Here is a 57,230-nt window from a genome sequence, read left to right on the forward strand (position 1 = left end):
CGGGCTAGACTCCTACCGCACGGACTAGGTCGTATTCGCAAGTGGGGGAAGAGAATTGAACTACGACGGGGGCTTCGTCAAGCCTGAACAGGCGCAGGTGCCCGGTTCGTCTCCGCCGCCTCCCGGCTACCACAATCCCGGATACCACCAGGCGCCCGGTTTTCCGCCACCAGGTTCTCCGCCACAGGGGTTTCCACAGAGCTATCCGGCGCCGGGCTATCCGCCGCCGAGACGTCGGCGCTCCGGGCTCGTAGTGGCTTTCTCTATCTTGGGCGTGCTCGTCTTGCTGGGTGGTGTCACGACGGTCGTGCTGTTGCGAGCCGGTGTGTTCGAGACGGCCGCGGATTCGGAACCGATGCAGATTCCCGCCGTCGGCAGCTGCACCGACGTGGAGGAGACGAGTTTTCCACTGCACGAACTCCTTCCGGTGCGCGACTGCACGGATCCGGAGGCAACGAGGAAGGTCACCCGAGCGGCGATCGTGACCGACACCGACATCGAGGTCGACTGCAAAGACAAAGAGGTGCTGTTCATCACCCAGGGGTACAACTTCGGTGAGTACGCCGTCGCGCACTCGTGCGCGCAGCCGAATCTGGTTGTGGGGAACTGCTACACCGACGCCGGCGGCGGCTACCGATACGACGCGACGTGTCGTCGCGATGCTGCAGGACGGCTCGACCGCAAAGTGCCCGGCGTGATGGACACCCAGATGTGCAATACGGCGGCGCCCGACGACTACGCGGCGCAGATCAGCTTCATCTTTGTCGATCACCTTCACTACGTCGACGAAGCCGAGCGCGCGACGTACTGCTTCGTCCCGCTGGGCTGAGAAGGTCGGGCGGGTCAGGGCAGTTGTGGTCCAGGGCCTAGACTCGACCGGTGCGCCTCGTGATTGCTCGTTGCCAGGTCGATTACGTCGGTCGTTTGACCGCTCACCTTCCGATGGCCCGCAGGCTGCTGTTGATCAAGGCCGACGGCTCGGTGCTCGTCCACTCCGATGGTGGCTCGTACAAGCCGCTCAACTGGATGAGCCCGCCGTGCTGGCTGGAAGAGCGCGATGCGGCCGCCGCGGAACTGCCCGAGGGCGCGAAGGCGCTGTGGGTGGTGACGAACAAGGCGGGCGAGGAACTACGCATCACCATCGAAGATGTGGAGCACGACTCCTCGCACGAGCTCGGCGTCGACCCGGGCTTGGTGAAAGACGGTGTGGAAGCTCATCTTCAAGAGTTGCTCGCCGAACACGTGCAGACCCTCGGGCCCGGCTACACGCTCGTCCGGCGTGAGTACATGACCGCCATCGGACCGGTGGACCTGCTCTGCCGGGACGCCGACGGCGCGACCGTGGCGGTGGAGATCAAGCGGCGCGGCGAGATCGACGGCGTGGAACAGCTGACCCGCTACCTCGAACTGCTGAACCGCGACCCGTTGCTCGCCCCGGTGGCCGGAGTGTTCGCCGCCCAGCAGATCAAGCCGCAGGCGCGTACCCTCGCCGAAGACCGTGGCATCCGTTGCCTCACACTCGATTACGATGCCCTGCGCGGCACGGAGAGCAACGAATTCCGCCTCTTCTGACCCGGAAAACGCAGAGACATGATCACCGTCGCGACCTGGAACGTGCTGCACCGCGTGCACGCCGAGAACTGGTACGAGGACGTCGCGTCCAAGTGGCCCATGGAAGCCGAGCGGATCGACGCCATCGCAGCGCGGGTGTCGAAGCGTCCGGAACAGATCATCGCGCTGCAAGAGGTCAGCGGTGATCTGGTGGCGGCGCTGCGCGACGCGCTGCCCGACCGCACGATCCACACGCTGCGCTATCCCCGGGTGCCGCGGTCGAAGCGCGTGCCGACGGCGCTCCGGGAGCGGGACGAGTATCTGGTGCTTGTGGTCGACGATCCAGGGCGGAAGGTGTTCGCGGCGGCCTTCGGCGACGATCCTGGCAAGGGTGCGTTGGCGGTGGTGACGTCCGGGCTGACGGTGATCGCCACGCACGTCACCGGAGACGATCGGCGTGGGCGGCAGCTGTCGACGCTGGCGGGCTTGGCGCTGTCCGACCCTGCGCGTCCCGCCGTGCTGCTCGGTGACTTCAATGCCGACCGTGTGGTCGTGGCCGAGGAGCTCGGCCCCGGCTTCACCGTGGCGGCGCTGCCCACCGACGCGCTGCCAACCCGCCCGCGGACCGCAGGCGCCAAGTCCCAGTTCATCGACCACGTGGTCACGTACGGCGTGGAGGCGCGCGAGGCAGCGGTGGAGAGCGCCGATGGCCTGTCGGACCACAACCTGGTGCGTGCGGCCATCGCCGTGTGAGCCGACGGGCTCCGGGCCCGCGAGGCGGGGCAGAGGTGCGGGGGCGTCCGGCCGGCAGCGCCTATTAGGCTTGTCGGCATGCCTCGTCGGAAACCGCGCGCCCGCAATCAGGCCGGGTCCGACGTCGCGCCGCTCGGCGACGTGTTCGGCCGCACCGAGCGCGGTCCGGACGACGACGTCTACGTCGTCCGCACCATTCCCGGCACCCGCGCCACGAAGACCTACCGCTGCCCGGGATGCGATCACGAGATTCCGCCCGGCGTCGCCCACATCGTCGCTTGGGCCGCCGACGGCGGCGAGGACGACCGCAGGCATTGGCACCGCGGCTGCTGGAACGGTCGCCGGACGCGCCGCATCACCCGTCGCTGGTCCTGAGCGGCGCACGTCGTAGAGCCCTTGTCGCCGAGTCCGCGCGACCGCTGGCAACCTCGCACAACTAAGAAGGCCGCTCCCTGACGGGAGCGGCCTTCGGGTGAATTCTGTTCTGGTACCGCGTCGTCGCCTCAGCCGACGTCAGTTCGCGATGTCGGCGTTCTCACGCTCTTCGAGGTCGTAGTCCTCGTCTTCGCCGGCGACCTCGGGGATCGCCTTGGTGGTGCGGGAACCGACCGACTTGGTGCTGCCGCCGATCGACTTGCGCTGCTCCGGAACACCGTCCAGCAGTTCGCTTTCCCGGTTGACGGCCGCGAGCATCGCGGGCACCGAGTCGAGCTGACCGCGGATACCGAGCAGCTGGGCGAGCACCCGGCCGCGCAGCACGCGCATCTCCTCGGCCAGTTCCTTGGCGTGCGCGATCTTGCGCTCGGAGGTCTGGGTGGCGGAGGTGATGAGACGGTTGGCCTCGTCGGTCGCGTCCTTGATCCGCTGGGCGGCCTCGGCGCGGCTGGTGGCTTCCAGCTCCTCCATGGCGCGGGTCAGCTTGGTGCGACGCTCGGCCATGGTGACCTCGAAGTCCTGCTGGGTCGCCTTGCGCTTGGCTTCGGCTTCCTTGCCGAGGCGCTCGACCTCGGCTTGAGCGGCTTCGATGATCTTCGCCGACTCGGTGCGTGCATTCGCCAGGGTCTGCTCGAACTCGATGTCGAGCGCCTCGCGCTTCTCCTTGGTCTCCGCGAGCAGCGACTCGTATTTGCCGCGCATCTCGGTCGCCTGCTGCTCCGCGATCGACACCATTTCCGCGGCCTCGGCCTGGGCGAGAGCCCGGACCTCGGAGGCCTCGTCGGAGGCCAGCCGCAGCATGCGGGAGATGCGGTCGGACATGCCTTCGGCAGTGGTCGGCGGCACCGAGAGTCGGTCGACCTCCTTGCGGAGCTCGTCGATCTCGTCCCGCGCGTCCTCCAACTGGCTCGCGAGGTTACGGGCTTGCGCCGCAGCGGCATCGCGATCGGTGGCGGTGACCCTCAGCTCGGCATCGAAGCGGTCGAAATAGTTACGCACCTCGTCTTGCGCATAACCCTTGCGCACAACGGTGAAGGGCAGTGCAACGAAGCGATTGCGATCGGACTCGGGTGACGACATGGCACACAAACTACAGCCTATGGAGGGCCGATGGTGACTCGACCGCGAATGTGATCTGGACGAGTTTTTCGGCCCCGATCTTGATACTAGTGCGTAACATTCGGGTTCGGCTCGACCAACTCGATCAGCACACCGCCAGCATCCTTCGGGTGGATGAAATTGATGCGGGAATCGGCGGTTCCGTGCCGGGGAGCGTCGTACAGCAAACGCAGGCCGCGATCGCGCAGATGAGTGGAGACGGCCTCGATGTCGGTGACGCGGTAGGCGAGCTGCTGAAGGCCCGGTCCGCTGCGATCGATGAACTTGGCGATGGTCGAGTCCGCGTTGAGGGGCGCCAGCAACTGCAGAGCAGTCGCGCCGTCCGGCGCACCGGGCAGCGACAGCATGGCCTCGTGCACGCCCTGGCTCTCGTTGACCTCGCGGTGGGTCTCGATCATGCCGAGATTCTCGGCGTACCAGGCGATTGCGGTGTCCAGGTCCGGGACCGCGATGCCGACGTGGTCGATCGCGACCACGTAGTCGCCCGGAATGAGTTCGGAGGTCTGATTTGCGTTGCTCACGACTTCGACGGTAGCGCCAACCTGGGCGGAGCCGCAGAGGACGGGCACGCTACCGTTGAGTACAACTCTTGACACCGCGCCGTCGCCCGCACGATGGCGCGTGGTTCCACCAACGAATGCGAGGCTCGTCGTGACCACAACCGTCATCGTCTCCGGTGCGCGCACCCCGGTCGGCAGGCTGCTCGGCGGTCTGAAGGACTTCACCGGGTCCGATCTCGGCGGTTTCGCGATCAAGGCCGCGCTGGAGAAAGGCGGCGTCGCGCCCGAGCAGGTCGACTACGTGATCATGGGCCAGGTGCTCACCGCGGGCGCGGGCCAGATCCCGGCCCGGCAGGCGGCGGTGGCCGCGGGCATCCCGATGGACGTGCCCGCCCTGACCCTGAACAAGGTCTGCCTGTCCGGCATCAACGCGATCGCGCTCGCCGACCAGCTGATCCGCGCCGGCGAGTACGAGATCGTCGTCGCCGGTGGCCAGGAGTCCATGAGCCAGGCGCCGCACCTGCTCGAAAAGAGCAGGGAGGGCTTCAAGTACGGCGATGTGACGCTGCGCGACCACATGGCCTTCGACGGCCTGCACGACATCTTCACCGACCAGGCCATGGGCGCGCTCACCGAGCAGCGCAACGACACCGACAGCATCAGCCGCGAGGACCAGGACGCGTTCGCGGCGGCCTCGCACCAGCGCGCGGCGGCGGCGTGGAAGAACGGTCTCTTCGAGGAGGAGGTCGTCCCGGTCGCGGTGCCGCAGCGCAAGGGCGATCCGGTGCTGGTCAGCGCCGATGAGGGCATCCGAGCCGACACCACCGCGGAGTCGCTGGGCAAGCTGCGCCCGGCCTTCCGCAAGGACGGCACCATCACCGCGGGCACCGCCTCGCAGATCTCCGACGGCGCGGCCGCGGTGGTCGTGATGAGCAAGGAGAAGGCACAGCAGCTCGGCCTGAGCTGGATCGCCGAGATCGGCGCCGCGGGCGTCGTGGCCGGTCCGGACTCCACCCTGCAGGACCAGCCCGCCAACGCCATCGCGAAGGCCTGTGCGCGCGAGGGCATCTCGCCCGCCGAGCTGGACCTGGTCGAGATCAACGAGGCGTTCGCCGCGGTCGGCATCGCGTCGGCCCGCAAGCTGGGTATCGACACCGAGAAGGTGAACGTCAACGGCGGCGCCATCGCCATCGGCCACCCGCTCGGCATGTCGGGCGCCAGGATCGTGCTGCACCTGGCCCTGGAGCTGAAGCGCCGCGGCGGCGGCGTCGGCGCGGCCGCGCTGTGCGGTGGCGGCGGTCAGGGTGACGCGCTGATCATCAAGGTCTAGTTCGCCGAGATCTGATTCGCCCGAGCGTCGCGTCCGGTGGCTTCCACGCCGGACGCGGCGCTCGGCGCATCCCCACCGGGGACATCGATGTGACGTGTTCAACTACGACCCGTCGTAGTGCATGCGGCACAATGGGGCGCATGGGTTTCTTCGATCTGCGCAGCGTCGCCGGTAGATTCCGATTCTTTGCGGTACTCGAGGCACTGTCGTGGCTGGGTCTGCTGGTGGGAATGGGCTTCAAGTACCTCCCCGATCCCGGCAACGAGGTGGGTGTGAAGATCTTCGGCCCGGTGCACGGCGCCATCTTCATCCTGTTCGTGCTGACCTCGCTGCTCGCCGCGCGTGAGCTGAACTGGAACTGGAAGACCCTCGTCCTCGCGCTGCTCTCCAGCATTCCGCCGTTCTTCACGGTGGTCTTCGAGGTCTGGGCCGTGCGCACCGGCAAGCTGGGCGAGCTGAGCAACGCCGACGCGACCCCGGCCGCGGAAGCCGTTCGCGTCCCGTCGTGACAAACTGGAAACCGTGACTCGACCTGCCGCACGCCGCCCCTCGCCCGCCGTTGCCGCCGCCATGTCCGGAGCGGTGGATCTGTCCAGCCTGAAGCAGCCGCCCGCCGGTGCGGCCGGTGCTGCCGGTGGCGACTACGCGGTCGGCGAGGCGGACTTCGAGACCAAGGTGCTGCGCAGGTCGATGCAGGTTCCGGTGGTCGTCGCGCTGTACTCGCAGCGCAGCCCGGGCAGCGTCGAGCTGGTCAAGACCCTGGAGCGGCTGGTCGCGGCCGACGGCGGCGCGTGGGAGCTGGCCACCGTCGAGGCCGAGGCCAACATGCGCATCGCGCAGGCACTGCGGGTGCAGGGCATCCCGACGGTGATCGCCATTGCCGCCGGGCAGCCGCTGGCCGATTTCGAGGGCGCGCAACCCGAGCCGCAGGTCCGGCAGTGGCTCGACGCGGTGGTCGACGCGGTCGCGGGCAAGCTCGAGGGCGGCGCGGCCGAGCAGCAGCCCGCGGAGGACCCGCGCTTCGCCGCCGCCGAGGACGCGCTCGAGCGCGGTGACCTGGCGGGCGCCGAGGCCGCCTACGAGGCGATCCTGGCCGCGGAGCCGAACAACGAGGAGGCCAAGGGCGCGCTGCGGCAGCTGCGTTTCCTGGCCAGGGCCCAGCAGGTGCCCGATTCGGCGCTTGCGACCGCCGACCAGGACCCGGCGAATGTCGACGCCGCCATCGACGCCGCCGACCTGGAACTGCTCAACCAGCAACCGGAAGCGGCGTTCGACCGGCTGATCGCCGTCGTCAAGCGCACCGCGGGCGACGACCGCACCAAGGCGCGCACCCGCCTGCTCGAACTGTTCGAGCTGTTCGATCAGGCGGAGCCCTTCGTGGTCGCGGCCCGGCGGAAGCTCGCCGCGGCGCTGTACTGATCGCGACCGATTGGGGACCGATTCACGCGGTCGCGACGAATGCGCCCTGCCGGCTCCGCCGACGCCCGAGCGCCCAGTTCACCGACACCTCCAGACGCCCGGAGCGATTGCGCCCCGGGCGTCTTCGCGTTGAGCCCTGCCGATCGAACAGCCAGGCTGATCCGGCCGACCGATCAGGGCGGCCGTCACTCGGGCGGGCCGTTCAGGCGGGCGGTCGATCAGGCAGGTGGCCCCGCCAACCACACCGCGCTGTTCGACGCGAGCGCGACGGTCGCCGAGAACGGCCGGCCGTGCCAGGGGATCTCCTCGGTCTTCACCGCGCCGAAATTCCCGACGCCGGAGCCGCCGTACTCCGCCGCGTCGGTGTTGAGGATCTCGGTCCACTCGCCCGCGATGGGCAGCCCGACCCGGTATTCGCCGTGCACCGAGCCGGAGAAGTTGTACACGCAGGCGACCACCGATCCGTCCGCGCCGTAGCGCAGGAACGCCAGCACGTTGTGGTCGCGGTCGTCGGCCTCCAGCCAGGAGTAGCCGCCCGGGGTGGTGTCCTGGCTCCAGAACGCCGGGTGGGCGCGGTAGGCCGAGTTGAGGTCGCGGACGGCCGCGGCGATGCCGGAGTGCAGCGGATTGTCCAGCTCCGCCCAGTCCAGGCCGCGATCGTGCGACCACTCGCGGAACTGACCGAAATCCTGGCCCATGAACAACAGCTGCTTACCGGGATGGGCCCACATGTAGGCCAGCAGCGCACGCACGCCCGCCGCCTTGGCGAAATCGTCGCCCGGCATCCGCGTCCACAGTGTGCCCTTGCCGTGCACGACCTCGTCGTGGCTGATCGGCAGCACGTAGTTCTCGCTCCAGGCGTACATCAGCGAGAAGGTGATCTCGTTGTGGTGCCAGGAGCGGTGGATCGGGTCCCGGCGCAGGAAGCCGAGGGTGTCGTGCATCCAGCCCATGTTCCACTTCATGGTGAAACCGAGGCCGCCCACGTCGGTGCCGCGCGTGACGCCGGGCCAGGTGGTGGATTCCTCGGCGACGGTGATCACGCCGGGGTGGTGGCGGTGCACGGTGTCGTTGAGGTCTTGCAGGAAGTCGACGGCTTCCAGGTTCTCCCTGCCACCGTGCACGTTCGGCTCCCAATCACCTTCCCGGCGTGAGTAATCCAGGTAGAGCATGGAGGCGACCGCGTCGACGCGCAGGCCGTCGATGTGGAATTCCTCGATCCAGTAGCGCGCGTTGGCGACGAGGAAGTTGCGCACCTCGTGCCTGCCGAAGTCGAAAATGTAGGTGCCCCAGTCGAGTTGCTCGCCGCGGCGCGGGTCGGCGTGCTCGTAGAGCGGAGTGCCGTCGAAGCGGGCCAGCGCCCATTCGTCGCGCGGGAAGTGGGCGGGCACCCAGTCGAGCAGCACGCTGATGCCCGCGCCGTGCAGGTGGTCGACGAAGGCGCGGAAGTCGTCGGGGGAGCCGAAGCGCGCCGTCGGGGCGTAGTAGGAGGTGACCTGATAGCCCCAGGAGCCGCCGAACGGGTGCTCGGCGATGGGCAGCAGTTCGACGTGGGTGAAGCCCGCGGCCCGCACGTAATCGGCCAGCTGCACGGCCAATTCGCGATAGCCGAGGCCGGGCCGCCACGATCCGAGGTGCACCTCGTAGACGCTCATCGGAGCCCGGTTGGGATCGGTCGCCGCGCGCCGTTCGAGCCAGTGCGCGTCGTGCCAGGTGTGCTTGCTCTCGGTGACGACCGAGGCGGTCGCGGGCGGGTGTTCGGTGGCGAAGGCGAGCGGGTCGGCGTGGTCGACTGTGCGTCCGTCGGCGCCGTGCACCCGGTATTTGTACTTCTCGCCGACGCCGACGCCGGGGACGAAGACCTCCCAGACACCCGACGTGCCGAGCGCGCGCATCGGCGCGGTGTTGCCGCTCCAGCCGTCGAAATCGCCGATTACGGTGACGCCGCGGGCATTCGGCGCCCAGACCGCGAACGAGACGCCCTCGACCGCGCCGTCCAGCGTGGTGTAGCGGCGCGGGTGGGCGCCGAGCACATCCCACAGTCGCTCGTGGCGGCCTTCGCCGATCAGGTGCAGGTCGAGTTCGCCGACCGTGGGCAGGAAGCGATAGCCGTCCGCGGCGACGACGGTCGGTCCGCCGGGGTAGGTCGTGACGAGGCGGTAGTCCATCAGATCCGGGTACGGCAGCACCGCCGCGAAGGTCCCGTACCCCAACGGTTTCAGCGCGTGGTCGACGCCGCCGACGCGGACCGCGACCGTGTCCGCGTGCGGGCGCAGCACCCGCACGACCGTCCCGTCCGGGTGCGGATGAGCGCCGAGGACGGTGTGCGGATCGGGATGGGTGCCCGCCGCGAGCAACATCAGATCGCGGCGGTTGATGGTGGCCACGCGGGTCATCGGAACGACCGCCGGTAGGCCAGCTCCAGTCGCGCGGGGGCGGGCACCGGCGGCAAGGCGATGATGTGCGCGACCGCCTTGGCCGGATCGAGGCGCACGTAATTCGTCTGCGCCCAGTGGTATTCCTCGCCGCTCACCTCGTCGACGACCACCGGATGGTCGTGCCACTCGCGGCCGAGGGCGGGGAGATCGAGCGAGATGAAGCCTTGCTCGGCGCCGTAGGGGTTCAGGTTGACCACCACGAGTACCGCGTCGCCGCTGGTCGGATCGAACTTGGAGTACGCGAGGAGCGCGTCGTTGTCGATGTGGTGGAAGTGCAGGCAGCGCAGCTGTTGTAGCGCCGGGTGGGCGCGGCGGATCTCGTTGAGCCTGGTCAGCCACGGCTCCAGCGATTCGCCGCGGGCCAGCGCCTCGGCGAACGGGCGCGGGCGCAGCTCGTATTTCTCCGAGTCCAGGTACTCCTCGCTGCCCGGACGTACCGCCTGGTGCTCGAACAGTTCGAAACCGGAGTACACGCCCCAGGTCGGCGCCAGGGTGGCGGCGAGAACGGCGCGGATGGCGAACATGCCTGGCCCGCCGTGCTGGAGGCTCTCGTGCAGGATGTCGGGGGTGTTGACGAAGAGGTTGGGGCGGGCCTCGTCGGACTTGGCGGCCAGCTCGTTGCCGAACTCGGTGAGCTCCCACTTCGCCACCCGCCACGTGAAATACGTGTAGGACTGGCTGAATCCGCGCCGGGCGAGGCCGTACAGGCGGGCAGGGCGGGTGAAGGCCTCGGACAGGAAGATCACGTCCGGATCGGTGCGCCGCACGGTGCCGATCAGCCATTCCCAGAAGTCGGCGGGCTTGGTGTGCGGGTTGTCGACGCGGAAGATCTTGACGCCCAGGCCGATCCAGTGCCGCACGACGCGCAGCACCTCCGCGTAGAGCCCGTCGGCGTCGTTGTCGAAGTTGACCGGGTAGATGTCCTGGTACTTCTTCGGCGGGTTCTCGGCGAAGGCGATGGTGCCGTCGGGCAGCGTGGTGAACCACTCCGGATGGGCGGCGACCCAGGGGTGGTCCGGCGCGCATTGCAGCGCCAGGTCGAGGGCGACCTCCATGCCGAGTTGTCCAGCGGCGGTGACGAATTCGACGAAATCCGCCTCGGCGCCGAGCGCCGGGTGCACGGCGTCGTGTCCGCCGTCCTTCGAACCGATCGCCCACGGGGAGCCGACATCGCCGGGGTCGGCGGTCAGCGCGTTGTTGCGGCCCTTGCGGTTCACCTCGCCGATCGGGTGGATCGGCGGCAGGTACACCACGTCGAAGCCCATGCCCGCTATCCGGGAGAGTTCCTTGGTCGCGGTCGCGAAGGTGCCGTGCACGGGCTTGCCTTCGGCGTTCCAGCCGCCGGTGGAGCGCGGAAAGAACTCGTACCACGAGCCGTACAGCGCGCGGTGCCGCTCGACCTGCACGGTGTGCTGCGGGCCACGGGCCACCAGGTCGCGCAGCGGTGTGGCGTGCAGGATCTCGGCGACCTCCTCGGCGAACGCGGGCGCGACTCTGGCGGGTAGCTGCTCGTCGCTGCGCAACGCCGCCGCCACCGCGCGCAGCTTCTCGAACTTGGCTTTCGGTAGCGCCTGCGCGGCCCGCTCGAACAGCCGTGCGCCGAGTTCGAGGTCGTTGGCCAGATCGACGGCGCTCTGCCCGACCGCGAGCTTGACCTCGACCGCGTGCCGCCAGGTCGCGATGGGATCGCTCCAGCCCTCGACGCGGAAAGTCCACGCGCCGGGCAGGTTCGGGACGAAGGTGGCGTTGAAGACGTCGGGCTCGAAGTCCGGGGTCATCCGGATTCGGGTGGCCCGGGCTGCTCCGGGAGCGCGCACCGTGAGCGTGGCGGCGACCGCGTCGTGTCCCTCGCGCCACACCACGGCGCGCACCGGGAACACCTCGCCCACCACGGCCTTGGCCGGGCGGCCGCCGGGGATGGACGGGGCGGTGTCATCGATGGCGATGCGGCCGGTCACGTGGACCAACCTACCCGGTGCCGTAACCATGGCGCGGATTCAGCGGGCATCGGCGGCCAGGCCGAGGCCGAGCGCCACCAGCACGGCGCCGAGCGCCCGCTCCACCCGCTGCCGGATGCGCGCGCGGCGCAGCAAGCCGCCCGCCCGGTCGGCGGCGAGCACCACGCCGACGCACCACGTGGTGTCGATCACCAGCTGGATCGCGGCGAGGATCAGCACCGTCGGCAGCACCGGCCCGCTGCTCGGCAGGAACTGCGGCAGGATCGTCAGGCCGAACACCGCGGCCTTGGGATTCGCGGCGATCGAGAGCAACGCGGCGCGGAATGCCGAGGCGGGGGTGCGTCCCGCGGGCAGCAGTGCCGTCCTGGTCGAGCCGAACGCGTCGTCGCGGCCCGCGCCGCGCCAGGCCTGCACGCCGAGCCAGATCAGCACCGCCGCGCCGAGCACGTGCACCGCGGTGTTCAGCACGGAGTTCGCGACCAGCAGGACGGAGAGTCCGGCCCCGCCCGCCAGGGTCCAGCCGAACACGCCGATCTCGTTGCCTGCCACCGCGGCGAGGCCGGCCCGGCGGCCGTCGCGTACCGACCGCTGTAAGAACAGCGCCGTCGCCGGGCCGGGCAGCGCGGCGAGCGCGAGGCAGGCCAGCAGGAATTCGGGAAGCACGTCGACCCAGTGCGGCATCAGCAGATGCTGTCACGAGCGGCGCGGTCCGGCCAGCGGAATCGTGGTCGCGGATCAGCGGGCGGGATCGTCGCGCAGGGCCTCGAGCAGCCTGCGCAGGGCCGCGGTGGTCTGGTCGAGCGCGTCGGGCTCGGACGTTGTGGTCAGCCACAGCGCGGCTTCGTTCATCGCACCGGACAGCAGATGGGTCAGCGGGGCGATGGGCTGTGGCGCCAGCACGCCCGTGTCGATCAGCAGGCGCAGGGCCTCACCGAGGTGGCGGGCGGAGTTGGCCTCGTCCATGCCCCGCCACTCGCGCCAGCCGAGCACGGCGGGGCCGTCGATCAGCATGATGCGCTGGATCTCGGGATCGGTGCAGGTGGCGAGGAACGCCTCGCATCCGGCGACCAGCTGGGTCCAGGCGTCGGCAGCGGGATCGGCGGCCGCCGCGACCCGTTCGCCGACCTCCTGCTGCACCTGTTCCAGCACGGCGCGGAACAGCTCGGTCTTGCCCGCGAAATTGTGGTAGAGCGCGCCCTTGGTCACTCCGGTCGCCGCGACGATCTCCGAGAGGCCAACGGCTCCATAGCTTTTCGCGGCGAACAGGCGTCTGCTCTCGCGCAGCAGTGCGCGGCGGGTCGCTTCGCGCTGCTGGGTGCGCAGGGTGCTCGGCATCGTCGACCTTCCCATTGACATTCCATCGGTATGCGAAATACTGTACTTCACATACCATCGGTACGTGAAAGGTCGCTCATGAAACTCGGCAGCTTCTATCCCGTCATCGGCGCCACCCGGCTCGCGCAATCGCGCGACTTCTATACCGAGTGGCTGGGCTTCGAGATCACCTTCGAGGCGGACTGGTACATCTCCCTGCGCCGTCGAGGCGCGGCCGGCGAGCCCGAATACGAGCTGGCGCTGCTCGACTACACGCACTCGACGGTGCCGGAGGCCTACCGCAAGCCGGTGCAGGGTCTGCTGCTGAACTTCGAAGTCGACGACGTCGACGCGGAATGGGAGCGCCTTGTCGTGCGGGGCGGACTCCCCGCCGAACTGGAGATCAGGACCGAGGACTTCGGCCAGCGTCACTTCATCGTCGCCGACCCCAGCGGCGTGCTCGTCGACGTGATCACCGAGGTTCCGCCGAGCGCGGAGTACGCCGATCAGTTCAGCGCGGAATACACCGCCGAGAAGTTCGCCGATCAGTGACTCGTATCGTCGGGGCGGCCGAGGGGCACGGCGTTCGGTAGGGTTCGCGGAGTGAAGGCATTGCGTCGATTCACCGTCCGTGCCCATCTGCCCAAGCGTCTCGCGGCCCTGGGCGAACTCTCCACGAATCTGCGCTGGTCATGGCACTGGCCGACGCAGGATCTGTTCCGGGATCTCGACCCCGAGCTGTGGCGCGAGGTCGGGCACGACCCCGTGCGGATGCTCGGTGAGGTGCCCGCCGCCCGGCTCGACGAGCTGGCCGCCGACGCGGACTACGCGGGCCGGGTCGACGCGGCCGCGGCGAATCTGCGCGACTATCTCGCCGGCCCCGGCTGGTTCCAGCGCCAGAACGGCGAGGAGGGCGTGCGCGGCATCGCCTACTTCTCGATGGAGTTCGGCGTCACCGAGGTGCTGCCCAACTACTCCGGCGGACTCGGCATCCTGGCGGGCGATCACCTCAAGGCTGCCTCGGATCTGGGACTGCCGCTGATCGGCGTCGGCCTGCTGTATCGGTCCGGATACTTCCGGCAGTCGCTGTCCTCGGACGGCTGGCAGATCGAGCACTATCCCGCGCTCGACCCGCAGGGCCTGCCTCTGCGCTTGCTGACCAGCGACTGCGGCGCGAGCGACGGGCCCGGAGGCGGTAGCTCGCGTGACCACGCAGGGCCCCGGGAGCGCCGCCATGGATCCAGCTCGCCGGTGCTCGTGCGTGTGGCGATGCCGGAGGGCAGGGTGCTGCGGGCGCGGGTGTGGATCGCGCAGGTCGGGCGGGTGCCGCTGCTGCTGCTGGATTCCGATATCGCCGAGAACGATCCCGAGTTGCGCGCCGTCACCGACCGGCTCTACGGCGGCGATCAGGACCACCGGATCAAGCAGGAGATCCTGGCGGGCATCGGCGGCGTGCGCGCGGTGCGCGCCTACACCAGGGCCACGGGCCTGCCCGATCCCGACGTGTTCCACATGAACGAAGGTCACGCGGGCTTCCTCGGCGTCGAGCGAATCCGCGAATACGTCTCGGGCGGACTCGATTTCGACACCGCGCTGGCGGCGGTGCGGGCCGGGACCGTGTTCACCACGCACACCCCGGTGCCCGCGGGCATCGACCGGTTCCCGATGCCGCTGGTGCGCCGCTACTTCGGCGGCGGGCACGGGGAAACCGAATCCGCCATGCTGCCCGGCCTTTTCGTGGACCGCATCGTCGCGCTCGGTCGCGAGGCGGATCCGTCGGTGTTCAATATGGCGCACATGGGCCTGCGGCTGGCCCAGCGCGCCAACGGCGTGTCCCAGCTGCACGGCGAGGTGAGCCGTGGCATGTTCGCGCCGCTGTGGCCCGGCTTCGATCCGGCGGAGGTGCCGATCGGCTCGGTCACCAACGGCGTGCACGCGCCGACTTGGGCCGCGCGCGAATGGCTCGACAAGGCGCGCGAACTCATCGGCGCGGAGCTGGTCGAGGAGGCGCGCGGCTGGGAACGGCTGCGCGATGTGGATCTGGGCGAACTGTGGTCCACCCGCAACACCCTGCGGGCCACGCTGGTCGCCGAGGTGCGCCGCCGGATGCGCGCGTCCTGGCTGCAACGCGGCGCCGCCTCGGCCGAATTGGGCTGGATCGACCAGGTCTTCGATCCCGACGTGCTGACCGTCGGTTTCGCCCGCCGCGTCCCGACCTACAAGCGCCTCACGCTGATGCTGCGCGATCCGGAGCGGCTGCGCGCCCTGCTGCTGCATCCCGAGCGGCCGATGCAGTTGGTCGTCGCAGGCAAGAGTCACCCCGCCGACGACGGCGGCAAGTCGCTCATCCAGCAGGTCGTCCGGTTCGCCGACGATCCCGAGGTGCGCCACCGCATCGTCTTCCTGCCCGACTACGACATGTCGATGGCCAGGTACCTGTACTGGGGTTGCGATGTCTGGCTGAACAATCCGCTGCGCCCGCTGGAGGCCTGCGGCACCTCGGGCATGAAGTCCGCGCTCAACGGCGGGCTCAACCTCTCCATCCGCGACGGCTGGTGGGACGAGATGTACGACGGCGAGAACGGCTGGGCGATACCCACCGCCGACGGCGTCGCCGACGAACACCGCCGCGACGATCTGGAGGCCGCCGCGCTCTACGACCTGTTCGAGCGCACCGTCGCGCCGCGGTTCTACGACCGCGACGGCGCGGGCATGCCGGTGCGCTGGGTCGAGATGGTCCGGCACACCTTGCAGACCCTCGGCCCGAAGGTGCTGGCCTCCCGCATGGTGCGCGACTACGCCGTGCAGTACTACGGACCGGCCGCGGGCGCCTCGCGGCGCGCGGTGGCCGACGAATTCTCGGGCGCGCGGGCGGTCGCGGAGTACCGCGGCCGGGTCGCGGCGGCGTGGCCGTCGGTGAAGGTGATCCAGGTGGACAGCGCCGGACTGCCGGACACCCCGATCATCGGCGCGCCGCTGTCGCTCACCGCGCGCATCGAGCTGGGCGGGCTGGACCTGTCGGACGTGGTGGTGCAGGCGGTGTTCGGCCGCGTCTCGCCGACCGACGAGCTGTCCGACGTCACCACCATCCCGATGACGCACGTCGGATCCGATTCCGGCGTGGAGTTCTTCGAGGTCCAGACGCCGCTCCCGGTATCCGGCGCCGTCGGATACACCGTTCGGGTGCTGCCGCACAACGACCTGCTCGCCTCCGACGCCGAGCTCGGCCTGGTGGTCGCGCCGAGCGCCTGATGTCGGCGGCGATGCCGCGTGGGTGAGCATCGTCACGTGTGTCCTCGAGCGGAGCGGCTCGCACCGGCACCGTGATTCAGTGAATCGTCGGCTAACGTGCCTGGGCATCCCCTTGTTCGACCGCCAGGACTGGAGAACCCATGGCCACCGACCTGCTGACCCGGACCCGGGGTCGCTTCGACGCGTACTTCGGCGTCAGTCAGAACGGATCGACGATGCGTCGCGAAGTGATGGCGGGCACCGTGACGTTCCTGGCCATGTCGTACATCCTCGCGGTCAATCCCGCGATCCTCGGTGACGAAGGCGCGCTGGGCGACAAGGGAATCCCGATGCAGGCGGTGTTCACCGCCACCGCCGTCGCCGCGCTCGTCGGCACCCTGGTGATGGGACTGTGGGCGCGGTACCCGATCGCGCTCGCGCCGGGCATGGGACTCAACGCGTTCTTCGCGTTCTCGGTGGTGCTCGGCATGGGCATCCCGTGGCAGGTCGCGCTGTCGGGGACCTTCCTGTCCGGCGTCATCTTCTTCGTGCTCGCCGTCACCAAGGTTCGCGAGAAGATCCTCAACGCCATCCCGCTGCAACTGAAACTGGCGGTCGGCGCGGGCATCGGCATGTTCGTCGCGTTTCTCGGGCTGAAGAACGCGGGAATCGTCACCTCCAGCGAGGCGACCTTCGTCAAGCTGGGCGATTTCACCGAGGGCACCACCCTGCTCGCGCTGTTCGGCCTGCTGGTGACTGTGGTGTTCCTGGTGCGGGGCTGGCACGGCGCGGTGCTCTACGGCATCGTGCTCACCGCGGGCCTCGGCATCGTGACCGGGCTGGTGGAGCTACCCGACGGCGTCGCCGCGCTGCCGCGCGGGCTCGACGAGACCTTCGGACAGGCCATCGTGCACCTGCCCGACGCGTTCACCGCGCAGATGGCCGTGGTCGTGCTGACCATGTTGTTCGTCGACTTCTTCGACGCCTCCGGCACACTCATCGGCGTGGCCAACCAGGCCAGGCTGCTCGACATGGACGGCAAGCTGCCGCGCGCCGCCAGCGCGTTCGCCGCCGACTCGGTCGGCACCATGGCGGGCGCGGTCATCGGCACCTCGACCACCACCGCGTATGTGGAATCCACGGCAGGCGTCTCGGCGGGCGGCCGGACCGGGTTGACCGCGGTGACGACGGCGGGATGGTTCCTCGTCGCGATGTTCTGCTATCCGATCTTCGCGGTCGTCGCGGGATCGACCGAGGTGACCGCGCCCGCGTTGATCGTGGTCGGCATCCTGATGGCGCGCTCGCTCGGCGAGATCGACTGGAACCGGCTCGAGTACTCGGTGCCCGCGTTCATCACCATCATCGTGATGCCGCTGACCTATTCGATCGCGAACGGGCTGGCCATGGGCATGATCTTCTATCCGGTGGTGATGGTCGCGCGCGGCCGGATCAAGGAGATCCATCCCGCCATGTGGGCGCTGCTGGTGATCTTCCTCGGATACTTCTTCTTCCTCGCGGAGTAGCCGGAATAGATCCCGCGAGCGAGGAGTTGGGTCACACTGTGTGATAATCGGACCGCGGTCCGATTAGTTGCCGAAACTGACGATCGTGTCCACGACCACGTTGCAGGGATGAGGAACCAGCATGACCACCAAGTCGGCACTGCCGAATATCGAGACCACCAGCCCGCTCGACGCCGTCTCCAGCGACATCGGGCTGGTGATCGTGCGGGTCGTCTTCGGCGGCCTGCTCGCCGCGCACGGCGCGCAGAAACTGTTCGGATGGTTCTCCGGCTACGGGCTCGAGGCCACCCAGGCGAGTTTCGAGCAGATGGGCTACAACCCCGGCACACTGTTCGGCACCCTGGCCGGTCTGACCGAGATCGTCGGCGGCCTGATGCTGGCCCTCGGTGTGCTCACCCCGCTGGCCGCGGCCATCGTCCTCGGCACCATGCTCAACGCGATCAACGCCACCTGGGGTCCCGGCTTGTTCGGCCAGGGCGGCTGGGAGATGGCGCTGCTGTTCGGCACCGTCGCCGCCACGCTGGGCTTCACCGGGCCGGGCAAGTTCTCGCTGGACGCCGGACGTCCGTGGGAGCGCAAGGGTTTCGTGTGGGGCGCGGGCGCGGTGGCGCTGGCCGTCGCCACGGGCATCGTCACGCTGATCCTCAAGTGGGTGCTCTGAGCGGGATGCGGTCCTGATCGGGCGGCGCGGTGATTTCGATCGCCGCGCCGCCTTTCGTTTGTCACACCTCGCGCTGCCGCGTCGTCGTCTCGGTGCGGCCCAGTAGAGATTCAGGAGAGCGAACGATGACCATCGAGATCAGCAACCCCGCCGAACTGCACGACCCGACCGGATTCGGCTACAGCCACGTCGCGCGAGTGTCCGGCGAGCTGGTTCTCATTGCCGGCCAATACGACTCCGACGCCGAAGGACACACCACCACCGCGGACTTCGCGGGCCAGGTGGACCGGGCCTTCGCCAACCTCGGCATCGCCCTGCGCTCGGCGGGCCTCGACTACCCCGACGTGGCTCAGCTGCGCACGTTCATCGTCGACCACGATCTGGACAAGCTCACGGTGCTCGGCAAGAAGATCGCCGAGATCTGGGGCGAGCTGCCGCCGACGCAGACGCTGCTCGGCGTCGCGGCGCTGGCGCTGCCCGACATGCTGTTCGAGGTGGACGCTGTCGCTGTGCGGGGCTGAGCCGAGGGGCCGGGCGGGTGCCGAGCGTATCCGCCCGGCCCGGGCGTATCTCCGCATTCGCCAGCTGTACGCGGGACCGCGTCCGGCTGTGTTGGCGTGCGTGCCTCCCGCTTTCGCCTGCCGTCGTCGACGGACTCGCGCACACTAAGATCGTGCGTTCGTGAGCGTGGGTATCGAGTTGGTGGCCGTCGCGGCGGGTCGGGTGACGTTGTCGGATCGGCGCACCGAGCGGAGCTGGTCGGTGGATCTCGCGCCGTACCGGATCGGCGCGGTCGCGGTGACGCAAGAGCAGTATGCGGCGGTGACCGGGCTGCGGCCGAGTTCCGTCGAAGGGGATCGGCTTCCGGTGGAGAGCGTTTCGTGGGCCGACGTGATCGGATTCTGCAACGCGCTGTCGGAACGTGAGGGGCTCGCGCCTGCCTATCGGGTGGACGGGGCCTACGTGGAATGGGAGGTTTCCGCCGACGGCTATCGATTGCCCACGGAAGCTGAGTGGGAATATGCCTGCCGCGCGGGTACTTCCGGTCCGCGATATGGCGAACTCGACGAGATCGCCTGGTACCGAGACAATTCCCACGGGCATGCGCATGAGGTCGGCGGGAAATCGCCTAATGCCTGGGGGCTGTACGACATGCTGGGCAACACCTGGGATTGGTGCTGGGACATCTACGACGCCGAGGTGTACGGGGAATACCGCGTGCTGCGCGGCGGGGGGTGGTCCGATCAGCACTGGAGTTGCCGTGCGTCGGTGCGGCGGCGGAGCCATCCGACATTTCGGATCGATGACGTGGGGTTCCGGGTCGCGCGCTCCGCGTGAATCGAAACAGGTCGGCGCCGAGGGTGATTCACCGACAGCCGCGGTGTTTCGGGCCGCGCTTTGGCGGTCCTGACCTGGATTGCGCGCGGGCGGAGGTTCGCCGCACAGATAGTTGTCGCGCCCGCTCCAGGTAGTCGCTTCCGAGCCGGGTGCACTAGCATCGGCTCGCTTGCCGGTCGACGGACGAAGGAGGGGGCGGCATGCTGCACGAGGGGGAGGTCTTCGCGGGCTACGTCATCGAGCGACAGCTGGGTCGCGGTGGCATGGGCTCGGTGTATCTGGCCAGGCATCCGCGCCTGCCCCGACGTACCGCGCTGAAGCTGCTGAATCGAGAGATGTTCGCCGACAACGAGATTCGCGCCCGCTTCGAGCGCGAAGCCGACCTCGTCGCGCAGTTGGACCACCCGAACATCGTCACCGTCTACGACCGCGGGATCGAGAACTCGCAGCTGTGGATCTCGATGCAATACGTCGACGGTTCCGATGCCGCCGAAGCCGATCCGAACTCACTCGCGCCCGACCGCGCCGTCCGGATCGTCGCCGAAACCGCCAAGGCGCTGGACTACGCGCACGGCATGGGCATCCTGCACCGTGACGTCAAACCCGCCAACATCCTGCTCGCCCGAGCGGGCATCGACCAGGAACGCATCTTCCTCACCGATTTCGGCATCGCGCGCCTGCGCGACGACGCGGGCCACCTGACCCAGACCGGCACCTTCACCGCCACCCTGACTTACGCCTCCCCGGAACAGCTCACCGGCGCGCCGCTCGACGGCCGCACCGACCAGTACTCGCTGGCTTGCACGCTGTATTGGCTGCTGGCGGGTGTGGTGCCGTTCGAATCCACCAATCCCGCGGTCGTCATCCAAGGGCATTTGCAGCAGCCGCCGCCTCCGTTGAGCAGTCTTCGCCACGGTCTGCCGGTCGCGTTGGATGGTGTGCTGGCGAAAGCGTTGTCGAAGCGTGCCGAGCAAAGATTCGGCAGCTGTGCGGAATTCGCCGAGGCGGCGCGGCGGGCGCTTGCGGGCGTGGCGACCAGTGGCGCGGCGATGACACCACCCCAGCCATACTTCGCCGCCCCTCAGGCGCCGATGCCGCACGGGCCGGTTGCTCCGCCACCGAGCCGGGTGCCGATAGTGCACGGACACGTCCCTCCGGCACGCATGGCGCCGGGGCCGGACGGCGGCATGATGATGCCTATGGGCGCGCGGCCACAACGGCGTTCGCCACTCGTCCTGCTCGCCGTCTTGTGCGCCGTCGCGGTGCTCGCCGTCGGCGGCGTCGCCACCGCGATGGTGCTCAGCAGCACGAAGGATCCCGCCGAAGTCGACCTCATTCACCAAGAGTTTCCCGGCATGGTGCCCGCCGACCGATTGGATCCCGGTTTCCGGAATGCGAAGTGCGACAAACGCACCACCCGGAGCACCGACAGTTCGAACATGCAACAACGCCCGGACTTCGGTAGTTGGACAGAAGCTTGGTTCTGCTACAGCGGCGACGGTGTCGGCCCCAGCAGCCTCAACCCGCCCTACTACGAGTTCTACCGTTACCGGTCCGCCACCGACGCCCGCGCGGTTGTCGCCGGACTTCCCGGCAACAAGCGCTCCGAGGACGCACACGGATCGAAGACGTACACCAACTACACCCTCGACCGCCAGGAAGCCGGCTTCACCTACACCCGCATTGTCACCGTCTTCACCGGCGACACCGACCGCGAAACCCTTCTCATGTACACCCACAGCATGGAAGGTTCCCTCCACCTCGACCTGGACGGTGTGCGGAAATGGTGGCGCGAAGCGCCGCTCTCGTGAGAACCGGTGGCGGGCCACGACGTGCCGATCGCCGTATTCGGCAACTATGACGCCGAAGTCAGCGCCATCCCGGCTCGGTCCGCAACCCGATCATTGTCATAGACGCCGTCGGTCGGGCCGAATTCTCAACGTGGAGTAGGCTTTCGGCGGATCACGAGGGGGGTGACCGCAGTGGCGGAGTGGACTGTCAACTCGGCGGTGCGCGAGCAGGCAGGAACTCGGAAGCCCAATCGCGACCGGATCGTCATGCCCGGCGATCTGGATGACGATGATCTGTACTTCCAGGACCGCAACCAACGGGGCTGGCTCCAGTGAGGCGACTGAGAATGATCGGTGACCGCTTGATCGGTGACCAGTACCGCCCTAATAGTGGTGACTTCGAAGCGGATCCGCTACCGCCGACTCCCATGGTGTATCAGCGGCCGTGGACTCACGAGAACGATGTGACGATCAAGCTGCGCCGGTGCCGGGACCCCTTGCCGAACACCCGTTCCCTCTGGACGAAGAAGGACCCTGCGCTACGCGTCGAACCACTCGAACTGGAAATCGCGCAACCTCTGCCCGACGTGTGTCCCGGACATGGCCGTCCGGCGGTTTCGCGAAGCCACGTGCGAGCCTGTTTCTACGACACTGACCTTCATCCTCGGTTTCATCGGACGGCCGCCGAACGAGGTATCGGCAAGGCCTTGTCGACGGGAAGCAGCGAAATCGCGCCTGTTTCAACGATTCTCGTCTGCGATTGGCCCGTCTGTGACCGATGCGTCCGCACGGCCCGGCGATACCGCTGGCTCGCCCGCTCGCTGCTGTTGCTGATGGCCGCCAATCTCGTCGCTGTGGTTGTGGTCAGCGTGGCGAACATTGATCCTCTACTCATCCCGTTGGTACTGACACTGTTTCCGGGTTCGCTTCTGGGGCTGGTGGTGGTCGTTCACCTGTTCAACAAGAGCGCCCAGCGGGTGACCTATCGCCCCATCTGTGACGAGAGGTTCGCCTTTGTCCAAGCTCACGCCCGTTTCTGTGCGGCGATCGAACAAGATCCGCGCTATCGTCCTCCGCTCGGTGCCGAGTCCGATGCGCCGTGATCAGCGGCAGCGGGGAGGAGCGCCACTCTCCCGAGCTGTTGGGCGCTTGGTCGCGTTCGGATAAGCTGACCTTGCCCAAGTGGGAACCGTGGGGGATCTGTCTACGTCTCATCCTGTGAGGGCTCGTCGGCGCTGGATGTCAGGAGGGGTATGCGAGCCATGGGGATGTCGAAGAGCTTCTCGGTGCGTCTGGCTGTTGGTGCGGCTGTGATGAGTTCCGTGCTGGCGGGCTGCACGTCGACTGTTGGCGGGAATGCGACGGAGGAGGGGAGTAGCCCGGTCTCCCACAATGAGTCGGTGCCGTTGTTCAATCCGTGTACGGATCTGTCGGACGATGTGTTGCGGGGGGACAAGTTGGATCCAGCGACGAAGCACGTCGATGTGGACAGCGGCGATCCTATGGGGTGGTGGAAGATCTGTAACTGGCGATCGACCGAAGGGCCGTATGCTGTCGGTATCTTTTCGACCCGCCGCACGGTTGCAGAGCGTCGGACGAATGAGCAGAATTTGATCCTAGACGACGTGGTCATCGGATCACGCGCTGGGCTGACATCTACCGAGAAGAACGACCCCGACAAGCTGAGTTGCTATGTGAGCATTCCTGCTTCGCAGGGAATGTTTGAGTTGGGTATCCACTGGCGATACAGCGAACGTGAGTTGTTGCCTCAATCGCCACCTTGTGATTTTGCGATTCGGCATATGCGGTATTTCGAGCCGTTCTTGCCGAAATGATGCTGGTGGTTGTCGGTTTCGGCTGGTCACGAAACGTTGCCGGAGCCAATCTATTCGTTTGTGGTCCACGTGTCCGGATCGTCTGAGAGGGGGTCTGATGGCGGACGGGAATGAGCCCGCAGTCACGCAGAGCGCGAGTTCGATAGAGGGTGCGCTTGCGCAGTGGCAGCAGTACAAGCAAAAGGCTGAGTCCGGGGAGTTTCGGATGGATTCGCAGATCGGTGACGCGTTGCGCGGGCGTGCCCAGGCCATGTTGGACGGTCTTGAAGAGGTGCTTCTGGTAACCGCGAAGCAATTGGGCCGAATCAACGGCTTTGGGACTTTGCCCTCTGCCGAGGCATTGAAAGCCAAATTCGAGAACAAGGCAGTCAACGACTCCGACTCTGCGGTCAATCAGTTGAAGAAGCACATCGACCTTGTCACGTTGATGCGCGATACCTATGCCTTGTCGATTCGCAAGCTTTCCGACACCGATCAGTCCACTGCCAGTCAGTTCAACAATACGGATGTGTAAGCAGGCGTAATGGGCACTCCTCCGCACGAATGGCTGGCCAATATCGGCAGCTATGGCGTTCCAGTAATTGCGGTTCCGCGTCATGTGTACAACTTCTTCCACGCGCGATCCGAAGCTCAGAACCAACAGGAAGACTTCAACGATCGCCAAACGAAGTACCAGAACCAGTGGGATACCGACCGGCAGATCGTCAACAAGACGTGGTCGGACCTGCAGTCGCAGTACGACGGCCGCTACGCGGACCGAGTCCTCATGGGAGACAAGAAAGAATCGTTCCTCTCGCAGTCTCACGAGTGGATCTACAACCACTTGAAGGACGTCAAGCAACCCGAGATCAACGAGGCCGCCAATGGTTGGCGCGACATGGTCCGCGAAGCCGAACGCCTCGTCAGTGACTTCTCCACCGGCGTGCAACGCGACATCGACGACTTCATGCAGGGCAAGACCGCCAACGCGGTCGTCGAGTCCACGAAGTCCTACGCGGATGAGATGAAGAAGCTGATCGTCACGTTCAACATGGTGGCGCGGGGTCTGGATCTCACCGAGGGGTATCTGACCCAGGCGCAGCAGACCGTGGACACTCCGCACAGTCTGTCGCTCATCGATCAGGTCATCGGTCACATCCCCGGCAACGGGGTCTTCAAGAGCGCCCAGTACCGCGCCGACGAAGCCGAGAATCGGGTCCGCGACTTCATGGATCGGGTGTATCAGCCCGGTGTCGTGGACGAAGTGGATCCGTACACGCCGATCCTGCCCGAGCCGAAGAGCGCGATCGACGACAAGAAGGAAGAGCCGAAGATTCCTGGGCCCGGTCCGGGTCCCGGTCCTGGTCCAGGCCCGGGGCCCGGACCAGGTGATCCGGGCACTGACGACCCGACGGACACGGATACACCCGAGGACCCGACGACGGGCGACCCGCAGAGTACGACTCCGCAGAGCACGACTCCGACCGATCCGACGTCGACCACGCCGGCCTCCACGACACCTGCCGTGACGGTTCCCGACACCAAATTGCCGAATACGGGTCTGCCGACGCCCTCGGGTCCGGGCCCAGGGGCGCCCGGTCCGGGCGTGCCGACGATCCCGTCGCCCGGGCGGTCGGTGCCGGGTGGGAACGTGCCGGGGCAGTCGGGGCCGTCAGGCGGGTTGGCCAACAGTCGTCCGGCGGGCACCGGCAGGGCGGGCATGCCCGGCATGGGCGCTCCAGCCGCTCGCGGTAAGGGCGATGACGACGATGAGCACAAGACGCCCGACTATTTGATCTATGACCATGGAGACGAATTGCTCGGGATGCAGCCGCCCGCTCTGCCGCCGGGTGGAGTGATCGGCGGATGAACGAATCTCATTGGCGCCTGGACGGTTTCATGTTCCAGCTGGCGCTGGAGGCGTTCGGCCGTGACCGATTGCCCTATCCGCTGCGCTACACCGTCGAAGGCATCGAGGCGCACGACGATTACCTGCATGCGCGCGCCGAAGCCGGGCAGCGGCTCGGCCGGATCGCCGACCACCGCCTGCACGGCGCATTGCAGGTGCTGCTCGAGCCGCAAGTCCGTGTGGAGGTGCACGGCTTCTTCGGGCGCGATTTCGCCCAGGTCGTTCGTATCCATGCGGGTGTGGACGGCGATACCGCGACGGTCGCGGTCCAATTGCCAGGGCCGACACAGCAGTACGGCCGCGACGTGCTGCTCTGGAACTGTCCAGCGCGAGCCGCCGCTCGGCTTATTGTGGCCCACCTGCCGAGATGCGCCGAGGGGCGACACGCGCCGATCCGCGGGCGTCGCTCTGATTTGGATCGGACGGACTACGCGCGCCACCCGACGCGGTTGTCGCACACCGAGGAGTTGAATCGCATTCTGCGGCGCCCCCGGTCCGGTCTCGGGGAGATCACCGCCTACCGGGGCGCGGCCTACGACAGCAGGCCGACGAATGACGGACGGGGATTCCATTGGCTGGACTATCTTCCCGCGGACGGTAGGTACCTGCTCTACCACCAGGGTGGTGAGGATTTCACCGTCACGCCAGGGGGCCCCGAAGAGATCGAGCGGCAGCTGGCCACCTTGATCGAGTCGACGTATCGCCCCGTTGCCCGTCGCTGGTGACCGGCCGACCGTAGATTCAGCGAACCTCCACGGCACGAAGCGGTACGCGCCGAATCTATCGGCCGACGGTCAATTCTGGTTCGGGTAGAGGATCAGCATGCTGGTCGCCCCGCGGTGGAACTCGTAGCGCGTGGGGCGGAGTGTGGTGGGAATGCCCTTGTCGTGGAGTTTCTTTCGGAGGTGGGCGACCAGGTCGTCCTGTGGGTGACCGGTGTGGTCGACGAGGGGGTAGAGGCGGGTTTCGCCCGTGGTGACGCGGGAGAGTTCGAGCAGGGCGGCGAGGTGGAAGTCGGCGTCGAGGCGGTCGGCGTAGCTGAACAGCAGGTGGGAGCTCAGGGCGAGGTCGAAGCTGTTGTCGGGGAAGGGGAGTGCGGGGAGCTGGGCGGCGACGTAGCGGCCGGGGTTGGCGAGCAGGTCGTCGCCGAAGCGGGTGGCGGCGGTCAGCCGGATGGCGTGGTGGCGGTCCGGGTCGCCGTAGAAGTCCCAGCGATAACGGTCGTGATGTGCTCCGGCGTATGCGCTTGCGCGTTCGGTTTCGGTGCGGGCGAGCTCCCTGAGTTCGGCGGCCGGTGTGGCATAGACCGGGTCGGCGGCGGTGACCTGGACGCCGAGTTCGGCGGCTTCTGCGGCGAAACTGGCTGCGCCGCCGGGACAGTCGAGGATGCGGCCGCGCAGGTCGGCGGCGGTGAGTTCGAAGATGGCGCGATACTCGGCCAACGATCTTGCGCTGATCAGGAATTCACCGAGTGCGTCGGTTTCGGTGGGGCGCTTCATCTGGACACTGTCTCATATGCTTCTGGGGCGAGACATCCGAATTTTTGTGCCGAGGAATTGTTTCCACGATATCCCCGCGCCGCGTGCAGGGCTTGGCGCGGGGATATCACCGATACGTTCGGCGCGGGAATTGGGGTCCACCGAAGTATCGAGGCCAAACTTACTTCCAGACGGAACCAATCGCGGCCAATTGTGAGTGGTATCACAGTTTGTGTCGGTGGCGCGTGGTCCATGGACGCCGGGGTTCGGGCTCGAAGGTCGACCGCGGTCAGCTTGCGTTCGCGGTCAACCGTTTCAGCGCCTTCACGACGACCTCCGGATCGGCGGTCTCCCAGTACGGCGGGAGGGTGGCGCGCAGGTAGCCGCCATAGCGTGCGGTGGCCAACCGGGAATCGAGGATGGCGACGACGCCGCGGTCGTCCACGCTGCGCAACAGCCTGCCGGTGCCCTGGGCGAGCAGCAGCGCCGCGTGATTGGCCGCGACGGTGAGAAAGCCGTTGCCGCCTCGGGATTCGACCGCTCGCTGTCGTGCCGCGAGCAGCGGGTCGTCCGGGCGAGGGAACGGAATGCGGTCCAGGATGACCAGACTCAGCGACGGGCCCGGCACGTCGACGCCCTGCCACAGCGACAGGGTGCCGAACAGCGAGGTCTCCGGATCGTCGGCGAACTTGCGGACCAGCGCGCCCGTCGAGTCCTCGCCCTGGCACAGCACCGGGGTGTTCAACCGGTCGCGCAGCGCGTCGGTGGCGGCGCGGGCGGCGCGCATCGAGGAGAACAGGCCGAGGGTTCGTCCGCCCGCCGCATCGATCAGGCGCTCGATCTCGTCGAGGTAGGCGGGCGGCAGGCCGTCGCGGCCCGGCGGCGGCAGATGCTTGGCGACGTAGAGGATGCCCGACTTGGCGTGGTCGAAGGGGGAGCCGACGTCGAGCGAACTCCAGCGCACGGTCTCGGTGTCCGAGGGCGCCTGCGCGCCGTTGGCGGTCCCGGTGTCGGGGCGGTTCGCGGACTGCGCGGGCAGGCCCCAGGTGACCGCGAGTCCGTCGAAGGATCCGCCGATCTGCAGGGTGGCCGAGGTGAGCACCACGGTGGCGGTGCCGAACAGCCGCGAGCGCAGCAGTCCGCCGACCGAGAGCGGCGCCATGCGCAGCGTCTTGCGCGGCACGCCGCCGCGCGCGTCCTCGGCCGCCAGCCAGATGACGTCGCGCCGGGACGCCGGATCGGGTTCGTCGAATGCGGTGAGCGCGCGGACGGCGCTGTCGTGTATTTCATCGATCGCGGCCAGCGCCTGCGTGCGAGCGGCCGCGGTTTCCGGATCACCCTGCGGGTTGCTGCTGCCGGGCGGCGCGAGTTCGGTGCGCGCGTTCCACGCGGCGTCGCGCACCAGGGCCAGCGCCTGGGCGACACCGTCGGGCATGACGTCCCAGCGGGCGGGCGGCAGTTCGTCGAGGATCTGATGCCAGGCCTCCGCCGCGCCCTCCAGCCGATCCACCTCGCGCTCGTCGACGAGCTTGGCGCAGCGGCGGGCGGCGGCGCTGATCGCGGACGGCGCCAGTTCGGCGGTGGCCACGCCGGTGACCCGGTCGACCAGTTCGTGCGCTTCGTCGATCACCACGACATCGTGTTCGGGTAGCACCTGGATGCCGCTGATGGCATCGATGGCGAGCAGGGCGTGGTTGGTCACCACCACGTCGGCCTGGGCCGACTCGGCGCGGGCGCGCTCGGCGTAGCAGTCCTGCCCGAACGGGCAGCGCGATTTGCCGAGGCACTCCCGGGAGGACACGCTGACCTGACGCCAGGCGCGGTCGGTGACGCCGGGCGCGAGCTCGTCGCGGTCGCCGGTCTCGGTGTTGGAGGCCCAGTCGTTCAGGCGCTGCACCTCGCGCCCGAGGCGGGAGATCGCGAACGCGTCGAACAGCTCGGCCTCGGCGGGCTCGTCAGGAATAGCGCTGTTGATCTTGTTCAGGCACAGATAGTTGTTGCGGCCCTTGAGGATCGCGAAGCGGGCCGGGCGGCCGAGCGGCTTGGCCAGCGCCTCGGCGAGGCGGGGCAGGTCGCGGTCGACCAGCTGACGCTGGAGCGCGATCGTCGCGGTCGACACCACCACCGTGCGCCCGGTGCGCACCGCGTGCCGCAGGCTCGGCACCAGGTAGGCCAGCGACTTGCCGGTACCGGTCCCGGCCTGCACGGCCAGGTGCTCCTTGGTGTCGATCGCGTGGTCGACGGCCGACGCCATCGTCACCTGCCCGGAGCGCTCCTTACCGCCCAGCGCGTGCACGGCGGTGGCCAAAAGATCGGAGACTGGGGGCAGTTCGGGCACGCGTGCAGCCTACTGCGCGCCACCGACACGGTTCACCGGTCGGGCCGGACGAAGTCGTCGAGGTTGGCGCGCGCGTACTCCAGCACGCGCCGCTGGAAATCGGCGGGCTCGTTGGCGTCGTAGAGCGCGTCCGCGCGGTTCTTCCGCGTGTTGTCCGGCGGCTGCCTGATCCGGTCGGGGTTGTCGAGCACGGCGTACTCGTCGTCCCAGAGCCGATCCAGGTCGGCATTGTCGTGCGATTCCGCCAGCGCCTCGTATCCGGCGACCACCACCGCGGCGGCCAGCTGTGGCATCCCCGCGGCCCGCAGCGCGCCGGGCAGCCAGGGGAGTTCGTCGGCTCGCCGGGTGAGGTAGCGGCCGAAGCCCTCGCCGCCGACGTGGTCGTTCAGCGCTGCCAGCACCATGAGATTGGCGAAGGCGGGCGGCAGGGCGGTGCGGCGGCGGACCGGGTCGGCGCGCAGCTCTTCGGTCGCCGGATTGGACCAGAAGACGATGTCCGCCGCGCGGTCGATGTCCTCGGCGTCGGCCAGCGCCCTGGCGACGGCGGCGCGGGCGCTCGCCGGAAATCTGTAGTCCACGGTGGTGGACCTTAACGGGCCGGTCCGTCCGCGGCCCAGTGCGATCGGCCGACCTCGGGCGGGCCGGGACAGGTACGCACGGACCTCGCGCAGCGCCTAGCGGCCGGGCAGTTCGCCGGCGAGCTCGACGCCCGCGGCCTCGAGTTCACCGAGCGCCTTCGCGGTCGTCGCCTGCGCCACGCCCGCGGTCAGGCCGAGCAGCACGCGCGTCTCGAATCCGGCCGCTCTGGCGTCCAGCGCGGTGGCGCGCACGCAGTGATCGGTGGCGATGCCGACGACGTCGACCGTGTCGATATCGCGCTCGCGCAGCCACTCGGCGAGGTCGGTCCCGTCGGCGGCCGCGCCCTCGAAACCCGAATAGGCGGCGCTGTATTCGCCCTTGGAGAAGATCTCGTGGATCGGCGCGGTGTCCAGGTTCGGGTGGAAATCGGCGCCCGGGGTGCCGACGCGGCAGTGCGGGGGCCAGCTGTCCACGTAGTCCGGCTCGGTCGAGAAGTGCGCGCCGGGATCGACGTGGTAGTCGCGAGTGGCCACGACGGCGGCGTAGTCACCGGCGGTCACGTGCTCGCTGATGCGGCGTGCGACCGCGGCGCCCCCGTCGACCGCGAGCGAACCGCCTTCGCAGAAATCGTTCTGCACGTCGACGATGATCAACGCCCGATTCATCTCATGACACCTTCCGGGTGATGTAAACGAAGATTACCCCGCCGGTGATTACCTCTTGCCGCTCTGTTGTCCGGGCGGATCGGTTCGACAGGGAGGTGGATATGAGTCCTGCGGCGAAGTTGGCGACCGGGGTTTCTCTCGGTACGGCGGCGGGCTTCACCGGGTTCTCGCTGGCGCTGCGCGCGTCCGACGGCGAGTGGCCCGCGGGTGCCGAGTGGTTCTCGGTGGTGATCAGCGGAGTGGTGGTCGGCGTGATCGCACTGCTGGTCGTCTTGGCCCTGGTCGCTTTCACGGGCATCGGGCGACCCGGTGGCAGCCCCTCCGGGAAATGACGGCGGTCAGCTCACGAATGTCGTCGGGATCGCGGGCTCCCCGTCGGAAAGCTTGAGACCCTCCCACGGCAGGCTGACCAGCCCGCGCGCGACCAGCCCCCGGCTCTCGGCCAAGGTCGGAAGTCCGTCCAGCGCTTTGCCGTCGCGCATCAGCGGGACCGACAGCGGGCGGGGCTGGAAGCCGTCGCTCGCGGGCTCGGGGCCTGCCGCGAGGTAGACGATCTCCTCGACGACGGTGCCGGTGTCGCGCGCCAGCCGCACCGCCTTCTTCGCGCCGCCGCGAGATTCCTTGTGGCTGCTGCGCTTGGCGACCGGCAGTCCGTCCACCTCCACCAGTTTGAAGACCATGCCCGCCGTCGGCGCGCCGGACCCGGTGACCAGTGCGGTGCCGACGCCGTACACGTCGACCGGGTCGGCGTGCAGCGCGGCGATCGAGTACTCGTCCAGGTCGCCCGAGACCACGATGCGGGTCTTCGTCGCGCCGAGTCCGTCGAGTTGCGCGCGCACCTGCCTGGCCAGCACCCCGAGGTCGCCGGAATCGATGCGCACCCCGCCGAGTTCGGTGCCCGCGACCTCGATCGCGGTGGCCACGCCCTGGGCGATGTCGAAGGTGTCGACCAGCAGGGTGGTGCCGACGCCGAGCGTCTCGACCTGGCCGCGGAAGGCCGCGGCCTCGTGCGCGCCGTCGGCGGCGCTGTGCAGCAGCGTGAAGGCGTGCGCGCTGGTGCCCGCGCCCGGCACGCCGTAGGTGCGCACCGCCTCCAGATTCGAGGTGGCGTCGAAGCCCGCGAGGTAGGCGGCCCGCGATGCCGAGGGCGCGGCCAGTTCGTGGGCGCGCCGCGAGCCCATCTCGATCATCCGGCGGCCCGCGGCGGCGCTCACCATGCGTGCCGCGGCCGAGGCGATCGCGCTGTCGTGGTTGAGGATCGACAGGATCAGCGTCTCCAGCACGACGCACTCGGCGAAGCTGCCGCGCACCGAAAGGATCGGGGAGCCAGGGAAGTACAGCTCCCCTTCGGCGTAGCCGTCGATCGCGCCGGTGAAGCGGTAGTCGCGCAGCCAGTCCAGGGTGCGGTCGTCCAGGAATTCGGCGACGATCGCCAGCTCCTTTGCACCGAAACGGAAGTTCGCCAGCGCGTCGAGCAATCGGCCTGTTCCGGCGACGACACCGTACCGGCGACCATGTGGCAACCGCCTGGCGAAGACCTCGAACGTGCACGTGCGATGCGCGGAGCCGTCGGCGAGCGCGGCCGCCAGCATGGTCAGTTCGTACTGGTCGGTCAGCAGCGCGGTGCTGGCGATCCCGTGGTGGTGCTCCACATCGGCCACTGTAGCCAGCGGGACTCGCGGGGCTGCCGTGCACGGGTGTTGTATCTCCGGAGGCGAGTCGTACCCTGGACGTTATGAGCTTGTGCGAAACGAGAACGACACTGTCGGCGGCACAGGCGACCCCGGAAGCGGTCGAGTACACCGAGATCCTGGAGGCGGAGGACCGTCCGTGGGTAACTGTGGTGTGGGACGACCCGGTCAATCTCATGCACTACGTGGCCTACATCTTTCAGAAGCTCTTCGGCTACAGCAAAGCCAAGGCGACCGAATTGATGCTGCAGGTACACAACGAAGGAAAGGCCGTGGTGTCGTCCGGCTCGCGCGACAAGATGGAGCACGACGTCCGCAGGCTGCACGCCGCGGGCTTGTGGGCGACCATGCAACGGGACGACTGATCGGTACGACTACCCTGGCGCTCGTGCGTGAATGGAGCAGGCTCCGTGCGTAAGTGGAGCCGGAAGAACTCGCTGAGCGGCCTCAAATTGCGGTCCGAGATGGACGCAAGGGAGGCCGGAGTCCTGCGCTCCCTGGTCGGCGCCGTGTCCGGGCTGCTCACCGAGCGGTCGCGGTCCGCGCCCGAGGACGAGCTCGCCGCGCTCACCGGCCTGCGCACCGGCAACACCTCCCCGCCGGACGATCCGCGACTGCTGCGGCTGCTGCCGGACTTCCATCGCGCCGAGCCCGGTTCCCCCGACGCCGAGCGCGCGGGCCTGAACAGCGCCCTGCGCGGCCTGCACGAGCCGGAGATCATCGACAGCAAGCTCGCCGCGGGCGCCGTGGTGCTCGACACCGTCCCGCCGGACGGCGGCAAGATCGTGCTCACCCCGGAACAGGCCGACGCCTGGCTCGCCGCGCTCACCGATGTCCGCCTGGCGCTGGGCACGGTGCTCGAGATCGACGCCGACACGCCCGACCATCTCGATCCCGACGATCCGCGCGGTCCGCACCTGGACGTCTACCACTGGCTGACCTGGATGCAGGACACGCTGCTGCAAGCGCTCGCGCCCTGACCGAAGCCGAACGATGCCGCCGCCCGCCCGGCGACGGGTCGCCCGTGCGTTCCGGTACCGAGTCCGATCGCACGACCGGGCGCAGAATGAAGCGGGTCGTCCCGCAACCTCTGGAGGGCAGCGCATGAACGCAGTGCCGGGTCCACGCGATTCGCTCACCGACGTCGCCGGTCTGCTCGTCGGGCACCATCACGCCCTCGATCCCGACGCCACCCTCGGTTCGGGCGCCGCCACCGGCTGCACCGTGGTACGGGCACCGGGCGGCGCGGTCGCCTCGGTCGACGTGCGCGGTGGCGGGCCAGGCACCCGCGAGACCGATCTGCTCGACCCGGCCAACACCGTTCGCCAGGTCCATTCGATCCTGCTGACCGGCGGCAGCGCGTACGGCCTCGCCGCCGCCGACGGTGTCATGCGCTGGCTGGAGGAGCAGGGCGAAGGCATACCGATGGACCCCGAGGACGCCGACCGGGTGGTGCCGATCGTGCCGGGCGCGGTGATCTTCGATCTGCCGGTCGGCGACTGGGACGTGCGGCCCACCGCCGAATTCGGCTACCGTGCCGCCGCGGCCGCAGCCGCCGATTTCGAGCGCGGCTCGGTCGGCGCGGGCGTCGGAGCGCGCGCCGGATCGATCAAGGGCGGCGTGGGCAGTGCGAGCCTCGTGCTCGGTGAAGGACCTGCCGCGGGCGTCACCGTGGCCGCGCTGGTGGTGGCCAACCCGGTCGGGTCGGTGTTCGATCCGCGCACCGGTCTGCCGTGGGGAGCGGGCACCGACGGACCCGATCGGTTCGGGCTGCGACCGGCCGATCCGGAGCGCTTGGCCCGCGCCAACACGTTGCCCGTCAAGGGCACCGTCCTCAACACCACGATCGGCGTGGTCGCCACCGACGCGCCGCTCGATCCGTCCGCCTGCCGCCGGATGGCGGCCACCGCGCACGACGGCCTCGCCCGTGCGGTACGCCCCGCGCACTCGCCACTCGACGGCGACACCCTGTTCGCCTTGGCCACCGGCACCGCCAGGCCCGCGCCCGTTCCGCTGCCGCCCGCCTTCCCGGACGACCTGCTGCTCCTCGACGCCCTCTGCACCGCGGCCGCCCTCTGCGTCGAACGCGCCATCGTCGACGCCGTCCTCGCCGCCACCCCGGTCGCCGCCATCCCCACCTACACCGACCTCTTCCTGGACTGACCCCACACCTTTCGCGCTAGCGCACACCGACTCGCCGCGCGACACGCCGAGACGGTGACCGGAAACTGCGTGCCGACGAATCCGGGAAACCGGGACCGGAGAGTGGAACGGGGGGAATAGGCGAATAGGCTGGCTCGTTGTCGGCTGTGGATCAGGTCGGCGAAGGTATGCGGAAGGGTTCTACTCGTGTTGGTGATCAGAGCCGACCTCGTGGAGGCGATGGTGGCGCACGCGCGCGCCGACCACCCGGACGAGGCCTGCGGGGTCATCGCGGGTCCGGAGGGCTCCGATCGGCCGGAGCGGTTCGTCGCGATGGTCAATGCCGAACGCTCCCCGACCTTCTACCGCTTCGATTCCGGCGAACAGCTGAAGGTGTGGCGCGAGATGGACGCGGCCGACGAGGAGCCGGTGGTGATCTACCACTCGCACACCGCCACCGAGGCCTACCCCAGCCGCACGGACATCTCCTACGCGTCCGAGCCCAACGCGCACTACGTGCTGGTCTCGACCCGCGACCCCGAACAGCACGAGCTGCGCAGCTACCGGATCCTCGACGGCGAGGTCACCGAGGAGCCGGTGCGGATCGTCGCCGCCTACGAGACCGCCTGACCCCGAGCCCTGACGAGAACCACCGAGGAGTACCCATGTCGGTAACCGTGTCCATCCCGACCATCATGCGCGGCCTCACCGGAGGCGAGAAGCGCGTGCAGGCCGAGGGCGAGACGCTGTCCGCGCTGATCCAGAACCTCGACGCCAACCACCCCGGGCTGGCCGAGCGGCTGCTCAAGGACGGCAAGCTGAACCGCTTCGTCAACATCTACGTCGACGACGAGGACGTGCGCTTCGCGGGCGGTCTGGCCGCCGAGGTGCCCGCGGGCGCGAGCGTCACCATCCTGCCCGCGGTCGCCGGTGGCGCGCGGACGCACGTCGACGGGATTCGCTGATTCCGTGGCGCGCTACGAATCGCTGATCGCGACCCTCGGTAACACCCCGCTGGTCGGCCTGCGCACGCTGTCCCCGCAGTGGGACGGCGAGAACCACGTGCGGCTGTGGGCCAAGCTGGAGGACCGCAACCCCACCGGGTCGATCAAGGACCGGCCCGCTCTGCGCATGATCGAACAGGCCGAGGCCGACGGTCTGCTGCGGCCGGGTTGCACCATCCTCGAGCCCACCAGCGGCAACACCGGTATCTCGCTGGCCATGGCCGCCAAGCTCAAGGGCTACCGGCTGGTGTGCGTGATGCCGGAGAACACCTCGGTGGAGCGACGTCAGCTGCTCACCATGTTCGGCGCGGAGATCATCGATTCGCCCGCCGCGGGCGGCTCCAACCAGGCGGTGGCCAAGGCCAAGGAGATCGCCGCGGCCAACCCCGACTGGGTGATGCTCTACCAGTACGGCAACCCCGCCAACGCGCTCGCGCACTACGAGGGGACCGGTCCCGAACTGCTCGCCGATCTGCCCGAGATCACGCACTTCGTCGCGGGACTCGGGACCACCGGCACGCTGATGGGCACCGGGCGCTTCCTGCGCGAGAAGGTCCCGAACATCGAAATCGTCGCGGCCGAACCGCGATACGGCGAACTCGTCTACGGTCTGCGCAACATCGACGAGGGCTTCATCCCCGAGCTGTACGACGAGTCGGTGCTGACCTCCCGCTTCTCCGTCGGTCCGTTCGACGCGGTCAAGCGCACTCGCGAACTGGTGCTCGAGGAGGGCATCTTCGCGGGCATCTCGACCGGAGCCATCCTGCACGCGGCGCTCGGCGTGGCGCGCAAGGCGGTCAAGGCGGGCACGCGGGCCGATATCGCGTTCGTGGTGGCCGACGGCGGCTGGAAGTACCTGTCGACCGGTGCCTACGACGGAACGCTCGAAGAGGCGGAGGAGCGGCTGGAAGGCCAGCTCTGGGCGTGAGCGCCGCGGCGCCGGGTGCGTGACCCGGCGCCGTGTCGGCCGGGGCGGCGACTCGGGATCGGTACGCTCGAAGGACGAGCTGTGGCATCGATCAGGAGGTTGCCATGACCGGCGGACTCGGGCCCTCGTTCGACCCGGATCGGATCGCGGCCTTGCGGGCGCAGTGGGGGACGCCGCGCTCGGTAACGCCCGGTGCGGCGCCGCCGGGCTCGAAGCCCGTGCCGCGTCCGGGCAATGCCGGGGCGGTCAGGCAGTTGTGGCTGCGCGCCGGGGTGCTGATCACCGGATTTGTGCTGCTGCTGTACGCCATCGAAGGCTTCGACGCCATCGACAGCCGCGAGCTCGATCGCGCGGGTATCGAACCGCGCGAGGCGGACGGGTTGTGGGGCATTCTCTGGGCTCCGCTGCTGCACAGCGGCTGGGAGCATCTGATCGGCAACACGCTGCCGGTGCTCGTCCTCGGGTTCCTCGTCCTGGCGGCGGGGATCGGGCGCGGCTTGGCGGCCACCGCGATCATCTGGGTGCTTGCCGGGCTCGGCACCTGGCTCACCGGGGGCGACGGCACCGTGCACGTCGGGGCCTCCTCGCTGGTCTTCGGGTGGCTCACCTTCCTCATCCTGCGCGGCTGGTTCACCAAGCAGATCGGACAGATCGTGCTCGGGTTCGTCGTCCTGGTGCTGTACGGCTCGCTGCTCTGGGGCGTGCTGCCCGGCCAGAACGGAATCTCTTGGCAGGGCCACCTTTTCGGTGCGATCGGCGGTGTCGTCGCGGCGTGGCTGCTCGCCCCGAGGCAACGGCGCGCGCCCGAGCCGACACCCGCCTGAGGCCGCCCGGAATCTCTTGGCCGGGGGATGATTTCGCGGGTGGCGCATGAGTCGCCCGGCGGCTGGGTACGCTCTGCTAATGGACGTCGACGCCGTTGGAAGGATCGAGCGGGGATCCTGGGCGCACCACGGTGCGAGTGCAACCCGTCGGAGATTTGGGGGGATCGTTTCGTGACCGAGAATTCGTCGTGGCAGCATGAGGGCATGCGCCTTACCGTCCTCGGGTGCTCGGGCAGTGTGTCCGGCCCGGACTCCCCAGCGTCGGGATACCTGCTGAGCGGCCCGGATATGAATCCGACCGTCATCGATTTCGGTCCGGGTGTGCTCGGCGCGCTGCAGCGCTACGCCGACCCCGGCGAGGTCGACGTCTTCCTCACCCACCTGCACGCGGATCACTGCCTCGACCTGCCCGGTCTGCTGGTGTGGCGGCGCTACCACCCCACCCCGCCGGTCGGGCGGGCCATCGTGCGCGGGCCCTCGGACGCCGCGCTGCGCATCGGCAACGCCTCGGCCGAGATCGGCGGCGAATGCGACGACTGGTCCGACGTGATCGACATGCGGCAGTGGGCCGAGGGCGAGCAGATCGAGTTCGGCCCTGGCCACACGGTCGTGGCGCGGCGGATGTACCACCCGCCGGAGTCCTACGGTCTGCGCATCACCACCAAGGCGGGCCGCACCTTCGTCTACACCGGCGACACCGCGATGTGCGACGCCGTACAGGAGCTCGCCCAGGGCGCCGACATCCTGATGGCGGAGGCGTCGTGGACCCACGATCCGGCGAATCGTCCGCCCGGCATCCACCTTTCGGGCACCGAGGCGGGCCAGATCGCGGCCCGCGCCGGCGTGAAGGAACTGCTGCTGACCCACATTCCGCCGTGGACCTCGCGCGAGGACGTCATCGCCGAGGCCAAGGCCGAGTTCACCGGCCCGGTGCACGCCGTCGCGCCGGGGGAGAGCTTCGAGATCTGACGGGTCGCCGGGGTTGCGGTCGGACCGCGCCGGGCACGTCCACTAGGCTGGCCTCGTGTCGAGACGAGCCGATGGCAGGGCGGACGATGAACTCCGCGAGGTACGGATCACCCGTGGATTCACCACGCATCCAGCCGGTTCGGTGCTGGTGGAGTTCGGTCAGACGCGGGTGATGTGCACGGCCAGTGTGACCGAGGGCGTGCCGCCGTGGCGGCGCGATTCCGGACTCGGCTGGCTCACCGCCGAATACGCGATGCTGCCCGCGGCCACCCACACCCGCTCCGGCCGGGAGTCGGTGAAGGGCAAGGTCGGTGGGCGCACCCAGGAGATCAGCAGGCTGATCGGCCGCTCGCTGCGCGCCTGCATCGATCTCGCGGCCATCGGCGAGAACACCATCGCCATCGACTGCGACGTGCTCCAGGCCGACGGCGGCACCCGCACCGCGGCCATCACCGGCGCGTACGTGGCGCTCTCCGACGCGGTGACCTGGCTCGGCGCCTCCGGCAGGCTGGCCGACCCGCAGCCCATCTCGTGCGCGATCGCCGCGGTGAGCGTCGGCGTCGTCGACGGCCGGGTGCGGCTCGACCTACCCTACGAGGAGGATTCGCGCGCGGAGGTCGACATGAACGTGGTCGCCACCGACACCGGAACCCTGGTCGAGATCCAGGGCACCGGCGAGGGCGCCACCTTCCCACGCTCCACCCTGGACAAGCTCCTCGACTCCGCGCTTGCCGGATGCGAGCAGCTGTTCACGGTGCAGAAGGAGGCGCTGGCGCTGCCGTACCCCGGAGTGCTGCCGGACCCCGTCGAGACGTCGAAGAAGAAGTGATGAGCCGCCGCGTCCTGGTCGCCAGCCGCAATGCCAAGAAACTGAAGGAACTGCGCCGCATTCTCGACGAGGCGGGCGTCGCGGGGGTGGAGATCGTCGGTCTGGACGACGTGCCCCCCTACGACGAGGCGCCCGAGACCGGAGCGACCTTCGAAGAGAACGCGCTCGCCAAGGCTCGAGACGGCGCTGCGGCGACCGGATTGCCTTGTGTCGCAGACGATTCCGGTATCGAGGTGGACGCGCTGAACGGCATGCCCGGCGTGCTCTCGGCCCGCTGGGCTGGGCGGCACGGCGAGGATGCCGCCAACAACGCGCTACTGCTCGCCCAGCTCACCGATGTTCCCGACGAGCGGCGCGGTGCGCGCTTCGTCTCGACCTGCGCGCTGGTGGCGCCCGATGGCGCGGAACTCGTGGTGCGCGGCGAGTGGCCCGGCGTCATCGCCCGGAAACCGGTGGGGGAGGGCGGTTTCGGTTACGACCCGCTGTTCGTGCCGGAGGGCGGCGAGGTCTCGGCCGCCCAGCTCACGCCCGCCGAGAAGGACGCCGCCTCGCATCGCGGCCGCGCGCTGCGGCAGCTGCTGCCCGCGCTGACCGAGCTCGCCGAGGGCTGACGCCCGCGCGGCTCAGACGCCGAAGTCGTTCTTGACCTGCTTGGCGTTGGTGTGCTCGACGAAGAACGACAGCAGCGGGACGGTGCCCGCGATGAGGGTGCCGACGGTGCGGCCGATCGGCCAGCGCACCTTGACCGCGAGGTCGGCGGTGGCGATCAGGTAGATGAAGTACACCCAGCCGTGCACGACCGCGATCCAGCTCGGCGTGCTCGCGCCGAAGCCGTACTTGGCGATCATCTCGCCGGTGAGCAGCAGCAGCCACAGGCCGGTGGTCCAGGCGAGCACCCGGTAGCGCAGCAGGGCCGAGGCGATCTTGGCGGTGTTCGCCGCCTTGGTGAGCGTGGGCGCGGGCGCGGCCTGCGGCTCGGTGGCGACGGTGGTCTCGTTCTCGCTGGCGCTCAACCGGCGCTCCTCTCGGTGTTGCGGGTGTCCAGGCCCGCCCGGCGAACCCGGTCGTCGAGCTCGTTGGCGTTGAGCGCGGCCAGGTACTTGTTGTATTCGGCGAGCACCGGGTCGTCGTCGCGCGCGGCTTTGGGTCGCTCGGGCAGGATGCCCGCCGGAATCTCGCGCGGCGCGGTCTTGGGGGCGGCTTCGGTCCGCTGCGGCGCGGGGCCCTGCGTGTGCTGGTCTTCGGCCTCGGTCTCCAGCCGCACGAACCGGAAATAGGCGAATACCGCGAACCCGGCGAACAACGGCCACTGCAGCGCGTACCCGAGATTCTGGCCGGTGCCGCTGGACGACTCGAATCGCTCCCACTGCCACCAGCCCAGCGCCAGACAGGCCAGGGCGGCCACGATCACCAGCACGATAAGGGCTGGGCGATTGTGTGCCGAGCGGCGGGGAGAAGCGGACACGCCTACTACGGTACCTGTCTACTACAGGGTGCGTAGGAGCAGGTCGGCCTCGGCTCTCCCCGCCGCGAGCACGGTCAGAACTTGTACGTGATCCCGGTCATCCGCTCCGATTCCGACCACAGCCGCCGCTGTAATTCGGGGTTCTTCGAGAGCCTGGTCGACGGCGAGGGCCGGACGGGTCCCTGGGTGCCGAACAGCCGGGTCGGACCCCAGTAGATGTCGGGATCGGCGTCGGGCATGGTGGCGGCGAACAGCGTCGAGTGCGCGGCCTTCGCCGGGGCGTGCCCGATCAGGCGGATGAACGGTTTGCTGACCCGGTCGAGCGGGGTCTCCGTCCTGGCGAACAGATCGGTGGCCGAGACACCGGGGTGCACGGCGTACGAGCGCTTCTTCGAGCCGGACTCGGCCAGGCGGCGCTGGAGCTCCCGCGCGAACATCAGGTTCGCCAGCTTGGCCTGCGCGTAGGCGAGATTGCGCTGGTAGCGGCGGTTCTCGTAGTTGAGGTCGTCGATCCACAGCTTCGGGGTCTGCTTGTGCGCGATGCTGGCGAGCGTGACCACCCGGTCGCGGACACGGTCGAGCAGCAGGCCGGTCAGCGCGAAGTGGCCGAGATGGTTGACGCCGAACTGGGTCTCGAAGCCGTCCGCGGTCCGGGAGAAGGGGATGTTCATCAGGCCCGCGTTGTTGACGAGCACGTCGAACTCGCCGGACTGTTCGGCGAACGCGCGCACCGAGGTCAGGTCGGCGAGGTCGAGCGCGGCGACCCGCACGTCACCGGGGATCTCGGCCGCCACCTCCTTCGCTTTCGCGGCGTTGCGGCAGGCCATGACGACGGTCGCGCCCTTGGCGGCCAGCACCTTGGTGGTCTCCGCGCCGAGGCCGCCGTTGGCGCCGGTGATGACATAAGTGCGCCCGGTCTGGTCCGGGATTTCGGTAGGTTTCCACGCCATGCGGCAACCTTACTCCGGAGTAAGTTTTGTGGGAAGGAAGCGCGCCAGGGTCGCCGCGTCGATGTCGGCCCAGACAGTTCTTGCTACCGGTCCGTAGCGGGATTCGGTGACCTTACCCCGCCATGACGTTCGATACGGTGAAGGCGTGACAACCACGGTGGGGAGGCAATACGGCGGGCGCGCCGTAGCCGAGCGCAAGGCGGAACGGCGGCTGCGCTTCCTGGAGGCGGCGACGCGCCTCTTCGCCGAACGCGGGTACACGGAGTGCTCGCTCGCCGACGTGTGCGCGGCCGCCGGACTGTCCAAGCGTCAGTTCTACGAGGAGTTCGACACCAGGGAGGACGTGCTCGTCGCAGCCTACGACCGCATTCAGGACGACGCGGTCACCGCGGTGGGCGGCGCCCTCGCCGTGCTCGATCCCCGGCTGGACGCGAGCGCTGCGATGACGGCCGTGCTCACCGCCTACCTCGGCTCGCTCGGCGCCGATCCGTACCGCGCCAAGGTCGCCTTCATCGAGGTGGTCGGGGTCAGCGAGCGGATGGAGCGGCATCGGCGCGAGCGCAGGCACGCTTGGGCGACCGTCCTCGAAACGGCGGTGGTGCCGAGGGTCGTGCCCGGCGGCCGGATTCGCGGCAGTGGTCCCAGTCTCGCGGCGAGCGCGCTCATCGGCGCGATCAACGGACTCACCCACGAGTGGCTGCTCTGCGACCCACGGCCGCCGGTGTCCGAGCTGGTGGAGCTGCTGGTTCCGGTGGCTATCGCGCTGATCGAAACCACCTGACCGGCAACGGAACCCGGCGGCCGCCGGGTCGCCGCGTCAGGCGAGCATGCCTGCCAGCCGCCGCGCGCGGTGGGGCTGGCGCAGTTTGTTCATGGCCTTCGCCTCGAGCTGACGGATCCGCTCGCGGGAGACGCCGAGCGCGGTGCCGACCTGCGCGAGTGTGCGCGCTTCGTCCCGGTCCATGCCGAAGCGCAGCAGGATCACCGCCCGCTCCCGGTCGGTGAGCGTGGCGAGCACCGCGTCGAGCCTGCCGCGGATCATGTTCGCCGCCACCACATCGGCCGGGTCGGGGGCGTCGTCCGGGATCAGGCCGCCGAACTCGGTCTCGCCGTCCCCGACGGGAGTGTGCAGCGAGATCGGCTCGCGTCCGTGCCGCAGCACCTCCTCGACCTGTGCCACCGGCAGCTCCAGCTCGGCGGCCACCTCGGCCGCGGTGGCTTCGCGACCCAGTTGCTGGGCGAGCTCGCGCCCGGTGCGGGTCACCCGGTTGAGCACGTCCACGACATGCACCGGGATGCGGATGGTCCGGCCCTGGTCGGCGATGGCGCGGCCGACGGCTTGGCGGATCCACCAGGTGGCGTACGTGGACAGCTTCAGCCCGAGCCGGTGGTCGAACTTCTCGATCGCGCGGATCAGGCCGAAGGTGCCCTCCTGCACCAGGTCGAGCAGCGACATCCCGGTGGGCGTCGGGTAGCGCTTGGCGATGGAGACCACCAATCGCAGATTGGCGCGGATCATGTGGTCCTTGGCGCAGCGTCCGTCGGCGGCGGCGCTGCGCAGCTCGCGTCGCTCGGCCGGAGTGAGTTCGATTCCGGCGGAGGTGCTTTCGTCGAGGCGCCGCTGTGCGAGCGCGCCCGCCTCGATGCGGACGGCCAGCGCCACCTCCTCGGTGGGGGTGAGCAGCGGGGTGCGGCCGATGTGGTGCAGGTAGTCCCGCACCGGATCTTCGGAGAGGGGAGCGGTGTCGAGCTGGGGCACGGGTGGTCCTTCCGGTCGAGACAAACTTAGATCAGACCCAAAAATATGTCAACTACAAAATTATGACGAGATCGGATACGCTCGCCGACATGGCCGAACAGGGACTTCGTGCGCGCAAGAAGCAGCAGACGCGCGAGAACATCTCGCACCAGGCGACGCTGCTCTTCCTGGAGCGCGGATTCGACAAGGTGACGATCGCCGAGGTGGCGGCCGCCGCCGACGTCGCCAAGATGACGGTGACCAACTACTTTCCCCGCAAGGAAGACCTCGCCCTCGACCTCGGGGAGGTCTTCGTCGACCAGCTCGCCCGCATCGTGCGTGAGCGCGCGCCGGGCGAGTCCGCGCTGGCCGCGCTGCGGCGCGCCTACCTCGCCGCCGCCGCGGACCAGGACCCGGTGGTCGGCTTCTCCGGTCTGGAGTTCGCCCGGATGATCGCCGAGAGCCCGGCGTTGACGGCGCGGCTGCGCGAGTTCCACGAAGACAGGGAGTCGGCGCTGGCCCGCGCGCTGGCCGCGGAAACCGGCGCCGCGTCCGACGACATCGCGCCGCGGGTGGCCGCGGCTCAGCTCGGCGGCGTGCACCGCGTGCTGTTCGAGGAGACCGTGCGCCGCACCCTCGCGGGGGAATCGAACGACGAGATCGCCGGAGCGCTCGCCGAATACATCCGGGTGGCCTTCGACGCGCTGGAACCAGGATTGCGGGAGTACGCGGTTCGCGCGGGCTGACGCCCGGCGGCACGTTCGCTGCCGTGTCGCTGGCCGTTCGCCGGGTGACCGTCGGACGATACTGACACGATGACCGGTGCAGTCGCTGTCGCCGAAGAATCCAGCCGGGAGCCGCTCGGCCGCGGGCGGACCAACGTCGTCTTCGCCACCATCGTGCTCGGCATGCTGATGGCCGCACTGGATCAGACCATCGTCTCCACCGCCCTGCCCACCATCGTCGCCGATCTCGGCGGCGCCGGGCACATGGCCTGGGTGGTCACCTCCTACCTGCTCGCCGAGGCGGTGGCCACGGCGCTGGCGGGCAAGCTCGGCGATTTGTTCGGACGCAAACTGATCTTCCAGCTCAGCGCGCTGATCTTCATCGCGGGCTCGATGCTGGCCGGCCTGGCCAACGGCATGCTGGTGCTGATCGTCGCCCGCGGCATCCAGGGCGTCGGCGCGGGCGGCCTGATGGTCACCTCGATGGCCCTCATCGCCGACACCATTCCGCTGCGCGAGCGCGGCAAGTACCAGGGCGCGCTCGGCGCGGTCTTCGGCGTCACCACGGTCATCGGTCCCACACTGGGCGGACTGTTCACCGACCACGCCAGCTGGCGGTGGTGCTTCTACGTCAACGTGCCCGTCGCGATCGTCATGATCGCGATGGCGGCGCGCACCATCCCGCACGTCAAGGCCGCGGCCAAGCCCGTCATCGACTACGCGGGCATCGGCCTGGTCGCGCTCGGCGTGTCCAGCCTGATCCTCGGCCTGGAGTGGGGCGGACAGGAATATCCCTGGGCCTCGTGGCAGATCATCGGCCTGTTCGTCGCGGCGGCGATCCTGCTCGCGGCGTTCGTCGCGGTGGAGTTGCGCGCCGCCGAGCCGATGCTGCCCATGAAGCTGTTCCGCAGCAACGTCTTCACCGTGTGCTCGATCCTGAGCTTCATCGTCGGGTTCGCCATGCTCGGCTCGATGACCTACCTGCCCGCGTATCTCCAATACGTGGACGGGGTTTCGGCCACCGTGTCGGGCGTGCGCACGCTGCCGCTGGTGGTCGGCCTGTTCTTCACCTCGATCCTGTCCGGTCAGGTGGTCGGGCAGACCGGGCGCTACCGGTACTTTCCGATCGCGGGCACGGCGGTGATGGCGCTCGGGCTGTATCTGATGTCGACCATGGGTCGCGACACCGGCATCTGGCAGGAATCGCTCTACATGCTGATCCTCGGTCTCGGCCTCGGTCTGACCATGCAGGTGCTGACCATCGTCGTGCAGAACACCGTGCCCTACGCCGATCTCGGCACCGCGACCTCGGGCGTCACCTTCTTCCGCACCCTCGGCAGCGCCTTCGGCACCGCGGTGTTCGGCACCCTGTACTCCGACCAGCTCACCCCGAACCTGGCCGGGGCGCTGGCCGAAGTGCGGGTGGTGCCGCCCGAGGTGGCGGCGAGCCCGGAGGCGCTGCGCGCGCTGCCGCCGGAGCAGTCCGCGCCGATCATCGACGCCTACGCCATGACCATCGACCACGTCTTCCGCTGGGTGGTGCCGGTAGCGCTGGCCGGGTTCGTGGTGGCCTGGTTCCTGAAGGAGGTGCCCTTGCGCGACAGCGCACGCGCGGGCGCTTCCGATGTGGGCGAAGGGTTTTCGGTACCCGACAACGCCGACCGTGCGGGTCTGCTGGAACGCGCCGTCGCGGTGACCATGCGCAAGGCGCGCGCCGAAGGCCCGGTGTTCCCCGCCGTCCTCGCCGACGCGCGCAGCCCGCTCAGCCGCGGTCAAGCCTGGGCGCTGGGACAGGTATACCTGCACAACAGGATTCGCGGCGTGGCCACCATGCACACCATCGCGCAGGCGCACCGGGTGCCCGACGAGGTGATCGAGCCGGTGGTGCTGAAGGTCATCGGCGCGGGCTACGTCTACGCCGACGACGGCGCACTGCACCTCACCGATTCCGGTGTCGCCGAGGTCGATCGGGTGAAGGCGGCCTGGCGCCGCTGGCTCGGCGCCCACCTCGACACCTGGGACGATCGCGACCCCGCCGATCGCGCGCTGCTCGACCAGGCACTCATGAGCGTCGCCGCCAAGCTGTTGGAAGAACACCTGGACGAGGTCGAACCCGCCGGGGTCGGCTGAACGATCACCGGTGACGGCCGTCCGGCGCAGGGCGTTCGCCGGCTTGCGCGCCGGGTTCTGTTGCCTCTAGGTTGAATTCGTGACTGCCGGGTCGGCGATACGCCGCGCACAGAAGGGTCGCCCGGTCGGCCGGTGACCCTCCGGCGGGCGCGAGGCCCGCCCCCTCCTTCGCTTTTTCCTTGTGACACAAGATTTCCCAGGGACAGCGAAAGGAGATGTACTCATGTCCCATTCCCATTTCGACCTGGACGCCTGGCATCGGTTCGCGGCCACGCACAGCGTGCAGGGCGTGCTCGAAGCCACCGTCGTCCAGATCGTGCCCTTCGGCGCGTTCTTCGAGGTCGCGCCCGGCGTGCACGGTCTACTGCATCGCAACGAATGGTCGCACTGGTCGACGGAACCGCAGGTCGGCGCGACCATGGCGGTCCGGATTCTGGCCATCGATGCCGAGCGTCATCGGGTGAGCCTGGCCGCGGCGTGACATTCGGTTGAGCGGGGTGCGCGGAAGCAGACTCCACCTGCCTCCGCGCACCGTCAGCCTAGGCGGGACCGTATCTCCCACACCTCCCGATGATTACCGGTGCGAAGAATACTTGCGCCCGAATACTCGCGCACGTATATTCGTATACGAGTAAGGAGGTGTCATGGCCACGAAGCGCAAGGTGAACAACCTGCTGGCGCTCGCGATTCTCTCGGTGATCATCGAACGGCCGATGCACCGCTACGAGATCGCCTCGAAGCTGCGCGAGCGCGGCAAAGACCAGGACATGGACATCAAGTGGGGTTCGCTCTACACGGTGGTCCAGAACATGGTCAAAGCCGGTTTCCTCGAACCTGTCGGCAGCGAACGCGACGGCGCCCGCCCTGAGCGGGTCATCTACCGCGTCACCGACGCGGGTCGCGCCGAAATGTCCGACTGGACAAGGGAATTGATCGCCACCCCGGTGCAGGAGCACGACGCCTTCACGGCGGGGCTCTCGGTGGTCGCCGCGCTGTCGCCGGACGAGGTGATCGAGTTGCTCGGCGCCAGGATCGGCGCGCTCGACGCCATCGTCGCGGGCATCCGCCGGGAGATGGAGAAGCTCGCGGGCACGCTGCCTCGCCTGTTCGTGATCGAGACCGAATACGGTCTGGCGATGCTGGAGGCCGAGGCCGCGTGGGCGCGCTCCTGGCGCGCCGAGCTGGTCGACGGCACCTTCCCCGACCTGCCGATGTGGCGGCAGTTCCATGCCGGTGGCATGGCGCCGTCCGACGTCGTCGAGATGGTGGAGAGGGGGATGCGGGAACCGCAGTAGACACCGTCGCCCGGCCGTAGCCGGGAGGGACGCACTCGAGACCGGGCCCGACGGAGGTGCGGCAACACCGCCGCCGAGCCCGATGAAACCGTCTCGAACCGTGCCCGCACGAGCGCACCCGGCCACGAGGCTGGCAACCACAGGATAGCTGGGTGCGCGGTACGCGGATCGGTTCGGGGAAACCAACCCGACTCACTTACGGAGATACCCCATGTCCAGAATCCGTTCCGCGCTCGTCATCGGCGGCGGCATCGCCGGGCCCGTCGCGGCCACCGCCCTGCTGAAGGCGGGCATCGACGCCCGCGTGTACGAGGCATACCCCGGCCCCTCCTACGGGATCGGCAGCGGGCTCGCGCTCGCCCCCAACGGCGTCGCCGCGCTCGACATCATCGGCGCTGGCGATCCGGTGCGCGGCATCGCGCAGCCGGTGACGAAGATGATCCTCTCGGTGGGTGGCAAGGAGCACCACCTGCCCGCCCTGCGAGGCGAGCCGCCGCTGCAACTGGTCGACCGCGCCGAATTGCACCGGACGCTGCACGATCACGCGGTGGCCGCGGGCGTCCAGGTCGAGTTCGACAAGCGCCTGGTCGGCGTCGACGAGCACGCCGACGGTGTCACCGCTCGGTTCGCGGACGGCAGCACCGCCACCGCGGACGTGCTGATCGGCGCGGACGGCATCCGCTCGACCGTGCGCGACCTGATCGATCCGAACGCGCCCGGCCCGCAGTACACCGGCATGCTCGGCTTCGGCGCCGCGACCGTGTGCGATGCCGAAGTGCCCACCGACACCATGGTTTTCGCCTTCGGCAAGCAGGCGTACTACCTGTACTGGTCGGCCGGTGACGGGCGAGTCTTCTGGGGCGCCAACCTGCCGCACAAGCAATACCTGACGCTCACCGAGGCCCGTGCGATCCCGGCCGAGCACTGGCTGTCGATCCTGCGCGACACCTACGCCGAGGACACTCCGGGCGGCGCGCTGGCCCGCAGCACCACCGCGGAGCAGTTGGAGGCCACCGGCGGCCTGCACATCATGCCGCCGGTGCCGCACTGGTACCGCGGACGCATGGTGCTGGTCGGCGACGCGGTGCACGCGCCGTCCAACAGCTCCGGACAGGGGGCCTCGCTCGCCATCGAGAGCGCGGTGCAGCTGGCCAGGTGCCTGCGGGATCTGCCCGAGCCCGAGGCGGCGTTCGCGGCCTACGAGCGGCTGCGCCGGGAGCGGGTGGAGGGCATCGCGGCGCGCGCCGCGAAGATCAACAGCAGCAAGACGCCAGGTCCGGTGGCGCGCAAGATGATGAATCTGCTCATGCCGCTGATGGTGAAGACGGTGATGAACCCCGAGAAGACCATGGGCGCCGAGCAACGCTACCGCATCGACTGGGATGCCCCGGTCCAATCGGAACTGGTCCCCGCCTGAGTCCCTGGCAGAGTTACCGACTTTGCTTCCAGCTTGGCGCCGCCGTCCCTGGTGCATACAGTTACCCCTCGTGCGCTCCCCCACCACTCAGTACATCGATATCCAAGTTGCCGACGCGGCGCGAGCTTTGGCCGCGTTGGGCCTCGTCGACGCCTTCGGGCACGTGTCCGCCAGGGACGTCGACCACATGGTTATCACTCCTGCGGCCGATGTGGAGACCTTCGCGGCTTCGGACTGCCTCCGCGTCCCGTTGACCGCCACGGCATTGCCATCCAGGTGCCCGGCCGAGGCATGGGCCCACCTGGCCCTCTACCGGATCTTCGGTCCGTCCCTGGCCGCCGGTCGCGACATCCGCTCGCGACCGGCGGTTCGTGTGTTCCCCCTTGGGTGGGGAATCTTTCACCCTCGGAGGTGGGGAGGCAGCCTTGGGGTTCCTGTCGGCAACGGCCTCGGAAGACGAAATTGGAAGGCACAAAGAAAACGCCGCATCCCGAGGAGCATCGCAATGTCGACCGAAACCACCGCACCTTCCGTTCTGGTCAGGACGGGCGCGCTCGCGTCGGTCGACCACTTCGACCCGAACGCGATCGCGGTGTCCACCGGCGACTACGAGCTGACCTACGGCGAACTCGACTCCTGGTCGAATCGGCTCGCCCGAGTGCTGCTCGACAACGGAGCCGGACCGGGCGCGACGGTCGCCATGGCGGTGGAGCCTGCGATCGAAGCGGCCGTCACCCGCTGGGCCATCGCCAAGTCCGGCGCGACCCCGGTGCTCGTCACGTCGCGCGGGCCCGGTTCGAGTGAGGTCGAGGCGGCCGCGATCGGCGTCACCACCACCGCGCTGCGCGGCGAGCTGACCGAGGCCATCGGCTGGCTGGCGCTCGACGACCGATCGATGCTCGTTCGTTACCTCACCGGCTCGGACGCGCCGATCACCGACGCCGAGCGCGCGCCGCTGCGGCAGGCATCCTGACGCCGCGCCTCATCCCGCAGCGGGAAATCCTTCCCTGACATGCGGATTTCGAGTTGTCGACCAGCGTGCGGAGCTAAACTCTCCAGGGGAAGTACTCCTATGCGCACGCTGGTCGACTCATCCGCGGGAAGGCTCGTTCCCACACGAGTCGAGACCCGTCGCGGTCGACAGCGCGCTCACCCCTAGCGGGCACCGCGCGCGTCTCGACTTGTTCTCTCCGTCTTTTTCTTAGCCAGCAGGGACCTTGTATGCCTCAGCCGTCTCTCACCCCAGTGGTCGCGGCCGGCCGCCTGCCCGCAGGCGCCTTTCCGCTCTCCGCGGCCCAGCGCGGCATCTGGTTCGCGCAGCACTTCGCGGGTGACATTCCGATCTCGATCGCGCAGTACGTGGAGTTCCGCGGCGCGCTCGACCTGGATCTGCTGGCCGACGTGGCGCGCCAGGCCGTGCACGAGTTCGGGAGCGGCTATGTGCGGCTGATCGAGGTGGACGGCTTCCCTTATCAGATGATCGACACCTCGCTCGAGGACGAGACGTTGCTCGTCGACCTGCGCGGCGAGCCCGATCCGGCGGAGGCCGCGCGGGCGTGGATGCGCGCGGAGTACACCGCCCCGCTGGATCTGCTGCGCGACCGGCTCGCCAAGTCCGCCATGCTGCGCCTCGGCGACGATCACTGGTACTGGTACCAGCGCATCCACCACATCCTGCTGGACGGCTTCGGCGCCATGAGCGTGCTGCAGCGCACCGCCGAGCTGTACAACGCCGGGCTGGCCGGCGGCGAGCCGCCCGCGAACAAGGCCGCCGATCTGCGCACCATCGTCGACGCGGACGTGGCCTACCGGGATTCGGACCGTTTCGCCGCCGACGCGCAGTACTGGCGCGAGCATCTCGTCGGCATGGCCGAACCGGTCAGCCTGGCCGGACGCGCGGCCGACGTGGACGCGCACCCCAGCCTCGTGGCGGGCGAATTGCCCTCCGCCACCGCGGAATTGCTGGACGCGGCGGCGAAGGAGCATTCGACCAGCGTGGCGCCCGTCGTGGTGGCCGCGTTCGGCGCCTACCTCGGCGCGATGACCGGCGCGCCCGAGGTGATGCTGAGCCTGCCGGTCTCGGGGCGCACCACCGCGGTGCTGCGGCGCTCCGGCGGCATGATCGCCAACGTGGTGCCGCTGCGGCTGCCGCTCGGCGCCAGGGGCACCGTCGGCGGGTTGATTCGCGCCGCGCAGCACGAGCTGACCTCGGCGCTGCGCAGGCAGCGGTACCGCCAGGAGGACATCGTCCGCGATCTTGGCTGGTCGGTGGACGAGGCGGTCTCGTTCGGCCCGACGGTCAATCTCATGATGGGGGACACCAGGATTCGGCTCGGCGAGGTCACCGGCCGGATGCACGTGCTGACCTCCGGGTCGATCGAGGACTTGTTCCTGAATCTGTATCCGGGCATGGGCGCGGAGAACACGCACCTCGATTTCCAGGCCAACCCCAACCTCTACGACGACGAGGAACTGGCCGCCCAGCACCGGAGGTTTCTCGACTTCCTGCATCGTTTCCTGGCCGCGGGGCCGGCCGCGCCGCTGTCCGAGTTGTCGGTGCTCTCGCCCGAGGAGCGGGACGAGCTCGCCCCCGCGCGCGGACCCGGCTCGGTGCCGCCGCGCACGCTGCTCGAGATCCTGTCCGACGGCGCGGCCATCGATCCGGACGCGATCGCCGTCCGCGCCGACGGCACGGCGCTGACGTATCGGGAGGTCGACGCCTACGCCAACCGCCTCGCGCGGTTGCTCATCGCGGCGGGCGCCGGACCGGAAACCGCGGTGGCCGTCGCTGTTCCGCGCTCGCTGCGATCGGTGCTCGCGGTCTGGGGCGTGGCGCGGACCGGCGCCGCGTTCGTGCCGGTCGATCCCGGCTATCCCGCCGACCGCATCGAGTACATGATCGCGGACAGCGGCGTCGTCGCCGGGCTCACGGTGGCAGACGCGCGTCCGGCGCTGCCCGACAGCATCACCTGGCTGACGCTCGACGATCCCGAGACGGACGAGATCGTGGGGCGCCAGGATTCGGCGCCCGTCACGGATGCCGAACGGTCGGCCGCGATCGCTCTCGACCAGCCCGCCTATCTCATCTACACGTCCGGGTCGACGGGAATGCCCAAGGGCGTCACCGTGACCCATCGCGGGCTCGCGAACCTGGTCGCGGCGTCCGGCGCGTCGTTCGGCGTGGACGCGAACGCGGTGGTGGCGCACGCGGTCTCGCCGAGTTTCGACATCTCGGTCGAGGAGCTGCTCGTCGCGTTCGCGGTGGGCGCATCGATCGCCGTCGTGCCGCCCGCCGCCTACGCGGGCGAGGACTTGGCGCAGGTGTTGCGCGAGCAGCGGGTCACCCATCTGAATGTCACACCGGCCGTGGTCGGTTCGCTGGACCCGGACACGCTGCCGGATCTGCGCACCGTGGTGGTCGGCGGCGACGCGTGTCCGCCGGAACTGGTGGCGAAGTGGGCGGGCCGCACGCTGCTCAACGGGTACGGCCCCACCGAGACCACGGTCACCGTCACCGTGAGCGCGCCACTGACACCGCAGGGGCCGGTGAGCATCGGCAGCCTCGCCCGCGGGGTCGTCGGGCTGGTGCTAGACCCGTGGCTGCGGCCGGTCGCGCCCGGTGTGGTCGGCGAACTGTACCTGGGCGGGCCCGCCGTGGCGCGCGGCTACCACCAGCGCACCGGGCTCACCGCGAGCCGGTTCGTCGCGGACCCGTACGAGCCGGGCGCGCGCATGTACCGCACCGGCGACCTGGTGCGGTGGCGGCGCCGCGCGGGCAGGCTGGAGCTGGACTACGTCGGCCGCGGCGATTTCCAGGTGAAGGTGCGCGGCTACCGCATCGAACTCGGCGAGGTGGACACCGCACTGGAGCGGCAGCCCGAGGTCGAGTTCGCCCTCACCATCGGAGCGACCACCCCGAGCGGGGCCACCGCGCTGGTGTCCTACGTGCTCGGCGCGCCGGGCGTCGAAGTACAGCCCGAGGCGCTGAAAGCCGCTGTCGGCGAACGTCTTCCGGCGTACATGGTGCCGACGGTGATCATGGTGCTGGACAGCGTGCCGCTGACGCCGGTCGGCAAGGTCGACCGCAGGGCGCTGCCCGCACCCGATTTCGGCATGCGCACCACCGTGCGCCGCCCGCCCTCCACTCCGCGCGAGGAGACGCTCGCCGGCCTCTACGCGGAGGTGCTCGGCTTGGACGCGGTGGGCGTGGACGAGAACTTCTTCGCCCTCGGCGGCGACAGCATCATCTCCATCCAGCTGGTCTCCCGCGCTCGCACCGCCGGGCTGCGGTTCAGCGCGCGCGATGTGTTCGAGCGCAAGACGGTGGCCGCGCTGGCTGCTGTCGCCACCGACGCGGCCGACACCGCCGTGCTCGAATTGCCCGGCGGTGGCGTGGGTCCGGTGGAGATCACCCCGATCGTGCACGCGATGCTCGACCAGGGCGAGACCTGGAACCGGTACAGCCAGGCCGTCCTGATCGCGCTGCCGCCGGACGGCGACCGCACCCGCCTCACCGCGGCGGTGCAGGCGCTGCTCGATCACCACGACGCGCTGCGCAGCACCCTGCGGAAGGCCGAGGTCGGCTGGGAATGGGTTGTCGCGGACCCGGGTTCGGTGCGTGCGGCCGACTGCATCGACTCGGTGACCGTCGGCGAAGACCTCGAGGCGAGTTGCGAGTACGCCTTGCAGCGCGCCGCCGATCGGCTGGATCCGGCCGCGGGGATTGTCGTTCGGTTCGTTCTGGTGGAGCCGAATTCGGCTGCGGGCGCATCCGTCGGCGACACCACTGGCACCGGCACTGGCGACAGGACCGGTGTTGCCGCCCCGGGCGCTGCCGGTGGAACAGCTGTCGGGACTCACGTCGGCGTTGACGCCGCCAGTAGCCGTGGAATCGACATGAGTGCCGCAGACGGAGTTGGCAGCGCCGATGCGGACCCGATGGATGCGCGCATCGCCGGTGATGTCGGCATTGCCGACGACGGCCGTGGCATCGCGGAGGGGACCCGGCTCTGGTTGGTGCTGCACCACCTGGTCACCGACGGTGTCTCCTGGCGAATCCTGTTGCCCGACTTGGCCACTGCCTTCTCCGGCGGCGAGCTGGAACCCGTCGGCACCTCCTACCGCCGCTGGGCGCACGCGAACATCGAGCAGGCCGAGTCGCGTGCGACCGAACTGCCCGTGTGGCAGCGCGTGCTGGCCACCCCGGACGCACCCTTCGGCGCGCGGCCCGCGGATCCGGCGGTGGACACCGTGGCCACCGCGGCCGAGGTGCGCACCACCGTGCCCGTGGACGTCGCCACCGCCGTACTGGACACGGTGCCCGCGCTGTTCCACTGCGGCGCCGACGACGTGCTGCTGGCCGCGCTCACCATGGCGGTCGCGCGCTGGCGGGCCAGGACCGGCGCGCTGTTCACCCTCGAGGGTCACGGGCGCGAGGAGTCGGTGCTGCCCGGCGCCGATCTGGCTCGCACGGTCGGCTGGTTCACCAGCGTGTATCCGGTGGCGATCGATCTCGCCGGTATCGACTTGGACGAGGCTTTCACGGGCGGGCCCGCGGCCGGTCTGGCGATCAAGGCCGCCAAGGAGCAGCTGCGCGCCATTCCGGACCGTGGCGTCGGATACGGCATGCTGCGCCACCTGAACCCGCGGACCGCCGCGGAGCTGGCCGCCGGGCCGACCCCACAGATCAGCTTCAACTACCTGGGCCGCGCTGCGGTCGGACCCGAAGGGCCTTGGCTGCCGAGGCGATTCGCCGCGACACAGGACGACCGCTCGCCCTTGCCCGCCGTGATCGACGTCAACGCAATCATGGGCGCCGACGGGCTGGAGGTCACCTGGGCCTACGCCACCGAGCTGCTGGGCGAGGACGACGTCCGCGAATTCGCCGAACAGTGGGCCACCGCGCTCGCCGCGCTGGCCGCGCACGCGCGGACGACCGGCGCCGGTGGGCACACACCCTCTGACTTCCCGCTCACCACGGTGACTCAGCCCCAGATCGATGGCTGGGAGCGCATCTACCCGAACCTGTCCGACGTGTGGCCGCTCTCGCCACTGCAATACGGTCTGCTCTTCCACGCCTGGTACGACACCGACACCGCCGACGGCTACACCGTGCAGTCCCGGCTCACCCTCGCGGGCCGGGTGGACGCCGCCCGCCTGCGCGCCGCGGCGCAGGTGCTGGTGGACCGGCACGAGAATCTGCGCGTCGCGTTCGTGGAGACACCGGACGGACCACGCCAACTGGTGCTCGCCGACGCCGAAGTGCGCTGGCAGGAACTGGATCTCACGCATCTCTCCGAGCCGTCCGAGCGCACGAGGGAGCTCGACCGAATCCTGGCGCTCGACGCGAACACTCGCTTCGATCTCACCCGTCCGCCGCTGCTGCGCTTCCAGCTCATCCGCACCGACGACGACACCTACACCTTGCTGATGACCAACCACCACCTGGTGCTGGACGGCTGGTCGACGCCGCTGCTGGTGCGCGAGCTGCTGACCGTGTACGTCGCGTCCGGCGCCGGTGCGAGTGCTGCGGAGGTGCTCGCCCCCGCACCGTCCTATCGCGGCTTCCTCGCCTGGCTCGCCGAACAGGAAGCCGCCGAGAGCGCCGCCGGGCTCGCCGCCGCTGTCGCCGCGTCCGCGCCTGTCGAACCCGCGGGCGTCGCGGCGGCCGAACAGCCGACCGAGGCCGAACAGCCGACAGCCGAACCTGCCGCTGCCGAGGCGGCCGCTGCCGAACCTGCCGCTGCGCCAGGTCCGGTCGGCGAGATGATCACCGGCACAGCGGCGTCCGCATCCCTCGCCGCTTGGCGCGAAGCGCTGGCCGGGATCGATGCCCCCACCCGCGCGGTGCCGACACTGGCCGGGTTCCAGTCCACCGAGTCCGGCATGGTGTCGGTCGATCTGTCCGCCGAGGCGGTCGCGCGACTGGAGGCGACCACCCGCGCGGCGGGCGCGACCGTGAACACGGCCGTCCAAGCGGCGTGGGCGCTGCTGCTCGCCATGCTGACCGGACGCACCGACGTGGTGTTCGGCGGCACCGTGTCCGGCAGGCCGCCGCAGCTGCCGGGCGTCGAGGACATGGTCGGCCTGTTCATCAACACCCTCCCGGTGCGGATCCGGCTCGACCCCGCCGAACGCGTCGCCGACCTGCTGGCCCGCATGCAGTCCGAGCAGGCACGGCTGCTCGATCACCAGCATGTGGGACTCGCGGCCATCCACCAGGCGGTCGGCCTCGCCGAATTGTTCGACACCCTTACCGTTTTCGAGTCGTACCCGATCGATCGGGAGGCGCTGTCGCAGTCGCTGGACATCGCGGGCATGCGGGTGCTCGACATCGCGGGCACCGACGCGACGCCGTATCCGTTGAACCTGATGGTGATTCCGCTGCACGGGCTGCCCGGCGAGGCGGGCGACAAGCTGCGGGTCACGGTGAAGTTCATGGCCGACCAGCTGACGGAGCGGCACGCGCGCAGGTTGCTCGACCGTTTCGTCCTGCTGCTCGAGCAGATCGCCGAGCAGCCGGAGTCCGGCGTCGCGCGGTTGCAGCACTGCGACGCCGTCGAGCGCGCCGCCCTGCTGCCCGTGCACGGCATCGACTCGGTGCCCCAGCGCACGTTGCCCGAGATCCTCGCCGCGGGCGCCGCGGTGAATCCCGACGCCGTCGCGGTGAGCGCGAACGGCGACAGCATGACCTACCGCGAGCTGGACGCCTGGTCGAACCGGTACGCCCGGGTGCTGCTCCGCCGCGGCATCGGCGCCGAGATCTTCGTCGTGCTCGCCCTCACTCGCTCGATCGAGTCGGTGGTCGCGGTGTGGGCGCTGGTCAAGACGGGCGCGGCCTTCCTGCCGCTGGACCCGAACTATCCGGTGGAACGGATCGAGCACATCCTCACCGATTCCCAAGCGCCCATCGGCGTGACCGTGCGCGCCACCGGCGAAACCCTGCCGAGCACCATCGACTGGCTGCTGCTCGACGACCTCAACACCATCCGCAGGGCGATGACGGTCCCGGACGGACCCCTCACCGACGAGGAGCGCGGCGGCGCCATCCGGATGGACCAGACCGCCTACCTGATCTACACCTCGGGCTCCACCGGCAAGCCGAAGGCGGTGCTGCTCAGCCATCGCGGCGTAGCGAATCTCACCACGGCGCAACGCGAATCGCTGGACCTGGATCCCACGGTCAAGGCGTTGCAGGTCGCTTCGCCGAGCTTCGACGCCTCGGTCTTCGAGCTGCTCACCGCGCACGCGGTGGGCGGGCAGCTGGTGCTCTCGCCGCCCGAGGTGTACGGCGGCGCCGAGCTCGAGCACCTGCTGCGCGCCGAGCGGGTCACCCACGCGGTGATCACGCCGTCGGTGCTGGCCACCATGGATCCGAGCGGCCTGCCCGACCTGCGCGTGCTGTCGGTCGCGGGCGAAGCCGTCGGGCCGGAGCTGACCGCGCAGTGGTCCATCGGCAGGCGCATGCTGAACCTCTACGGCCCAACGGAGTTCAGCATCTGGGCCACCGGGCCGGGCGAACTGGAGGCGGGGAAGCCGATCACCATGGGCGGACCGATCCGCGGCGCCGCGGTCATGGTGCTCGACACCTGGTTGCGTCCGGTGCCGGTCGGTGTGGAGGGCGAGCTGTACCTCGCCGGTCCCGCCATCGCGCGCGGCTACTTCAACCGGTTCGCGATGACCGCGGGCCGCTTCGTGGCGAACCCGTACGGTGCGCGCGGGGAGCGGATGTACCGCACCGGCGACATGGTGCGCTGGGTCGAATCCGAGCGCACCCGTGGACCGGTGCTGGAGCTGGAGTACCTGGGCCGCAGCGATTTCCAGGTCAAGATCCGCGGCCTGCGCATCGAAGTCGGCGAGATCGACGCCGTGCTCGCGGCCGACGACCACGTGGAATACGCCGCGACCGTCGGCATGCCTGGCCCGGCGGGGGAGACCGTGCTCGTCTCCTACGTGGTGCTCAGCGACGTGGGCCGCGAAT

General features: G+C 69.1%; 54 protein-coding genes and 1 pseudogene (1 of these 55 running past the window's edge). 40 read left to right on the forward strand and 15 right to left on the reverse strand.

The annotated features are described in order from the left end of the window. Positions 1-274: 274 nt before the first annotated feature. The 4 genes from AC3ERS_RS00005 to AC3ERS_RS00020 all read left to right on the forward strand — a co-directional run bounded on the left by AC3ERS_RS00005 (position 275) and on the right by AC3ERS_RS00020 (position 2,679). Entirely contained in the window at positions 275-829 is a 555-nt protein-coding gene (locus AC3ERS_RS00005) for a hypothetical protein (RefSeq protein WP_431962097.1), read from the forward strand. Between the two features lie 50 nt (positions 830-879). After that, positions 880-1,572, forward strand: a complete 693-nt coding sequence (nucS, locus tag AC3ERS_RS00010; protein WP_067841333.1) for an endonuclease NucS — start codon at positions 880-882, stop codon at positions 1,570-1,572. Between the two features lie 18 nt (positions 1,573-1,590). Further along, complete coding sequence (locus tag AC3ERS_RS00015; protein WP_431962099.1) at positions 1,591-2,304, forward strand: endonuclease/exonuclease/phosphatase family protein; 714 nt, start codon at positions 1,591-1,593, stop codon at positions 2,302-2,304. Between the two features lie 78 nt (positions 2,305-2,382). Further along, the gene (locus tag AC3ERS_RS00020) at positions 2,383-2,679 is read left to right on the forward strand and encodes an ATP/GTP-binding protein (protein WP_431962101.1); all 297 of its coding nucleotides are present in this window, start codon (positions 2,383-2,385) and stop codon (positions 2,677-2,679) included. 138 nt (positions 2,680-2,817) lie between these two features. Here the strand turns inward: AC3ERS_RS00020 and AC3ERS_RS00025 are convergent, their stop codons facing one another. Both AC3ERS_RS00025 and mce read right to left on the reverse strand, forming a co-directional pair. Further along, positions 2,818-3,819 (reverse strand): coiled-coil domain-containing protein, encoded by a 1,002-nt coding sequence (locus tag AC3ERS_RS00025; RefSeq protein ID WP_431962103.1) that lies wholly within the window; start codon positions 3,817-3,819, stop codon positions 2,818-2,820. A gap of 86 nt (positions 3,820-3,905) precedes the next feature. Then, complete coding sequence (mce, locus tag AC3ERS_RS00030; RefSeq protein ID WP_431962105.1) at positions 3,906-4,379, reverse strand: methylmalonyl-CoA epimerase; 474 nt, start codon at positions 4,377-4,379, stop codon at positions 3,906-3,908. 130 nt (positions 4,380-4,509) lie between these two features. On the opposite strand from mce, the gene AC3ERS_RS00035 reads away from it, so the two are divergent. The 3 genes from AC3ERS_RS00035 (at position 4,510) to AC3ERS_RS00045 (ending at position 7,107) form a co-directional block, all read left to right on the forward strand. Beyond that, positions 4,510-5,688 (forward strand): acetyl-CoA C-acetyltransferase, encoded by a 1,179-nt coding sequence (locus tag AC3ERS_RS00035; protein WP_431962107.1) that lies wholly within the window; start codon positions 4,510-4,512, stop codon positions 5,686-5,688. 140 nt (positions 5,689-5,828) lie between these two features. After that, positions 5,829-6,197, forward strand: a complete 369-nt coding sequence (locus AC3ERS_RS00040; RefSeq protein ID WP_431962109.1) for a DUF3817 domain-containing protein — start codon at positions 5,829-5,831, stop codon at positions 6,195-6,197. Positions 6,198-6,258: 61 nt separating this feature from the next. Continuing rightward, complete coding sequence (locus AC3ERS_RS00045) at positions 6,259-7,107, forward strand: tetratricopeptide repeat protein (RefSeq protein WP_431963530.1); 849 nt, start codon at positions 6,259-6,261, stop codon at positions 7,105-7,107. A 218-nt stretch (positions 7,108-7,325) separates the two neighbouring features. Here the strand turns inward: AC3ERS_RS00045 and glgB are convergent, their stop codons facing one another. Genes glgB through AC3ERS_RS00065 form a run of 4 tightly spaced genes read right to left on the reverse strand, consistent with a single transcriptional unit; the run spans position 7,326 to position 12,853 of the window. Next, positions 7,326-9,503, reverse strand: coding sequence for a 1,4-alpha-glucan branching protein GlgB (gene glgB / locus AC3ERS_RS00050; RefSeq protein ID WP_431962111.1), 2,178 nt, complete (start codon positions 9,501-9,503; stop codon positions 7,326-7,328). Then, on the reverse strand, positions 9,500-11,503 hold the full coding sequence (locus AC3ERS_RS00055) for an alpha-1,4-glucan--maltose-1-phosphate maltosyltransferase (protein WP_431962113.1): 2,004 nt from the start codon (positions 11,501-11,503) through the stop codon (positions 9,500-9,502). Before AC3ERS_RS00055 ends, glgB begins: the two co-directional genes overlap by 4 nt. Before the next feature lie 39 nt (positions 11,504-11,542). Beyond that, positions 11,543-12,184 carry a LysE family translocator gene (locus tag AC3ERS_RS00060; RefSeq protein WP_431962115.1) on the reverse strand — a complete coding sequence of 214 codons (642 nt, stop codon included), beginning with the start codon at positions 12,182-12,184 and terminating at the stop codon, positions 11,543-11,545. 54 nt (positions 12,185-12,238) lie between these two features. Further along, the gene (locus tag AC3ERS_RS00065) at positions 12,239-12,853 is read right to left on the reverse strand and encodes a TetR/AcrR family transcriptional regulator (protein WP_431962117.1); all 615 of its coding nucleotides are present in this window, start codon (positions 12,851-12,853) and stop codon (positions 12,239-12,241) included. A 63-nt stretch (positions 12,854-12,916) separates the two neighbouring features. Between AC3ERS_RS00065 and AC3ERS_RS00070 the strand changes: the two genes are divergently transcribed. The 13 genes from AC3ERS_RS00070 to AC3ERS_RS00130 all read left to right on the forward strand — a co-directional run bounded on the left by AC3ERS_RS00070 (position 12,917) and on the right by AC3ERS_RS00130 (position 25,808). Continuing rightward, the gene (locus AC3ERS_RS00070) at positions 12,917-13,369 is read left to right on the forward strand and encodes a VOC family protein (protein WP_431962119.1); all 453 of its coding nucleotides are present in this window, start codon (positions 12,917-12,919) and stop codon (positions 13,367-13,369) included. A 51-nt stretch (positions 13,370-13,420) separates the two neighbouring features. Beyond that, on the forward strand, positions 13,421-16,069 hold the full coding sequence (glgP, locus tag AC3ERS_RS00075) for an alpha-glucan family phosphorylase (RefSeq protein WP_431962121.1): 2,649 nt from the start codon (positions 13,421-13,423) through the stop codon (positions 16,067-16,069). 140 nt (positions 16,070-16,209) lie between these two features. Beyond that, complete coding sequence (locus tag AC3ERS_RS00080) at positions 16,210-17,571, forward strand: NCS2 family permease (protein WP_431962123.1); 1,362 nt, start codon at positions 16,210-16,212, stop codon at positions 17,569-17,571. A 121-nt stretch (positions 17,572-17,692) separates the two neighbouring features. Continuing rightward, positions 17,693-18,232, forward strand: a complete 540-nt coding sequence (locus AC3ERS_RS00085; RefSeq protein ID WP_431962125.1) for a DoxX family protein — start codon at positions 17,693-17,695, stop codon at positions 18,230-18,232. A 125-nt stretch (positions 18,233-18,357) separates the two neighbouring features. Beyond that, entirely contained in the window at positions 18,358-18,753 is a 396-nt protein-coding gene (locus tag AC3ERS_RS00090; RefSeq protein ID WP_431962127.1) for a RidA family protein, read from the forward strand. Positions 18,754-18,931: 178 nt separating this feature from the next. Further along, positions 18,932-19,570, forward strand: coding sequence for a formylglycine-generating enzyme family protein (locus AC3ERS_RS00095; RefSeq protein ID WP_431962129.1), 639 nt, complete (start codon positions 18,932-18,934; stop codon positions 19,568-19,570). Between the two features lie 200 nt (positions 19,571-19,770). Continuing rightward, positions 19,771-21,381 carry a serine/threonine-protein kinase gene (locus AC3ERS_RS00100; protein WP_431962131.1) on the forward strand — a complete coding sequence of 537 codons (1,611 nt, stop codon included), beginning with the start codon at positions 19,771-19,773 and terminating at the stop codon, positions 21,379-21,381. 171 nt (positions 21,382-21,552) lie between these two features. After that, a complete protein-coding gene (locus tag AC3ERS_RS00105; protein WP_431962133.1) occupies positions 21,553-21,696 on the forward strand; it encodes a hypothetical protein in 144 nt (47 codons plus the stop codon). An 11-nt stretch (positions 21,697-21,707) separates the two neighbouring features. After that, positions 21,708-22,463, forward strand: a complete 756-nt coding sequence (locus tag AC3ERS_RS00110; RefSeq protein ID WP_431962135.1) for a hypothetical protein — start codon at positions 21,708-21,710, stop codon at positions 22,461-22,463. 150 nt (positions 22,464-22,613) lie between these two features. After that, complete coding sequence (locus AC3ERS_RS00115) at positions 22,614-23,195, forward strand: DUF3558 domain-containing protein (protein WP_431962137.1); 582 nt, start codon at positions 22,614-22,616, stop codon at positions 23,193-23,195. A 97-nt stretch (positions 23,196-23,292) separates the two neighbouring features. Beyond that, complete coding sequence (locus tag AC3ERS_RS00120) at positions 23,293-23,709, forward strand: hypothetical protein (protein WP_431962139.1); 417 nt, start codon at positions 23,293-23,295, stop codon at positions 23,707-23,709. 9 nt (positions 23,710-23,718) lie between these two features. Next, the gene (locus AC3ERS_RS00125) at positions 23,719-25,044 is read left to right on the forward strand and encodes a hypothetical protein (protein ID WP_431962141.1); all 1,326 of its coding nucleotides are present in this window, start codon (positions 23,719-23,721) and stop codon (positions 25,042-25,044) included. Then, positions 25,041-25,808, forward strand: a complete 768-nt coding sequence (locus tag AC3ERS_RS00130; protein WP_431962143.1) for an ESX secretion-associated protein EspG — start codon at positions 25,041-25,043, stop codon at positions 25,806-25,808. Before AC3ERS_RS00125 ends, AC3ERS_RS00130 begins: the two co-directional genes overlap by 4 nt. Before the next feature lie 69 nt (positions 25,809-25,877). Here the strand turns inward: AC3ERS_RS00130 and AC3ERS_RS00135 are convergent, their stop codons facing one another. The 4 genes from AC3ERS_RS00135 to AC3ERS_RS00150 all read right to left on the reverse strand — a co-directional run bounded on the left by AC3ERS_RS00135 (position 25,878) and on the right by AC3ERS_RS00150 (position 30,143). After that, the gene (locus AC3ERS_RS00135; protein WP_431962145.1) at positions 25,878-26,582 is read right to left on the reverse strand and encodes a methyltransferase domain-containing protein; all 705 of its coding nucleotides are present in this window, start codon (positions 26,580-26,582) and stop codon (positions 25,878-25,880) included. Positions 26,583-26,850: 268 nt separating this feature from the next. Further along, the gene (locus AC3ERS_RS00140; RefSeq protein ID WP_431962147.1) at positions 26,851-28,899 is read right to left on the reverse strand and encodes an ATP-dependent DNA helicase; all 2,049 of its coding nucleotides are present in this window, start codon (positions 28,897-28,899) and stop codon (positions 26,851-26,853) included. A gap of 32 nt (positions 28,900-28,931) precedes the next feature. Continuing rightward, positions 28,932-29,477: a DMP19 family protein gene (locus AC3ERS_RS00145; RefSeq protein WP_431962149.1), complete on the reverse strand. Its 546-nt coding sequence runs from the start codon at positions 29,475-29,477 to the stop codon at positions 28,932-28,934. Positions 29,478-29,573: 96 nt separating this feature from the next. Continuing rightward, entirely contained in the window at positions 29,574-30,143 is a 570-nt protein-coding gene (locus AC3ERS_RS00150) for a nicotinamidase (protein ID WP_431962151.1), read from the reverse strand. A 101-nt stretch (positions 30,144-30,244) separates the two neighbouring features. On the opposite strand from AC3ERS_RS00150, the gene AC3ERS_RS00155 reads away from it, so the two are divergent. Beyond that, complete coding sequence (locus AC3ERS_RS00155) at positions 30,245-30,475, forward strand: hypothetical protein (protein WP_431962153.1); 231 nt, start codon at positions 30,245-30,247, stop codon at positions 30,473-30,475. Between the two features lie 6 nt (positions 30,476-30,481). On the opposite strand, the gene AC3ERS_RS00160 is transcribed toward AC3ERS_RS00155, so the two are convergent. Then, on the reverse strand, positions 30,482-31,813 hold the full coding sequence (locus AC3ERS_RS00160; RefSeq protein ID WP_431963532.1) for a nicotinate phosphoribosyltransferase: 1,332 nt from the start codon (positions 31,811-31,813) through the stop codon (positions 30,482-30,484). 65 nt (positions 31,814-31,878) lie between these two features. On the opposite strand from AC3ERS_RS00160, the gene clpS reads away from it, so the two are divergent. The 10 genes from clpS to rdgB all read left to right on the forward strand — a co-directional run bounded on the left by clpS (position 31,879) and on the right by rdgB (position 39,141). Beyond that, positions 31,879-32,199, forward strand: coding sequence for an ATP-dependent Clp protease adapter ClpS (gene clpS / locus AC3ERS_RS00165; RefSeq protein WP_357410159.1), 321 nt, complete (start codon positions 31,879-31,881; stop codon positions 32,197-32,199). A gap of 45 nt (positions 32,200-32,244) precedes the next feature. Next, positions 32,245-32,814 (forward strand): oxidative stress transcriptional regulator AosR, encoded by a 570-nt coding sequence (gene aosR / locus AC3ERS_RS00170; RefSeq protein ID WP_431962155.1) that lies wholly within the window; start codon positions 32,245-32,247, stop codon positions 32,812-32,814. A 124-nt stretch (positions 32,815-32,938) separates the two neighbouring features. After that, on the forward strand, positions 32,939-33,997 hold the full coding sequence (locus tag AC3ERS_RS00175) for a P1 family peptidase (protein ID WP_431962157.1): 1,059 nt from the start codon (positions 32,939-32,941) through the stop codon (positions 33,995-33,997). Between the two features lie 186 nt (positions 33,998-34,183). Then, positions 34,184-34,606 (forward strand): M67 family metallopeptidase, encoded by a 423-nt coding sequence (locus AC3ERS_RS00180; protein ID WP_431962159.1) that lies wholly within the window; start codon positions 34,184-34,186, stop codon positions 34,604-34,606. Positions 34,607-34,641: 35 nt separating this feature from the next. Continuing rightward, on the forward strand, positions 34,642-34,941 hold the full coding sequence (locus tag AC3ERS_RS00185) for a MoaD/ThiS family protein (RefSeq protein WP_431962161.1): 300 nt from the start codon (positions 34,642-34,644) through the stop codon (positions 34,939-34,941). 4 nt (positions 34,942-34,945) lie between these two features. Next, positions 34,946-35,908 (forward strand): PLP-dependent cysteine synthase family protein, encoded by a 963-nt coding sequence (locus AC3ERS_RS00190; RefSeq protein ID WP_067841390.1) that lies wholly within the window; start codon positions 34,946-34,948, stop codon positions 35,906-35,908. Between the two features lie 104 nt (positions 35,909-36,012). After that, positions 36,013-36,732: a rhomboid family intramembrane serine protease gene (locus AC3ERS_RS00195; RefSeq protein ID WP_431962163.1), complete on the forward strand. Its 720-nt coding sequence runs from the start codon at positions 36,013-36,015 to the stop codon at positions 36,730-36,732. Positions 36,733-36,936: 204 nt separating this feature from the next. Next, a complete protein-coding gene (locus AC3ERS_RS00200; protein ID WP_431963534.1) occupies positions 36,937-37,701 on the forward strand; it encodes a cyclic nucleotide-degrading phosphodiesterase in 765 nt (254 codons plus the stop codon). Between the two features lie 55 nt (positions 37,702-37,756). Beyond that, positions 37,757-38,530, forward strand: a complete 774-nt coding sequence (rph, locus tag AC3ERS_RS00205) for a ribonuclease PH (RefSeq protein WP_431962165.1) — start codon at positions 37,757-37,759, stop codon at positions 38,528-38,530. Next, on the forward strand, positions 38,530-39,141 hold the full coding sequence (rdgB, locus tag AC3ERS_RS00210; RefSeq protein ID WP_431962167.1) for an RdgB/HAM1 family non-canonical purine NTP pyrophosphatase: 612 nt from the start codon (positions 38,530-38,532) through the stop codon (positions 39,139-39,141). The genes rph and rdgB overlap by 1 nt, the downstream gene beginning before the upstream one ends. Before the next feature lie 12 nt (positions 39,142-39,153). Here rdgB and AC3ERS_RS00215 read toward each other — a convergent pair whose 3' ends face one another. The 3 genes from AC3ERS_RS00215 to AC3ERS_RS00225 all read right to left on the reverse strand — a co-directional run bounded on the left by AC3ERS_RS00215 (position 39,154) and on the right by AC3ERS_RS00225 (position 40,945). Then, entirely contained in the window at positions 39,154-39,543 is a 390-nt protein-coding gene (locus AC3ERS_RS00215) for a DUF3817 domain-containing protein (RefSeq protein WP_431962169.1), read from the reverse strand. Further along, a complete protein-coding gene (locus tag AC3ERS_RS00220) occupies positions 39,540-39,995 on the reverse strand; it encodes a transcriptional regulator (RefSeq protein WP_431962171.1) in 456 nt (151 codons plus the stop codon). Before AC3ERS_RS00220 ends, AC3ERS_RS00215 begins: the two co-directional genes overlap by 4 nt. Before the next feature lie 74 nt (positions 39,996-40,069). Continuing rightward, entirely contained in the window at positions 40,070-40,945 is an 876-nt protein-coding gene (locus AC3ERS_RS00225; RefSeq protein ID WP_431962173.1) for an oxidoreductase, read from the reverse strand. Between the two features lie 145 nt (positions 40,946-41,090). Between AC3ERS_RS00225 and AC3ERS_RS00230 the strand changes: the two genes are divergently transcribed. Then, positions 41,091-41,726: a TetR/AcrR family transcriptional regulator gene (locus tag AC3ERS_RS00230; protein WP_431962175.1), complete on the forward strand. Its 636-nt coding sequence runs from the start codon at positions 41,091-41,093 to the stop codon at positions 41,724-41,726. Positions 41,727-41,762: 36 nt separating this feature from the next. On the opposite strand, the gene AC3ERS_RS00235 is transcribed toward AC3ERS_RS00230, so the two are convergent. Next, positions 41,763-42,704, reverse strand: a complete 942-nt coding sequence (locus tag AC3ERS_RS00235; RefSeq protein WP_431962177.1) for a sigma-70 family RNA polymerase sigma factor — start codon at positions 42,702-42,704, stop codon at positions 41,763-41,765. Between the two features lie 62 nt (positions 42,705-42,766). Here AC3ERS_RS00235 and AC3ERS_RS00240 point away from each other — a divergent pair, with 62 nt between their 5' ends. From AC3ERS_RS00240 to AC3ERS_RS00275, 8 genes and pseudogenes are all read left to right on the forward strand, one after another. Continuing rightward, entirely contained in the window at positions 42,767-43,429 is a 663-nt protein-coding gene (locus AC3ERS_RS00240; protein WP_431962179.1) for a TetR/AcrR family transcriptional regulator, read from the forward strand. Positions 43,430-43,498: 69 nt separating this feature from the next. After that, on the forward strand, positions 43,499-45,538 hold the full coding sequence (locus tag AC3ERS_RS00245) for an MDR family MFS transporter (protein WP_431962181.1): 2,040 nt from the start codon (positions 43,499-43,501) through the stop codon (positions 45,536-45,538). Positions 45,539-45,761: 223 nt separating this feature from the next. After that, complete coding sequence (locus tag AC3ERS_RS00250) at positions 45,762-46,019, forward strand: S1 RNA-binding domain-containing protein (protein ID WP_431962183.1); 258 nt, start codon at positions 45,762-45,764, stop codon at positions 46,017-46,019. Positions 46,020-46,182: 163 nt separating this feature from the next. After that, positions 46,183-46,833, forward strand: a complete 651-nt coding sequence (locus tag AC3ERS_RS00255; RefSeq protein ID WP_431962185.1) for a PadR family transcriptional regulator — start codon at positions 46,183-46,185, stop codon at positions 46,831-46,833. A 211-nt stretch (positions 46,834-47,044) separates the two neighbouring features. Beyond that, entirely contained in the window at positions 47,045-48,250 is a 1,206-nt protein-coding gene (locus AC3ERS_RS00260) for an FAD-dependent oxidoreductase (protein WP_431962186.1), read from the forward strand. Beyond that, a pseudogene (locus AC3ERS_RS00265) lies at positions 48,216-48,554 on the forward strand (hypothetical protein); the annotation flags it as partial. The gene AC3ERS_RS00260 and the pseudogene AC3ERS_RS00265, both read left to right, overlap by 35 nt. A 201-nt stretch (positions 48,555-48,755) precedes the next feature. Beyond that, positions 48,756-49,223, forward strand: a complete 468-nt coding sequence (locus AC3ERS_RS00270; RefSeq protein ID WP_431963536.1) for an AMP-binding protein — start codon at positions 48,756-48,758, stop codon at positions 49,221-49,223. A gap of 248 nt (positions 49,224-49,471) precedes the next feature. Further along, positions 49,472-57,230, forward strand: partial view of an amino acid adenylation domain-containing protein gene (locus AC3ERS_RS00275; protein ID WP_431962188.1) — the 5' portion only. Its footprint extends 5,984 nt past the window's final position; only the first 7,759 of its 13,743 coding nucleotides appear in the window; it begins with the start codon at positions 49,472-49,474; the stop codon falls past the right edge of the window.

The sequence above is a fragment of the Nocardia sp. bgisy134 genome (genome assembly GCF_057708325.1).

Bases quoted from the DNA above. Each gene is read 5' to 3' on its own strand.
- AC3ERS_RS00080 (WP_431962123.1), top strand. From the start codon at position 16,210: ATGGCCACCGACCTGCTGACCCGGACCCGGGGTCGCTTCGACGCGTAC.
- AC3ERS_RS00090 (WP_431962127.1), top strand. From the start codon at position 18,358: ATGACCATCGAGATCAGCAACCCCGCCGAACTGCACGACCCGACCGGA.
- AC3ERS_RS00135 (WP_431962145.1), bottom strand. From the start codon at position 26,582: ATGAAGCGCCCCACCGAAACCGACGCACTCGGTGAATTCCTGATCAGC.
- AC3ERS_RS00155 (WP_431962153.1), top strand. From the start codon at position 30,245: ATGAGTCCTGCGGCGAAGTTGGCGACCGGGGTTTCTCTCGGTACGGCG.
- AC3ERS_RS00115 (WP_431962137.1), top strand. From the start codon at position 22,614: ATGCGAGCCATGGGGATGTCGAAGAGCTTCTCGGTGCGTCTGGCTGTT.
- AC3ERS_RS00045 (WP_431963530.1), top strand. From the start codon at position 6,259: ATGTCCGGAGCGGTGGATCTGTCCAGCCTGAAGCAGCCGCCCGCCGGT.
- AC3ERS_RS00245 (WP_431962181.1), top strand. From the start codon at position 43,499: ATGACCGGTGCAGTCGCTGTCGCCGAAGAATCCAGCCGGGAGCCGCTC.
- AC3ERS_RS00070 (WP_431962119.1), top strand. From the start codon at position 12,917: ATGAAACTCGGCAGCTTCTATCCCGTCATCGGCGCCACCCGGCTCGCG.
- AC3ERS_RS00085 (WP_431962125.1), top strand. From the start codon at position 17,693: ATGACCACCAAGTCGGCACTGCCGAATATCGAGACCACCAGCCCGCTC.
- AC3ERS_RS00015 (WP_431962099.1), top strand. From the start codon at position 1,591: ATGATCACCGTCGCGACCTGGAACGTGCTGCACCGCGTGCACGCCGAG.
- AC3ERS_RS00110 (WP_431962135.1), top strand. From the start codon at position 21,708: ATGATCGGTGACCGCTTGATCGGTGACCAGTACCGCCCTAATAGTGGT.
- glgB (WP_431962111.1), bottom strand. From the start codon at position 9,503: ATGACCCGCGTGGCCACCATCAACCGCCGCGATCTGATGTTGCTCGCG.
- AC3ERS_RS00150 (WP_431962151.1), bottom strand. From the start codon at position 30,143: ATGAATCGGGCGTTGATCATCGTCGACGTGCAGAACGATTTCTGCGAA.
- AC3ERS_RS00185 (WP_431962161.1), top strand. From the start codon at position 34,642: ATGTCGGTAACCGTGTCCATCCCGACCATCATGCGCGGCCTCACCGGA.
- AC3ERS_RS00040 (WP_431962109.1), top strand. From the start codon at position 5,829: ATGGGTTTCTTCGATCTGCGCAGCGTCGCCGGTAGATTCCGATTCTTT.
- AC3ERS_RS00020 (WP_431962101.1), top strand. From the start codon at position 2,383: ATGCCTCGTCGGAAACCGCGCGCCCGCAATCAGGCCGGGTCCGACGTC.
- AC3ERS_RS00255 (WP_431962185.1), top strand. From the start codon at position 46,183: ATGGCCACGAAGCGCAAGGTGAACAACCTGCTGGCGCTCGCGATTCTC.
- AC3ERS_RS00175 (WP_431962157.1), top strand. From the start codon at position 32,939: ATGAACGCAGTGCCGGGTCCACGCGATTCGCTCACCGACGTCGCCGGT.
- AC3ERS_RS00260 (WP_431962186.1), top strand. From the start codon at position 47,045: ATGTCCAGAATCCGTTCCGCGCTCGTCATCGGCGGCGGCATCGCCGGG.
- AC3ERS_RS00270 (WP_431963536.1), top strand. From the start codon at position 48,756: ATGTCGACCGAAACCACCGCACCTTCCGTTCTGGTCAGGACGGGCGCG.
- AC3ERS_RS00025 (WP_431962103.1), bottom strand. From the start codon at position 3,819: ATGTCGTCACCCGAGTCCGATCGCAATCGCTTCGTTGCACTGCCCTTC.
- AC3ERS_RS00065 (WP_431962117.1), bottom strand. From the start codon at position 12,853: ATGGGAAGGTCGACGATGCCGAGCACCCTGCGCACCCAGCAGCGCGAA.
- AC3ERS_RS00120 (WP_431962139.1), top strand. From the start codon at position 23,293: ATGGCGGACGGGAATGAGCCCGCAGTCACGCAGAGCGCGAGTTCGATA.
- AC3ERS_RS00125 (WP_431962141.1), top strand. From the start codon at position 23,719: ATGGGCACTCCTCCGCACGAATGGCTGGCCAATATCGGCAGCTATGGC.
- AC3ERS_RS00250 (WP_431962183.1), top strand. From the start codon at position 45,762: ATGTCCCATTCCCATTTCGACCTGGACGCCTGGCATCGGTTCGCGGCC.
- clpS (WP_357410159.1), top strand. From the start codon at position 31,879: ATGAGCTTGTGCGAAACGAGAACGACACTGTCGGCGGCACAGGCGACC.
- AC3ERS_RS00130 (WP_431962143.1), top strand. From the start codon at position 25,041: ATGAACGAATCTCATTGGCGCCTGGACGGTTTCATGTTCCAGCTGGCG.
- AC3ERS_RS00060 (WP_431962115.1), bottom strand. From the start codon at position 12,184: ATGCCGCACTGGGTCGACGTGCTTCCCGAATTCCTGCTGGCCTGCCTC.
- rdgB (WP_431962167.1), top strand. From the start codon at position 38,530: ATGAGCCGCCGCGTCCTGGTCGCCAGCCGCAATGCCAAGAAACTGAAG.
- AC3ERS_RS00195 (WP_431962163.1), top strand. From the start codon at position 36,013: ATGACCGGCGGACTCGGGCCCTCGTTCGACCCGGATCGGATCGCGGCC.
- AC3ERS_RS00225 (WP_431962173.1), bottom strand. From the start codon at position 40,945: ATGGCGTGGAAACCTACCGAAATCCCGGACCAGACCGGGCGCACTTAT.
- AC3ERS_RS00240 (WP_431962179.1), top strand. From the start codon at position 42,767: ATGACGAGATCGGATACGCTCGCCGACATGGCCGAACAGGGACTTCGT.
- AC3ERS_RS00200 (WP_431963534.1), top strand. From the start codon at position 36,937: ATGCGCCTTACCGTCCTCGGGTGCTCGGGCAGTGTGTCCGGCCCGGAC.
- AC3ERS_RS00100 (WP_431962131.1), top strand. From the start codon at position 19,771: ATGCTGCACGAGGGGGAGGTCTTCGCGGGCTACGTCATCGAGCGACAG.